The organism is uncultured Eudoraea sp. (genome assembly GCF_947260015.1).
Taxonomy (GTDB): Bacteria; Bacteroidota; Bacteroidia; order Flavobacteriales; family Flavobacteriaceae; genus Eudoraea.
Map to the genome: position 1 here is coordinate 1 of NZ_CAMYOM010000008.1, position 57671 is coordinate 57671.

The 57671-nt window shown below is 36.8% G+C and carries 56 protein-coding genes and 1 pseudogene; 4 read left to right on the forward strand and 53 right to left on the reverse strand.

The features are described from left to right. Positions 1 to 157: 157 nt before the first annotated feature. Positions 158 to 1522, forward strand: a complete 1365-nt coding sequence (locus Q0X66_RS05715; RefSeq protein WP_297704162.1) for a cyclic 2,3-diphosphoglycerate synthase — start codon at positions 158 to 160, stop codon at positions 1520 to 1522. Between the two features lie 55 nt (positions 1523 to 1577). Here the strand turns inward: Q0X66_RS05715 and Q0X66_RS05720 are convergent, their stop codons facing one another. The 19 genes from Q0X66_RS05720 to Q0X66_RS05810 form a co-directional block, all read right to left on the reverse strand. Then, the gene (locus Q0X66_RS05720) at positions 1578 to 3173 is read right to left on the reverse strand and encodes a serine hydrolase (RefSeq protein ID WP_297704163.1); all 1596 of its coding nucleotides are present in this window, start codon (positions 3171 to 3173) and stop codon (positions 1578 to 1580) included. Between the two features lie 7 nt (positions 3174 to 3180). After that, on the reverse strand, positions 3181 to 4095 hold the full coding sequence (locus Q0X66_RS05725) for a mechanosensitive ion channel domain-containing protein (protein WP_297704166.1): 915 nt from the start codon (positions 4093 to 4095) through the stop codon (positions 3181 to 3183). Positions 4096 to 4157: 62 nt separating this feature from the next. Further along, positions 4158 to 4457 (reverse strand): chaperone modulator CbpM, encoded by a 300-nt coding sequence (locus Q0X66_RS05730; protein WP_297704168.1) that lies wholly within the window; start codon positions 4455 to 4457, stop codon positions 4158 to 4160. Between the two features lie 2 nt (positions 4458 to 4459). Further along, complete coding sequence (locus Q0X66_RS05735; RefSeq protein ID WP_297704170.1) at positions 4460 to 5347, reverse strand: J domain-containing protein; 888 nt, start codon at positions 5345 to 5347, stop codon at positions 4460 to 4462. A gap of 68 nt (positions 5348 to 5415) precedes the next feature. Further along, positions 5416 to 5973, reverse strand: a complete 558-nt coding sequence (locus Q0X66_RS05740; protein ID WP_297704172.1) for a hypothetical protein — start codon at positions 5971 to 5973, stop codon at positions 5416 to 5418. 174 nt (positions 5974 to 6147) lie between these two features. After that, positions 6148 to 6531 carry a nuclear transport factor 2 family protein gene (locus Q0X66_RS05745; RefSeq protein ID WP_297704174.1) on the reverse strand — a complete coding sequence of 128 codons (384 nt, stop codon included), beginning with the start codon at positions 6529 to 6531 and terminating at the stop codon, positions 6148 to 6150. Between the two features lie 36 nt (positions 6532 to 6567). Then, positions 6568 to 8139: a M81 family metallopeptidase gene (locus tag Q0X66_RS05750; protein WP_297704176.1), complete on the reverse strand. Its 1572-nt coding sequence runs from the start codon at positions 8137 to 8139 to the stop codon at positions 6568 to 6570. 151 nt (positions 8140 to 8290) lie between these two features. Next, positions 8291 to 9007 (reverse strand): DUF6090 family protein, encoded by a 717-nt coding sequence (locus Q0X66_RS05755; protein ID WP_297704178.1) that lies wholly within the window; start codon positions 9005 to 9007, stop codon positions 8291 to 8293. Between the two features lie 75 nt (positions 9008 to 9082). Continuing rightward, complete coding sequence (locus tag Q0X66_RS05760; RefSeq protein ID WP_297704180.1) at positions 9083 to 9259, reverse strand: hypothetical protein; 177 nt, start codon at positions 9257 to 9259, stop codon at positions 9083 to 9085. Between the two features lie 160 nt (positions 9260 to 9419). Then, complete coding sequence (locus tag Q0X66_RS05765) at positions 9420 to 10202, reverse strand: DUF4239 domain-containing protein (RefSeq protein WP_297704182.1); 783 nt, start codon at positions 10200 to 10202, stop codon at positions 9420 to 9422. Positions 10203 to 10407: 205 nt separating this feature from the next. Further along, positions 10408 to 11013, reverse strand: a complete 606-nt coding sequence (locus Q0X66_RS05770) for a DUF502 domain-containing protein (RefSeq protein WP_297704184.1) — start codon at positions 11011 to 11013, stop codon at positions 10408 to 10410. A 64-nt stretch (positions 11014 to 11077) separates the two neighbouring features. Next, the gene (locus Q0X66_RS05775; RefSeq protein WP_297704186.1) at positions 11078 to 12256 is read right to left on the reverse strand and encodes a heparan-alpha-glucosaminide N-acetyltransferase domain-containing protein; all 1179 of its coding nucleotides are present in this window, start codon (positions 12254 to 12256) and stop codon (positions 11078 to 11080) included. A 71-nt stretch (positions 12257 to 12327) separates the two neighbouring features. Beyond that, positions 12328 to 13311: an NAD(P)-dependent alcohol dehydrogenase gene (locus Q0X66_RS05780; RefSeq protein WP_297704188.1), complete on the reverse strand. Its 984-nt coding sequence runs from the start codon at positions 13309 to 13311 to the stop codon at positions 12328 to 12330. 14 nt (positions 13312 to 13325) lie between these two features. Continuing rightward, complete coding sequence (locus tag Q0X66_RS05785) at positions 13326 to 13775, reverse strand: nuclear transport factor 2 family protein (RefSeq protein WP_297704190.1); 450 nt, start codon at positions 13773 to 13775, stop codon at positions 13326 to 13328. A 20-nt stretch (positions 13776 to 13795) separates the two neighbouring features. After that, positions 13796 to 14545 (reverse strand): class I SAM-dependent methyltransferase, encoded by a 750-nt coding sequence (locus Q0X66_RS05790; RefSeq protein WP_297704193.1) that lies wholly within the window; start codon positions 14543 to 14545, stop codon positions 13796 to 13798. Between the two features lie 41 nt (positions 14546 to 14586). After that, positions 14587 to 17622, reverse strand: coding sequence for a hypothetical protein (locus Q0X66_RS05795; RefSeq protein WP_297704195.1), 3036 nt, complete (start codon positions 17620 to 17622; stop codon positions 14587 to 14589). 194 nt (positions 17623 to 17816) lie between these two features. Beyond that, positions 17817 to 18464: a DinB family protein gene (locus Q0X66_RS05800; protein WP_297704197.1), complete on the reverse strand. Its 648-nt coding sequence runs from the start codon at positions 18462 to 18464 to the stop codon at positions 17817 to 17819. Positions 18465 to 18473: 9 nt separating this feature from the next. Next, entirely contained in the window at positions 18474 to 18647 is a 174-nt protein-coding gene (locus Q0X66_RS05805; RefSeq protein ID WP_297704199.1) for a hypothetical protein, read from the reverse strand. A gap of 73 nt (positions 18648 to 18720) precedes the next feature. Next, a complete protein-coding gene (locus Q0X66_RS05810; RefSeq protein ID WP_297704201.1) occupies positions 18721 to 20682 on the reverse strand; it encodes a prenyltransferase/squalene oxidase repeat-containing protein in 1962 nt (653 codons plus the stop codon). A gap of 306 nt (positions 20683 to 20988) precedes the next feature. Here Q0X66_RS05810 and Q0X66_RS05815 point away from each other — a divergent pair, with 306 nt between their 5' ends. Both Q0X66_RS05815 and Q0X66_RS05820 read left to right on the forward strand, forming a co-directional pair. Then, a complete protein-coding gene (locus tag Q0X66_RS05815; RefSeq protein ID WP_297704203.1) occupies positions 20989 to 22380 on the forward strand; it encodes an FAD-dependent oxidoreductase in 1392 nt (463 codons plus the stop codon). Between the two features lie 131 nt (positions 22381 to 22511). Next, positions 22512 to 23405: a class I SAM-dependent methyltransferase gene (locus Q0X66_RS05820; RefSeq protein ID WP_297704205.1), complete on the forward strand. Its 894-nt coding sequence runs from the start codon at positions 22512 to 22514 to the stop codon at positions 23403 to 23405. A 76-nt stretch (positions 23406 to 23481) separates the two neighbouring features. On the opposite strand, the gene Q0X66_RS05825 is transcribed toward Q0X66_RS05820, so the two are convergent. From Q0X66_RS05825 to Q0X66_RS05895, 15 genes are all read right to left on the reverse strand, one after another. After that, positions 23482 to 24162 carry a hypothetical protein gene (locus Q0X66_RS05825; protein WP_297704207.1) on the reverse strand — a complete coding sequence of 227 codons (681 nt, stop codon included), beginning with the start codon at positions 24160 to 24162 and terminating at the stop codon, positions 23482 to 23484. Between the two features lie 191 nt (positions 24163 to 24353). Continuing rightward, positions 24354 to 25244: a class II glutamine amidotransferase gene (locus Q0X66_RS05830; RefSeq protein ID WP_297704209.1), complete on the reverse strand. Its 891-nt coding sequence runs from the start codon at positions 25242 to 25244 to the stop codon at positions 24354 to 24356. A gap of 317 nt (positions 25245 to 25561) precedes the next feature. Next, positions 25562 to 26527, reverse strand: coding sequence for an MBL fold metallo-hydrolase (locus tag Q0X66_RS05835; RefSeq protein ID WP_297704211.1), 966 nt, complete (start codon positions 26525 to 26527; stop codon positions 25562 to 25564). Next, complete coding sequence (locus Q0X66_RS05840; RefSeq protein ID WP_297704213.1) at positions 26528 to 27331, reverse strand: sulfurtransferase; 804 nt, start codon at positions 27329 to 27331, stop codon at positions 26528 to 26530. A 68-nt stretch (positions 27332 to 27399) separates the two neighbouring features. Then, positions 27400 to 29184: a DUF885 domain-containing protein gene (locus tag Q0X66_RS05845; RefSeq protein ID WP_297704215.1), complete on the reverse strand. Its 1785-nt coding sequence runs from the start codon at positions 29182 to 29184 to the stop codon at positions 27400 to 27402. A gap of 24 nt (positions 29185 to 29208) precedes the next feature. Then, positions 29209 to 29604, reverse strand: coding sequence for a DUF302 domain-containing protein (locus Q0X66_RS05850; RefSeq protein WP_297704217.1), 396 nt, complete (start codon positions 29602 to 29604; stop codon positions 29209 to 29211). A gap of 148 nt (positions 29605 to 29752) precedes the next feature. Continuing rightward, positions 29753 to 30763 (reverse strand): NAD(P)-dependent alcohol dehydrogenase, encoded by a 1011-nt coding sequence (locus Q0X66_RS05855; RefSeq protein WP_297704219.1) that lies wholly within the window; start codon positions 30761 to 30763, stop codon positions 29753 to 29755. Between the two features lie 280 nt (positions 30764 to 31043). Then, a complete protein-coding gene (locus Q0X66_RS05860; RefSeq protein ID WP_297704221.1) occupies positions 31044 to 31616 on the reverse strand; it encodes a nuclear transport factor 2 family protein in 573 nt (190 codons plus the stop codon). Positions 31617 to 31796: 180 nt separating this feature from the next. After that, positions 31797 to 32582 (reverse strand): DUF2490 domain-containing protein, encoded by a 786-nt coding sequence (locus tag Q0X66_RS05865; RefSeq protein WP_297704223.1) that lies wholly within the window; start codon positions 32580 to 32582, stop codon positions 31797 to 31799. Between the two features lie 198 nt (positions 32583 to 32780). Beyond that, positions 32781 to 33239 carry an SRPBCC domain-containing protein gene (locus Q0X66_RS05870; protein WP_297704225.1) on the reverse strand — a complete coding sequence of 153 codons (459 nt, stop codon included), beginning with the start codon at positions 33237 to 33239 and terminating at the stop codon, positions 32781 to 32783. A 4-nt stretch (positions 33240 to 33243) separates the two neighbouring features. Beyond that, entirely contained in the window at positions 33244 to 34212 is a 969-nt protein-coding gene (locus tag Q0X66_RS05875) for an NAD(P)-dependent alcohol dehydrogenase (RefSeq protein WP_297704228.1), read from the reverse strand. A 21-nt stretch (positions 34213 to 34233) separates the two neighbouring features. After that, entirely contained in the window at positions 34234 to 34896 is a 663-nt protein-coding gene (locus tag Q0X66_RS05880; protein ID WP_297704230.1) for a lysoplasmalogenase, read from the reverse strand. A gap of 206 nt (positions 34897 to 35102) precedes the next feature. Beyond that, positions 35103 to 35456: a hypothetical protein gene (locus Q0X66_RS05885; RefSeq protein WP_297704232.1), complete on the reverse strand. Its 354-nt coding sequence runs from the start codon at positions 35454 to 35456 to the stop codon at positions 35103 to 35105. Continuing rightward, a complete protein-coding gene (locus Q0X66_RS05890) occupies positions 35457 to 37868 on the reverse strand; it encodes a penicillin acylase family protein (protein WP_297704234.1) in 2412 nt (803 codons plus the stop codon). A gap of 209 nt (positions 37869 to 38077) precedes the next feature. After that, positions 38078 to 38620 (reverse strand): DUF4287 domain-containing protein, encoded by a 543-nt coding sequence (locus Q0X66_RS05895; RefSeq protein WP_297704236.1) that lies wholly within the window; start codon positions 38618 to 38620, stop codon positions 38078 to 38080. Positions 38621 to 38944: 324 nt separating this feature from the next. Here Q0X66_RS05895 and katG point away from each other — a divergent pair, with 324 nt between their 5' ends. Further along, a complete protein-coding gene (katG, locus tag Q0X66_RS05900) occupies positions 38945 to 41197 on the forward strand; it encodes a catalase/peroxidase HPI (protein ID WP_297704238.1) in 2253 nt (750 codons plus the stop codon). Positions 41198 to 41281: 84 nt separating this feature from the next. Here katG and Q0X66_RS05905 read toward each other — a convergent pair whose 3' ends face one another. From Q0X66_RS05905 to Q0X66_RS05995, 19 genes and pseudogenes are all read right to left on the reverse strand, one after another. After that, positions 41282 to 42337, reverse strand: coding sequence for a bestrophin family protein (locus tag Q0X66_RS05905; protein WP_297704240.1), 1056 nt, complete (start codon positions 42335 to 42337; stop codon positions 41282 to 41284). A gap of 164 nt (positions 42338 to 42501) precedes the next feature. Further along, the gene (locus tag Q0X66_RS05910; RefSeq protein WP_297704242.1) at positions 42502 to 43059 is read right to left on the reverse strand and encodes a DUF1697 domain-containing protein; all 558 of its coding nucleotides are present in this window, start codon (positions 43057 to 43059) and stop codon (positions 42502 to 42504) included. A gap of 226 nt (positions 43060 to 43285) precedes the next feature. Then, complete coding sequence (locus Q0X66_RS05915) at positions 43286 to 44836, reverse strand: glycosyltransferase family 39 protein (RefSeq protein ID WP_297704244.1); 1551 nt, start codon at positions 44834 to 44836, stop codon at positions 43286 to 43288. Positions 44837 to 44875: 39 nt separating this feature from the next. Further along, the gene (locus Q0X66_RS05920) at positions 44876 to 45295 is read right to left on the reverse strand and encodes a hypothetical protein (RefSeq protein ID WP_297704246.1); all 420 of its coding nucleotides are present in this window, start codon (positions 45293 to 45295) and stop codon (positions 44876 to 44878) included. A 185-nt stretch (positions 45296 to 45480) separates the two neighbouring features. Continuing rightward, entirely contained in the window at positions 45481 to 47625 is a 2145-nt protein-coding gene (locus Q0X66_RS05925) for a M1 family metallopeptidase (protein WP_297704248.1), read from the reverse strand. Positions 47626 to 47792: 167 nt separating this feature from the next. Beyond that, a complete protein-coding gene (locus Q0X66_RS05930; protein WP_297704250.1) occupies positions 47793 to 48269 on the reverse strand; it encodes a hypothetical protein in 477 nt (158 codons plus the stop codon). Positions 48270 to 48278: 9 nt separating this feature from the next. Beyond that, the gene (locus Q0X66_RS05935; protein WP_297704251.1) at positions 48279 to 48671 is read right to left on the reverse strand and encodes a hypothetical protein; all 393 of its coding nucleotides are present in this window, start codon (positions 48669 to 48671) and stop codon (positions 48279 to 48281) included. 10 nt (positions 48672 to 48681) lie between these two features. After that, positions 48682 to 49473: a methyltransferase domain-containing protein gene (locus tag Q0X66_RS05940; RefSeq protein ID WP_297704253.1), complete on the reverse strand. Its 792-nt coding sequence runs from the start codon at positions 49471 to 49473 to the stop codon at positions 48682 to 48684. A 45-nt stretch (positions 49474 to 49518) separates the two neighbouring features. Further along, positions 49519 to 49839: a hypothetical protein gene (locus Q0X66_RS05945; protein ID WP_297704255.1), complete on the reverse strand. Its 321-nt coding sequence runs from the start codon at positions 49837 to 49839 to the stop codon at positions 49519 to 49521. Between the two features lies 1 nt (position 49840). Further along, positions 49841 to 50164 (reverse strand): hypothetical protein, encoded by a 324-nt coding sequence (locus Q0X66_RS05950; protein ID WP_297704257.1) that lies wholly within the window; start codon positions 50162 to 50164, stop codon positions 49841 to 49843. A 191-nt stretch (positions 50165 to 50355) separates the two neighbouring features. After that, positions 50356 to 51888: a GMC family oxidoreductase gene (locus tag Q0X66_RS05955; protein WP_297704259.1), complete on the reverse strand. Its 1533-nt coding sequence runs from the start codon at positions 51886 to 51888 to the stop codon at positions 50356 to 50358. Positions 51889 to 51890: 2 nt separating this feature from the next. Continuing rightward, positions 51891 to 52274, reverse strand: a complete 384-nt coding sequence (locus Q0X66_RS05960) for a hypothetical protein (protein ID WP_297704261.1) — start codon at positions 52272 to 52274, stop codon at positions 51891 to 51893. A 193-nt stretch (positions 52275 to 52467) separates the two neighbouring features. Further along, a pseudogene (locus Q0X66_RS05965) lies at positions 52468 to 52689 on the reverse strand (AraC family transcriptional regulator); the annotation flags it as partial. Between the two features lie 367 nt (positions 52690 to 53056). Further along, positions 53057 to 53629: a sugar O-acetyltransferase gene (locus Q0X66_RS05970; RefSeq protein WP_297704263.1), complete on the reverse strand. Its 573-nt coding sequence runs from the start codon at positions 53627 to 53629 to the stop codon at positions 53057 to 53059. Positions 53630 to 53827: 198 nt separating this feature from the next. Continuing rightward, entirely contained in the window at positions 53828 to 54208 is a 381-nt protein-coding gene (locus tag Q0X66_RS05975; protein ID WP_297704266.1) for a nuclear transport factor 2 family protein, read from the reverse strand. A gap of 139 nt (positions 54209 to 54347) precedes the next feature. Continuing rightward, positions 54348 to 55232 carry a hypothetical protein gene (locus Q0X66_RS05980; protein WP_297704268.1) on the reverse strand — a complete coding sequence of 295 codons (885 nt, stop codon included), beginning with the start codon at positions 55230 to 55232 and terminating at the stop codon, positions 54348 to 54350. A gap of 207 nt (positions 55233 to 55439) precedes the next feature. Then, positions 55440 to 56507: an ACR3 family arsenite efflux transporter gene (gene arsB, locus Q0X66_RS05985; RefSeq protein WP_297704270.1), complete on the reverse strand. Its 1068-nt coding sequence runs from the start codon at positions 56505 to 56507 to the stop codon at positions 55440 to 55442. Positions 56508 to 56509: 2 nt separating this feature from the next. Beyond that, positions 56510 to 57124: a protein-tyrosine-phosphatase gene (locus Q0X66_RS05990; RefSeq protein WP_297704272.1), complete on the reverse strand. Its 615-nt coding sequence runs from the start codon at positions 57122 to 57124 to the stop codon at positions 56510 to 56512. A 51-nt stretch (positions 57125 to 57175) separates the two neighbouring features. Then, entirely contained in the window at positions 57176 to 57505 is a 330-nt protein-coding gene (locus tag Q0X66_RS05995) for a metalloregulator ArsR/SmtB family transcription factor (RefSeq protein ID WP_297704274.1), read from the reverse strand. Positions 57506 to 57671: the final 166 nt, after the last annotated feature.

Here is a 57671-nt window from a genome sequence, read left to right on the forward strand (position 1 = left end):
ATTAAATGGCATCTGTCAAATCTATTGGGCAATTACTTGAGATAAACTGTGTTTATAAAGGTTTTATAAAAGGGAATTGAATATGACTTTTATCATTTGCTAAACATAATTCTTACCATACTTTAGAAAGATTAATAGAACATAAAAATAGAGCAACATGATAAAAAAAAGAATTTTGATCATGGGCGCTGCCGGCCGTGATTTCCACAACTTTAATACTGTTTACAGGAACAATGAGAATTTTGAAGTGGTAGCTTTTACCGCCGCTCAGATTCCGAATATTTTAAACCGTAAATATCCAGCCTCACTGGCAGGGAAATTATATCCCGATGGCATTCCAATTTATGATGAAAAAGACCTTGTAAACTTAATTGTTGAACTTAAAGTTGATGATGTTATTTTTTCATACTCGGATATCTCTTATGAACAGCTAATGCATAAAAGTGCATTGGTAAATACTGCAGGAGCAAATTTTGTCTTGTTAGGTAGAAAAGATACCTCGGTTAAAAGCACTAAACCAATTATAAGTATTGGAGCTACCAGGACTGGTTGTGGTAAGAGTCAGACTGCCAGGCGCATAATTGAGATCCTTATTGACAATGGACTTAAGGTTGTGGCCATAAGACACCCAATGCCCTATGGAGATCTTGAGGCTCAGCGGGTACAGCGTTATGCCAATTTGAAGGACCTAGAGAAATACGACTGTACTATTGAAGAAATGGAAGAATACGAGCCGCACATTGTTAGAGGAAATGTCATTTATGCGGGGGTGGATTATGAAGATATTTTAAGGGCAGCTGAGAATGATCCGGATGGTTGTGATATAATTGTATGGGATGGTGGTAACAATGATTTTCCATTCTATGAATCTGATTTGCATATTACCGTTACAGATCCTCATAGAGCAGGACATGGAATGAAATATTATCCCGGAGAAGTTACTTTAAAGATGTCTGATGTTGTTATCATAAATAAGATAGACAGCGCACACCCGAAAGATATCGATAAACTTCGAAGATTAATTACTCAAGTTGTTCCAAACGCAATTGTAATTGATGCTGCCTCACCAATAAGTGTTGCCGATCCTTCCGTAATACGAAATAAAAGGGTGTTAGTGGTAGAGGATGGGCCAACATTGACTCATGGAGGTATGAAACTTGGAGCAGGTACTTTGGCTGCGGAAAAATTTGGAGCTTCTGAGATCGTAGACCCCAGACCATACCTTGTAGGACAATTGAAGGATACCTTTGAGACCTATCCGAAAATCGGAAAATTATTACCGGCTATGGGATATGGTGATGACCAGCTCAGGGATTTGGAAGTGACAATAAATAGCTGTGATTGCGATGCAGTAGTTATTGGTACGCCCATAGATTTAAGCAGGATTATAAATATTAGAAAACCGAGCACGAGAGTTTTTTATGACCTGCAATCTATTGGGAAACCAAGCCTGGAAGAAGTGGTTGAGGAGTTTTTAATAAAGCACAATATAGAAACCGGGATAGAAGAAATGGTTGAATAGGTTTTAAAGATTTGTTATTTCTCTCAAAGAGTAGTAAAGAGTGCGAATGCACTCTTTACTTTTTTTGGGATTTGTCTGGTTGGAATGATAGATAAAGTTGTTGCAATTTTGCTGTTTTTTCCGGGGTTAAAGTAAAAAAGACATCAATAACTCCTTTCTCGGTATTTATTTTAAAACCACCCCGTAGCTGATTATATGGCTCAATTTCTTCTGTGCTGAGAACAGCGCCCCCTTTGTCAAAAAATTCTTTTGCCTCTGCCATCCTGTGTTTACGCGATTTGTCCATAAAAAAATTTTCGGCCAGCAGCTCCTTTTCCAATTCAGGACTCCAGGTTTGAATTAATTGTTCAACTTGCTGCTGTCGCTCTCTTAAAATATCTGAAATGGGAAGTTTACGTGGCTGTAATTCCAAGGTTTCGAATAGTAATTTCTCTATCTTCCTCAGTGGCCATGGAGCAGTATAGGTAAGATTGCCAAAGGCCATTATCCCAATGCCGTAAACAGGATAAAATACATAATTACTCCCAAAACCGGGTAAAGCTCCGCCATGTCTTACTAGAGTTAGACCTTCGCAATTAGTGTGAATCCCCAATCCATATCCATATCCGGATACTGTTGCACATGGAGTATTGTTGAAGTCTGTGGCTTCTGTATTTAAATTTGGGAACCGAGGCGTATGCATTTCTCTTAGTGTACTTCGTTTAACAGGTCCTTTATCTGTATCGCTTCTGGGCGGCCACGCAGAAAGGTGAAAGCTAACATATTTGCTAAAGTCTTCTATAGAAGTTATTAATCCTCCCATTGCACCGTAAGATCCATCATGAAGCATGGGTTCCAGTTTCCATTGATCATCTTCCCATCTATATCCAATAGCTAATTGTTCCTTTGGAATTTTATCATATTCCCAGTAGGTATGCTTCATTTCAAGGGGTAGTAAAATATTCTCTGTGATATATTGCTGATAGGACATTCCGGAAACACGGCTAATAATATTGCCCAACAAAGCATATCCTGTATTACTGTACTCAAATGTATAGGAGGGAGGGTTAGAAAATGCAATGCCTTCTTCAACAAGATTCAGGAGCATTTGATCAGACTCATCTAATTGACGGTCCCCCCAGGGATTATCTTCCGGGAAGCCAGCGGTCATTGTCATGAGGTTTTCAATATCAATGACAGGAGAATCAGATGTAAGGTATTCCAAACCTGACATTTCCGGAATATAATTAGCGACCGGATCACTAAGGGATAATTTCCCTTCATCCCTCAGGTTTAGTATGGCCATAGCCGTAAAGCTTTTGCTCATAGATGCAATGCGGAATTGAGATTTGATGGTAGCGGGCAGTTCCTTGGAAATATCAAGCAGTCCGGTAGCCCCTGCAACAATAAGTTCATTATCTACTACTATGCCGTATGCAACCCCTGGTATATTGCGTTCTAAGGTATGTGCTTCAATTAGTTCCTGCATTTGCGTAGCAATGCTCTTTATCTTTTCCACACGATTGTCATTGGAGAAAACAGGAGGGCTATAGGATGTGGAGACGGATTTGGAAGCTGAATCAATTTTTTGATCTGTTGTTTGAGGTGAGTTACATGAAATTAGCAGTGAAAGTAAAAAGAAGGGGATGAAATGCTGTTTAGAAATTGTCATTGTCTGTTTAATTTTTACCTTTTTCGTCAATATTTACCATCGGAATTCTCACTATTTCGACGGTTGCGGAAGCCAACATAACTTTACCATTGGTTTTTTCAAACTCTTTACCAATCAAATCATTTAAAATATGTTTTGTAACCCTCCTTTTTTTATAATCTACAATGTACCTCAGATTAAACTCGATCCAATTATCGGTCATGGTTATGGCCAGAGTAGGTTCTACCTTAGCATCTTCGATATAATATCGCTCAACAACATCTTTCCATTTGGCTATAGATTTCGCTACATATTCAGACAAATTTTCAGTTGCTACTTTGATAACAATATCTTTTGCCAAATCAATATCTGATCCATACCTAATAGGTAGATTAAATTCGTCCCAAATAAAAGGGAAATCCATAGAATAATTATAGATGGGGCCTTTAAAAACAAATGCATTGCTCAATTTAATTATTCTTCCGCTGTAATTGTCACTACTAACCCATTCCCCAATTTCCATCATTGTAGTATAAATACTGTCTATATCAATAACATCACCTTTAATTCCATTTATCTCTATTCTATCACCAGGTTTGTAAACTTTTACAAAAAAAATGTACAAAGACCCCGCAATACTTAAGATTAGCTCCTGTAGGGTAATTGCAATCCCTGCCGATAAAAGTCCGATAGCTAAGGTAAAGTCCTTAATATTCCCTGTAAAATAGGAGAGCGTTAAAATAATCAGGATCAAATAACCAATCACTTCTATTCCTTTTTGAGACTTATATTTAACCTTAGTGTTTGGTAAATTCTTACGAATGAATCTTCTCAGGAATTGAATGAACCCAATTACCAATAGTACCAGGACAATATATTTTAAAAATATTGCTGTAGAAGGATGAGCTTCCAACCATTGTTTAATGAGCTCCAAATATTTCATAGTTTTAAAATTATTTCATTATAGCCATCATGATCTTGATAATTGGTAGCATTATTATATTCTTAAAAGTCATTCTCATAAAGGCGTAACCTATTATGTAGTGTGTTCAATTCATTTTGTAAACTATCTATTTTATTTAGCAAATTGAAAACCGCATCTATTCCTTCAGTATTTATATTTAATTCCTGGTGGATTCTAATCATTTTTTCCACATCACTAATTTTATCCTGATGAAGATAGGAAGTTTGTTCAAGAGTTGTGATGCTAATTAAGCCCTCTTCATGGAGTTCATCAAAAAATGAAATTTCCACACTGTAATGTTCACATAACTGGACAATTGGTATAAAATCTTTTCGCTTCATATCTATCTTAGTTTTGCCAATTCCTTAATTAATTCCTTTTCCTTATCTGAAAGATTTGTTGGTATTTTTATCTGATAAGTAATGTACAGATCACCAAAATGACCTTCTTTTTTATATACCGGAAAGCCTTTACCTTTTAATTTTACCTTAGTCAGGTTCTTTGTTTCCGGCTTCACATTTAGCTTTACTTTTCCATCAAAGGTGTCAATAACTACCTCCCCTCCCAATAAGGCTTTATACAAGTCCAGATCTATGGTAGCGTAGAGGTTGTCTTTATCACGTTTAAATTTCGAGTGATTTGAGATGGAGAATTTAATATGTAAATCTCCCCTTGGTCCGCCATTAATCCCTTCGCCACCATGCCCCTTAATTTTGATTACCTGCCCGTTCTTAACCCCTGCCGGAATAGTTAACCTGATATTCTTACCATTTACTGTAAGTGTACGTTTGTGGGTGCGATAGACATCTTTCAATTCAAGCTGTAGTTCCGCATTATAGTCCTGTCCTCTAAATTGTACATTTCTGCCTCGACTTTCTGCAGATCTCCCTCCAAACATGGAACTAAAGAAATCTGAAAAGTCTTGCTCCGAATATTGGGCAGAGCCTCCTCGACGGCTGCTACTTTGATATTGCTGCTGCTGCTGTGCTTTTTCAAATTCTTCTGCATGTTTCCAATCCTTGCCGTATTTATCATATTTTTTTCGATTTTCCGGGTTACTTAGGACTTCGTTGGCTTCATTTATTTCCTTGAATTTCTTTTCTGCTTCTTTATCGTCCGGATTTAGATCAGGATGGTATTTTCGGGCCATTTTCCGATAGGCTTTTTTAATATCCTTATCATTGGCCTTCTTATCAATTCCCAATACTTTATAATAATCTATATAGGTCATATTTTTTTCCGAAATTAAATTTTGTCAACGGGTTCGAAATTATTTAGCATTAATAGCTTTTAACTGATTTACTTCCATTTTAAGCGCCTAACTCCAACTATAATAATAATTACAATCAATATCAAGAAGAATAGCGTTGTCGACAGGCTCTTTATAAGAGTAAAAATGTTTGTAACGTTTACCTGAGTCATTGATAAATCTGGAAAATCATTTAGCATGGTGATTATTCCAAAATTCTCCAGATAGTCCGCTATTCCGGCAATAATGGGAACCAGGCATAAATAGAAAAAGGGTGTATTTAATTTATCCAATTTTTTCAGGAAATAGGCAATTAACAGGGAGTAGGTCATTCCAAAAAGGAAAGGATATATCATATCAACAGGGATCTGATTAAATAAATAAACTTCTCGGCCTTCTTCTCCTAGTTTGTTAAAAAGCTCACTTACATATTCAAAATCATATCCTTGTGGCATCATATCCAATAATTTCATACCACCAGCAAAGGCAACAGTTTTTGGAATGGTCACAAAAAGCATAAATGCATATACAAGATTGGTAAGAAAGAACAGAAAGGCGACTTTTTTCCCTGTTATATTTTCTGATATGATTTTTCTTAGCTTATTCACCGGACATTGAATTTGAACCTTCTATGCTTCTATAAATTGGTCTTTTTTTTGGTTTTTATATACTTAAAATATCCAGAAAACTCTAAGTATAGCAATAATAAATCCCTTGGTCATTTGGTTGGTTAATGGCACTATTAAAGGTAGAAAAATAGTTTGGTTTATTCGTTCTAATTATCAATACATAGTATTGTTATTTGCCGAAGTCTTGGGTATCTGTTGCATGGAATCCCAATGTTCCACAATTTTACCATTTGCATCAAATCTAAAGAAGTCCATGGTAACATATTCCTCCTCATCAGGCCACATCTGATGTGTATGAAGGGCAATCAAATCTCCTTCAGCTACAGATCTGACAAACTCAATTGATTTATCGGGGTATTCACCGGCCATGCGATTGAAATACTCAATAAAGGGTTGGGGCCCATCTCCAACCAAGGGGTTATGCTGTATGTATTCTGCGCCTACGTATAACTCTACAGCTTTTTTTGGATTGCCGTTATAGGCCATTTCGTAAAATGCGATGGCATTTTTTCTATTTTGATTTAATTTTTCACTCATCTTAGTTTGTTTTTTAAATTCCTTAAGAGCGATAATTTATTTTGTTTCTTGAGATAGGGGAACAAATCTTGCCTTTAAATCAGGATCTTTCATATCCTTGTCTAAAGGGTACATAGGCCTAATAATGTGCTTATAGCCAAGTCGTTCTAAATCCTGGTCAACACCTCCGGGGGTAAGCGCCATGATCCAGCCGCCCCTCATATTATATAACTCCGGCACCAGATAGCCTATTTTAACGACAACAATATCAGATTCCCGTGGATTCAATTCCAATCGGGTAAAATCGGCTTCTTTATGATATGGTTTACGCTTCTTCGTTACAATGACGTCCACACTTCCTACCCTAACTACTACTTCGGTCTCTGCATGTAGGTCACCATGTTCAATGGCCATAATAATTCCCTCAAGCTCAACAGGTCCTGCGTATCTGTCATCTACCATCGCCCCGACAGGGGCTTTGATAGGATCGCCCACTTTTAATTCTCTGGCCTTTTCAATTAGTTCTGGTCCTGGAATTGAGGCATAAATAAGTGAGGGCCCATTATTTGATTTAAATTCTTTACGCGCCAGTATTTCTTTTAATGTCCAGCTAACATCTCCTGCGCCCCCAGCGGTAGGGTTATCTCCCATATCACTAATTATAAAAGGTTTCTTTTTGCTGGCAATGGCCATGTCAAGACTTTCTGATAAAGTGGCGGTAGGGGCCACAAATTCAAATTCTGACCTGACCAGCCAAAAATGCTGTGCTAACTTTTCCGCGGCATCACCCACTTCTTTTTTATTATCTCCTGTAACCATTACCACGGCATGGTTGCGAACTTCGTCTGCCCATGCATATCCGATCCAGATGGCAGCATCAATAACTCCTTCACTTTTGGTAGCATCAGGGAGCATAGCGTACAAGCTTTTTGCCGGTTCTATCCTTGTACTGGTTTTTTCTCCGGGCAACAAGATGGGAACAGGTATCCATGCTTTATATTTTGGTTTCCCTTTCCCTTTTTCTAATCTGTTTAAGAGATTATCAACTGCACGTTTTTTAGATTGAATGGCATCCTCGTGGGGTGCCATACGGTAGCATGTTATAAGGTCGGAGTTTTGAGCCAGACGCCAGGAAACGTTACCATGTAAATCCATGGAGGTAGAAATTAAGGTTTCATATCCTACTACTTCACGAACGCGAAGGATAAAGTCGCCCTCCGGATCTTCTAGTCCTACAACACTCATAGCGCCGTGAATATCAAAAAATAAACCATCATAAGGGCCATTTTCCTTAAGCATGGCAAGAGTTTTTGACACAAGTGATTCATAGGCTTCCCTGGTGACAATCCCGCCCGGAAGGGCATGTGCCCTTAAGGTAGGAATCCATTCGGCCCGCTTTCGGTTAACTGAATCTTCAGAAAGAAACGGATAAAAGGAGAAAACGTCTTCTGCTACCCTGGCATGGAATGCTTCTTCATGGGTTAGAGCAGGAGAAAAGGTGCTTGACTCTATAGCTAATCCTGCAATTGCAATGCGAGGCAACTTTTTATTTACTTCCTCCTTCTCTTTGGTTTGTTTGCATGCAAAAACAAATAATAGAGGTATTATAAAGAGAAAACTGTTTTTCATACAAAGCTATTTTGGTTAATAATCTAAATGTACAACAGGATTTTAAAAAAGAAGAAATTATTAAAAATTCAATTGGATAAAAATTCGAGGAGATATTGGGATAATTCTACGGAATACTATAATCAAGTGATTAAACTACTGACTAATAGTTTTAATCTTTCACGATTCCCAGCTCTGTATCTATTAATTTTATAATTGTATCTATTTCGCGCAAGGCCTTATTATAAACTGAGTCCTTTGCAGAAGTCAGATAAATACTTTCCACAAAAATATTTTGCATTTCCACCTCATAAAGTTTTTCAGGTTTTACGGCTTTAAAAGCATCAAAATTTACTACCCCTCTTAGCGTTGGAGATAATTCATTAATAATAATCTCCCAGTGAATAGTTTCCAGCTTGTTGGCATAGATGTACGTAGTTTCCAATTGTTGAATTAAGCTGGTAATCTCATCGTTCTTAAGAAGCTTTATGTTTCCGCTATTAACCAGGGTCTCATAAATATTACCACTACTATTAAAATCGGAATACTGAGACAATCCCATGGCAATTAGGGCCAGGGAATCTGATTTAGTAAAATCTTGTGCTCTGATTATTTTGTTAGCATGTTTGTAAGTAGCGGAGAAATAGTTATTAAATGCCTTAGCATCGGTAAGCTCCTTTCTGTCATCTTCAATCTGCCGTTTAATATTCCGATAAGACTTTTTTTCCTCTTCCTTTTCTATCCGCCGATTATTCCAATTATTGATTTGCAAAGCTATCAGAATCCCAATGACCACTAGAATAATTTCACCAAAGGCATAGAACAGGTATTTTGTAAACTTGTTTTCTGTTAATAATTGTTTCCTTGTATTTCTGAAAAACTTTATCATCTATTTCATCTTTGACACTTCCCGGGAAAGTTAGTGACCGTATGGAATTTGAAAAAACGGAAAACTAAAATTAACCTAAGCTTTTCTGGAAGACAAAATTGCTGTTAGTACTAATCCAAATCCAATGCCGGCGATCAGGCAAGCCACGAACCAAATAGGAGAGGTTTGTAGAAAGAATAGGCCAACTCCCAAACCAATAAGCGTAGTTCCACCAATAGCCCAAGAACTTTTATCTTTTTTATCGGAAGTCATAATTTATTATTTGGTATTAAGCCTAAAAGGTAAGAGTTTGACAAAGAAGGAAATATGACATTTATCATGCTAAAAAAGCCAGATAGTGTAGTGGAATAAAGTTAGAAAAGATGGGTAGAAAAAGCGATTGATTCTAACAATGGCCTATTGAAAATAAAACTTATTTAACGTCTTTTTGCATACTTTTCTGCACTGAAATCATTGATTGTTGTCCTACTTTAAATAATCCTTTTTGAGGGCGGTTAAGATCAGCAATAAGTGTAGTAAGGGCAGCGAACGCCAATATCATTGGAATTACAGCAATCAAACCCCTTGGTTTGGTAAAACCTGCCTTAATACCAATTGTTGTCATGGTCATGAAGGAGATGGCCAGCAGTGTTATCCAAATGCTAAGGGGAATTCGATTACGCAAACCTGCAGTGACTCGATTTTCATGCAGGTCAATGATTTTATTGATAGATTGAATCATCATTGAGGTATTTGTATTGGGTTTAGCTAAGGCTGCCGCCGATACTTCACTCCATAAAAGATTATGAAGCTCAACCGATTTAAGGAGTTCATTGTTGATATTTGTACTGTTTACTGCCCGGAGACGGGTGTCAACATATTGTCTTAATAATTGCTTAACTTCTGTTTTGTATTTCGAATCAATAAGGTCCGCCCTCAGGTAAGCGGTTCCAATTTCGTTGGCTTCCTCAAGAACGTATTGTTTACGCTGACTAAATTGTTCTGTGGCAATGGAAAATGTAAAAGCCATGAGGAATCCCAATAATCCAATTAATCCGCCAATAACTGGTGCTAGAGTAGCGGGTTCCACCTCTTCTTTAATTCCTTTAGAACGCCTGCTAATTTGATAACCAATCTCAAAAGCGATTAGCATCAAAATACAAATACCAAAGTAAATATAATAGATGGGTATGGAATCAAAAATTGAAGTAGTCATATTTTCTATTATTGGTAATACTCCGTTTGTGTTTAACTATTATTCTATTAAGTTTTAAATTCTCTTGAATTTTCTTATAAAAATGCAAGTAAACCTAATTGTAAAAGTACATGTACAAAGGATAAGGGCAAAATAATAGTATTGGTAACATTTAAACTAAATAATTGTATATATAAAGCATATGATTTTTCATTCCAAATTTTACTCAAAAAGATGATTGGTTAACTTGCCCATTCAGAATCTTCTTCGCGTCTAATCCCAATTTTTTATAGATTTTCATTGCGCTTAACTCTGGTAAATCCAGTATTTTAAGACGCTCATTTTTGACAAAAAAGACATCCCCGGACATTGGGTTTGGAGCACCCGGAATATACACAGAACACAATTCGTCATCAATCTTATCCATTAAAAAACCAATCTGCCAGACTTCTTCTATATTTACCAGTACGACATCTTTTAAATCATCAGATTCAATTCCTGCAGCAGATTCGGTCATACCTTTTAACAAAGTATAACCAGGTATATGCGAAAGAATATTAGTTTCAATCCATTTCCTCAACTCTTTTATTTTTTTTGTATTGGCAAATAAACCAGCTATAAAGCAGACCAATAAAAGTATAAGTAACGCGATTATTCTGGATATGGTAATTCCGCCGATTGCTTCAATGGGAATTTTATCCGCGATAGGTGCAACTAATTTTCGAAAAACATCCAGAACCTTAACTATAATTAAAGCAAGCAATACCAAGGGGATTACAAAAAACAATCCTCCAATCAGAGTTGTTTTAATAAAAGACGTAATATTTTTCATAAGAGCTATTTTTGTGGTAGTACGAAATATAAAAATAATAAGTTCAATTTTGTAAATTTTTTATCTAAAGATAACTAAGCCACCACTTATCTCTATTATTACTCTTGTATGTATTGAACCAGTTGCATATAGGGTATAATCCTATAATAAGCAATACCCATACAAGATAAACCACCCAAAGGCTGAAGCCATATCCCTTTAATTCGGGTTGCATGTTTACCCATACATCAATAACCATATCGGAAGCTTTGAAGCCGGTTAGTACTGCAGCGATTAAAGCCAGCAGATGTATTATATAAATATGGATTATGTAAAAGAACATAGGGACCCTACCAATGGTGATTAATTTATCAAAAAATGAGCCTCTCCATTTCTCCGCTAGTGCAAGGAAAATTATTGAAGGCCCTAAGGTGATTAACAAATACAAAAGAGAAGGGGGGTACTTGGTCACGTTTAAGAATGACATGACCGTAAAAACAAAAGATTTTTGAGTAGACCATGCATAGGGATCTCCGTAAATATTTATAAAGCGTAATACAAAAAATGCTAAGGTGATACCAATTCCCAATTGCCATAATCTTTTAACTCTAAAAGAGGAATTGACTGTTGGCTTATAAAGTTCCCCAAAGTAATAACCCAGAGGCATTACAAACACCCAGGGAATTATAGGATATACCACAAAAAGCTCCATAATTCCCATATCTACAATATTAAATGCGTGTAAAAAAGTCCATAGTCCGGATGCAAAAATACCAGTAGGAACAAAAGAGTCAAATGCATTGTGCCCTACGATAACTATTATTGACAGGAAAATAGTAAGTTTTTTAGGTAAGTGAATAAATGCTGCAAGCAGGATCATGCTCAACCCAAGAATCCAGATTACCTGAAGTACAACACTAGAATAATCCAGTTTGAAAAGCCATGCCAATTTTATAATGGTAAATTCTACTAAAACCAGCCATAGGCCTCTTTTTAAAAGCCATACAGAGAGCGATTTCTTGTCCCGTCGCTGACTAACAAAAAAAGCTGAAGTACCTGCGAGAAAAACAAATACCGTGGCACAAAAATGTGTAACAAAGCGAGTCCAGAAAATGGCTGCATTGGTCTGGTTTAAGTCTGTAGGATTATAGAAAAATGCATCATAATTGAAATAATCTCGAACATGATCCAGGGCCATGATGACCATAACTAACCCTCTGAGCATATCAATGGAAGTTATTCTTTTTCTGGTTGTGGCTTTCATATTTTTATGTGTGCTATGGTTGTTTGGTTTAGGTATTTGAAATATTTAGAAACAAAAGTGTATAAATTACGCTAATCTCCTATGGTGATTGCAACATTTCCGGTTTTTTGTCCTTTTTCGACATACCTGAATGCATCAGCAACATTTTCAAGCGGATAAGATCTATCAATTACAGACTTAAATTTACCCTCCTCTATCAGCTTTTTAACCAAAAGCACACTTCGCTTTATATTTGGTGGATAAGGAAATTTCACTTTTTTTCCTGTATGACCCGGAAGGCTGCCAAAAATGGCAGAAATAAGGGAGTAGAATAGATTTTGAGACCAGGGCCCCAACTCAGATGAGATATAAACGCCACCTGGTTTTAATAATGACTTGCACTTGCCAAAAGTACTTTTACCTACGCTGTCAAAAACATATTCGTATTTCTCCGGGTCTTTTGTGAAATCTTCTTTTGTATAATCGATGACTTTGACCGCTCCCAGTGATTTCACTAACTCCATATTTTTCGTATTACAAACAGCAGTGATATCAGCACCATGGTATTTAAGTAATTGTACGGTAGCAGAACCAATACCTCCGGAGGCTCCATTTACCATTACTTTATCACCTTCTTTTAAATTTACTTTGTTTATAATATTATAAGCATAATGGGCACCTTCAATACAAGCTCCTGCCTGTTGGTATGTAAAATTTTCTGGCATTGTGGAAATTCCTTTTTCATGAGAGAATACGAGATATTCTGCATAAGAGCTTAAAACGGTGTCGTCAAATCCGAAAACTTTATCTCCGACAACAAATGAAGTTACGCCTTCGCCAGTTTTCACAACATCACCGGCAAATTCAGTACCCAGAATTCTTTTATTTGGTTTAAACAGGCCGAGCATAAACCGCATAATAAATGGCTTTGCCCTCAGGTTGGCACAGTCAGTTCTGTTTACAGAGGCTGCCCTGACCCTTACAAGGACTTCATTCTCCTTAGGTTCAGGTTTTTGGACCTCTTGAACTTGTAAAACATCCGGGGATCCGTATTGAGCGTAAACAATTGCCTTCATTTATTTAAACTATTTTAACCTGCCGGCAGCATATTCCGGATAGCACTAATTTTCCATTCGTCTTCACTGAAGACTACTATAAAACTACTCCACATCTTTCTTGTAGTTCCGTTGGTATTTTTAATTTCATATCGGGCATCCACTATTGCGCACTGTGGATTTAAAAGCCGTATATTTTCAATTTTCAGGGTTCTTGTGCCAGGATTGTTTTTTGAGCTTTGCAGCATGCCTTTCATGGACTCTTCTTTACCTTTTCTCCATTTACCAGAAGATACTAATTGATCTATATCTTCTGTCAAAATATGACTTAGTAGAACCGTGTCTTTATTTTCTCTGGCTTTGGAGTAGTCCTCAATTAAGGAGTGAATGTCTTTTGTTTGTTTTTTGCCGGGTGTAATTTCCTGTGCACTAAGATTCGTGACTATAAAATTTGACAGAAGGAGGAGGATTAATGAATTTTTCATGAAGTGATTTTATTTATGGATCAAGCCAATATTTTTTTCAACTCACTAAAGCTTATCAGATTAAGACTTTCTTTTCTGTTTTCATCCAAAACCTTGTATTCATAAAATGGATTGGTATTCTTTATACTGTTGCCAATAGGATGTTTTTTAGATAAAATGCCAACACCCCAATCTGTATCAATACAACAGGAATACAAACCGGAATCGGAACGTGATTTTAAAAAGGCTTTCCAGGTAGTTCCGTTCCAATACCCGCTTGCAGGAGAATTCGTATACTGATATTCCTCCCTTGCGTGCCATTCCGTTGGGGGGTTGCAGTCATGTAACACTATAAACCCATCATCTTTTATGTGGTCCAATGAATTTTTAATGTCCAAATCTACTTGAGCTGCAAGATGCAGACCATCAATAAAAATAACATCAAACTTAATGTCCTTTGCTAAAATTTCATTTTTATTTAATTTATCAAAGAAACTATCACTGGTCATTTTAAAATCTATTGATTTCTCCTTGTATTCCACACCAGGGTCCACACTGTACTTTGTGTCAGCATTTATGTGGTTATAGTTGTGCTCCGGATTTCGGACGCCAATTTCTAAATAACAGGTTTCACGTTGAAAGAGTGATAATAAAAAATTTATCACCTCAGTTCTTTTGGGCGTTTTTTTGAGTTCTAACTTAGTTTTTTCAATGGTGTTCTTATGAAATGGATCATTTACCACTCGTCGCCCGTGTTTATTGTAGGTTTTGATTTTTTTAAAAATGTTCATATATAAGATGATTTTATGATAGAGTTCAAATTAAAAATTAACTAATTCAGCCTTTTTTGAATGGTCTTGTACTTATTTTCCAATTCAATAAACCTGTCTAATGCGTCCTGCCCAATCTCCTGATCAGCCTTGTTCATCATATTGTATAAATATTTGATTTGGCTCGTTAGCATAGGTTGCTCATAAATTCCTTCTCTGGTTCTTAGTTCATCAAGGACTATTTTTATTTTCGATAATATAGTTTTATCTGCTTCGGTTACTTTCCCTTTAGTCTCCAAAGTTTCCTGTTCTCTTTCCAAATTGTTTACCAATAATAAAGCCTTATTTAATAAGTCGCGTACCTTTATTTGAAAATCTACCTGCTCATTAATGATTTTTTCCGAGATTCCTGTAGCATTTACCCTGGGATCTATAACTATTTCAAAGGATTTCGATAATATTATCTCATCAATTGTGAGCTTTGCGATATATAATCCGGGTTTTACAAGTGGACCATTTTTATAACGGTCTTCGACTTTCTTATTCCATGGCCCGGTTGCGGTCATATCCCATTTAAAACGATTAAATCCTTTCTTTGCATTTAATTTATCAGATACCTGATAATTAAGGAATTCGGTACTCATATCACGTTTTACACTATCTTTAGAAATCCCTGTTGTATCGCTAATGTAAGTATTTACAACTTCCAATCTTTCGTCTAAAATTTCCAATTTTAATAGAGAACTCATTTCTTCTTGTAAGAAGTAATCCAGGGTCACCCCAGGTTTTGGATATTTTGGGGACTCACTTTTTCGGGTCCCGGAAGGGGCTCTATATCGAATTGCGAAATTAGGTTTGAACAATATATGATTTTTATTATTCACTAAATTCTTTTGTCTCAGAAGGTTTATATCATCTAAAATCCAGAATCCACGGCCCATGGTAGCCAAAACCAGATCTCCTCTATGAATTCTCAGATCGGTAATTGGCGTAATGGGTAGATTTTGTTGGAACGCATTCCATGTTGCTCCGTCATTAAATGAAACAAAAAGCCCATATTCTGTACCTGCAAATAAAAGACCTTCCTTTGCAGGGTCTTCGCGAACTACTCTTACCGCATATTCCTTTGGTATGCCGTTATTACCTGGTGTAATTAACTGCCAGGATTCACCATAATTATCGGTTTTATAGATATAAGGCCTCCGATCGCCTAACTGATATCGAAGAACGCAAACATAGGCCTTGGCCGGATTATGCGACGAGGGCTCAATGGCATCTACCCTGCCACCCGGGGGGAGGTTTTTTGGAGTTACGTTTTTCCAGGTTTTACCACCATTCCGGGTTACATGAACAGGTCCGTCATTGGCACCAACCCAAATTAGTCCTTCCTCTACAGACGATTCCTGAATGGCATAAATACTACTATAGAATTCTTCACCTGTGATGTCTCGGGTAATCGGACTTCCAGAAACCACTTGTTTATCTGCTTCAAAAGCTGTGAGGTCAGGGGAAATGATTTTCCAGGTTTTACCTTCATCAGTAGTTTTATGTACATATTGCGATGTGTGATAAATAACTTTTGGATTATGAGGAGAAACCAGAATTGGGGATACCCGCTGAAATCTGAATTGCAGGTCTTTTGGATTATGCCCGTACATATTTGAAGCTCCAACGTAAAATGATTTTTCGGTTCCGGTTTTTTTATTAAAAACCGTAAATCGGCCTTTACAATTGGAATAAACAATATCTGGATTAGCTGGATGAGGTACTGCCGGTCCGGTTTCACAACCACCTGTATTTATGATATAACCAATTCCGGGTACCTGAATTCCATAAGGAGCCATACTGGGCACTGCCACTGTGGAATAGTTATCCTGTTGCCCTCCATAGAGCCAGTAAGGGTATTGGTTGTCAACTTCTACCTGGTAAATTTCTGCTGTTGGTTGGTTGTATTGAGTAGACCAGCTTTTACCTCCATTATGAGTAACGTTTGCTCCACCATCATTGCTTTGAATAAAAAGATCTGAATTTGAAGGATTGATCCACATATCGTGATTATCGCTATGTGGCGAGTCGAGTAATGTCCAGGTTTTTCCCCTGTCTATCGATTTCATATAGTCTGTGGCCAGACTATATATTATGTCTGGGTTTTGTGGGTCTACTTTTACGTTTGTGTAATAAAAAGGTCTGGTACGTATTTTTTTATCGTCAGATACTTGTTCAAAAGTGTCACCATGATCATCTGAAATATACAAGCCGCCTTCTTCTTTAGGGGCTTCAACTAATGCATAGAGTAACTTGGAATCTGCCGGACATACTTCCAGGTCAATTTTGCCAATCAGTTTTGCCGGAAGCCCACTCTCAATTTTGTTCCAGTTTTTCCCGGCGTCAAAAGATTTGTAGATTCCTCCTTCTTTGGGTGTGCCTCCGCTAATTATGGTCCATGGCTTACGTTCCGCTTTCCATGCGGCTGCATAAAGGATATTCGGGTTGCCAGGCATCATTTCTAAATCGGAAATTCCGGTTTTATTAGAAATGAATAAAATGTTTTTCCAGGTCTTGCCTCCATCTGTGGTTTTGTAAAGGCCCCTTTCAGGATTTGAATTAAAAGCGTGTCCTATAGCGCCAACGTAAACCGTATTATGGTCATTGGGATGAATTCGTACCGCTCCGATCTGCCCAACCTTTGCAAGACCGGTTTCTACCCAGGTTTTACCGCCATCAATAGATTTATACATGCCTTTACCCTCAATCAGGTTGCTTCGTAAACCGTCTGACCCTGTTCCAACATAGATGATATTTGGATCATTTTGGGCAACTGCAATTGCGCCAATGGAAGGGGTCTTAAAAAAACCATCGGAAACATTAAGCCAGGAAGTGCCATAATCTTCCGTTTTCCAGACACCACCTCCGGTAGCACCTAAAAAAAAGGTGGAAGGTTTAGATGGAACACCTGCTACAGCCGTAACTCGCCCTCCTCTGTATGGTCCTACATTTCGGTATTCCAACGAAGAATAGTCCTGGGAATAAATTATGGAGAAATTGGCAGTCAAGAGAGAAAATACAACGGCTACAAATGCAGTTCTGATAATAATCATTTATGATAATTTGAATTTTAAAGAAGAACAGGATTAATTATTACGGGTGTGAAAGATAAATTCCTTTGATCATTTTTCCTATTAGTTAAAATGATCATGCCCTGATGAATTTTTCGACATCTTCTTTTCTTATCATTTTTTTAAGGTATTTTCTGTATAATGTTTCAAATACTACTTTCCTGGCTACTTATTTTTTAAACGGGTAATCTTTTTTTAACGAATTTTATTTGACCGTTATGATTTGATTCATGTTCGCATACATGAAACCACTTACAATAATTATTAGTAGGTTGGTCCTGGAAAAATGGTTCAGTCTTATTAAGCCAATCATCGTCTCTCTTGGCAAATTCTTTTTTAGTGTTTTCTCTTACTTCCTCCAATTTGGAAAGATAGTATTCTACTTTATTACCCTTAATCTGCTCTCGCCCTTTTTCCCCCAGACCCATAGGTACATCCCACTCTTTTTTTATTTCCTCATTCCAGGTACCCCATTCCAACTCTTCAAAGGTGTTTAATTGATAATACCTTTCGGTAGCCGCCAGGTGAAGCAGCATGGCACCAATAGAATTTGACTGTTCATCAATTTGGAAATCCAATTGTTCCACCGTCAAATCTTTAACACTATGTATCAGCCATGCCCGCATCATGGTCATGGTAGATAAAAGAGTGCCGATTTGCGGTGCATATCCTTCTTTTGGCCCAATTATATAGAGACCATCTGAATTAGGAACAAATTTTTTATTTGCAAGGCTTATTAGCGGGGTTGAGAAAAATCCTGCGGTTAGAATAGTGGATCCTTTAATAAATTTTCTTCTGTTGGTTTTGTTAGTGTTACTTTTCATATATATTGATTATTGATTTGTATTCTCCTTACTTCTTTTCTTATTCAATCCAGCTCCAATTGCAACCCCAATAGCTACTCCAATTCCGACACCAACAGCTATTTCGTTTATGACTACTCCGATTGCTCCTCCAACTCCGGCGCCAAGGGCAATACCAACTCCTGCATAATTTTTCTGTTTCATATTTAATATATGACCCAAAAGATAGTAATTTCTTTATGATCAAAGCTTAATCAGGCAACCAAAAATCCAGGATTTACCCCACTTTAGAATTCAGTTCTTGTCTATACTTCTTTAATGCCAATAGTGAGAAATAGCGCTTGTAGTTTCTGTAAGAAACCATAGTTGTTTTATAAAATAATCCGCTCATTGGCTGCACCGGCCAGTCACCATCTTCAAGCTGTTGGTCAATAAGCCAGTCTATAGCTTTAATTAAGCGGGGATCTTCAGCATAACCTCCGTTTAATAATGCGAGTATGCACCAAGCTGTTTGATCAACTACACTGGCATCTGCCTGAATATATTCCCTCGCAAGGGCAGATTCCTGCGCTTCTCCCCAACCGCCATCTTCTTTTTGTTTGGACCATAGGTAGGTACATGCACTTTGTATTGCCTTATGGTCCTTACTCATTCCATACATGGTCAGTCCTTCTACAACAAAACAAATTCCATAGGTGAAACACAGGCCCCATAAGGCTTCCCAGCTTCCATCTTTATATTGGGAATTCAAAAGGTATTTAACGGCACGTTCCATCGCTTTTTCCATTTCATTAGTAAACAAATGGGGTCTGCTTTGTTTTATTTGTACAAAACACTGAATAATACTACCCGTGCATTCTACATAAGAATGATCAACCATAATATCAACAAATACATTTGCCGCATTAAACCACTCCAGCTTGGGGTTGCCAATGGCTTTGTCCACACTGGTCCATCCTCCGTCATCGCCTTGTAGTAGCATTATAAAACCTATGGCTTTTTTTATTCTTGCATCAGATAATAATTCGTCGCCTAAGCCTTCGGTTTCCAAAAGTGCTTTAATTGCTTCTGCAGTACAATCAGATACCACCCAGCCATTGTCCAGATAGCTAAAAGTCCAGCCACCTGCCCTGGGAAGACGGTGGTATTTAAAAGGGTTTTCCAGTTCCTTCATTACCTGGTTATCCAACAAGAATTTACGGGTCTTAAGGGCCAAAGGTTTTAACAATGGATCAGTACATTCTTTACCCATAGCCTGTAAATAGAATCCATTGTCCCAGGTATAAGTGTTAGTAAAGCCCTGCATCAATATTTCATCATCATTTTCCCATAAATATAGGGGTAGTTTTTCCCAGGATTTTTTCAGTTTCTCCTGTTCCCCTCTAAAATGGTATATCAGGGTATTATAAACCGCATTTACGGGCGCTTGCCTTATAAAACTTGAATTTTCATCTTCATATTCTATGTGTTCATATACTAGTGCCAGTGCTTTCTTTTTGATAAACTTGGGGATAATGGGATCAATTCTCTTGATCCACCACATAGAGATTTTAAATATTCTGGTTTCAGGAAATATATTATCTGTGTCTGCAAAGGTCCCTCTATGTTTGGCAAAATTAATTTGCTCATAGGGTTGGAGGTATAATTCCTTCCTTAATTGGAGTATTAGTTCATCTGGTTCTATGGATAGACGTTCACGATAGAAGTAACACATCGGTAAATAAATAATCCTTACATAACCTGAAATTTTACGGGGATGAAACGGAAACCAGCTGGGTAACATATACAACTCAGGGGGCACAGGAGCAACCCCTTTATAAGAATACAAATTGAGAAATGACAGTATAAATTTGCACCAACTTGTAGAGTACAAGGGTCCTCCTTTCTCATGTATCCAATTTAATGCTTTTTTTAATTCGGATTCTGAGGCAGAATGACCCAAAAAGCGCAAAGCCACATAATTAATTACACTGGTAAAAATCGTACCCACTTTTGATTCCTGATGAATACCAAAACTGCCATCTGCCAATTGATGTCTTAGTATATACCTACTCATCTTGGTTTTTGTTACCATAGTCATAGGCTGCCCGCATATTCTCATGGCAAAAATGTATAATGGTAAAAGAAAAAAAGGACCGTCATACGGCACAGGCCAGGTTCCTTCTTCGGTTTGATTTGCAGCCATCCAACCGTAAACTTTTTGGATAGCCTGCTCAACTTTTTGCTTGGGATTGACCATTATCGGATAACAAATTTCAATTTATGTCATTTAAATCTTAGGCCTCTGTACAAGGATAATTAATTGTAAGTCGAAGGTTTCAAATTACCATGTAAATATAATTCAATTTAGTTTTGAATAATTGCTTTTATGTATACTTATCCTACTTTGCAGAGAACAAAAACAAATGAAATTTTTAGGTTTTGCCCCAAAAGCGATATCTTTGTATGGTTTAATATCAATGATTCTATCTTTTTTCCTTTACTCAAGTTATTTGAAAGGAAAACAAAAAGGGAAACTGAAGTTTAGGATATTTATAAAAGACAAATGTCAAACACCGGAGTAAATAAAGAAGTTGATGTCCTAATTGTTGGTGCTGGTATTGCCGGTGCAACTTTGGCTGCCAATTTGGCCAAAACGGGAAAAAACATTGTGGTTGTTGAAAGAGACTTAAGTGAAAGAGATGTCATCATAGGTGAATTGTTACAACCTGGAGGAGTTCAGAAGCTTGGTGAGATGGGCTTTACTTCTTTTATAGACCAGATTGATGCCCAGCCTGTTTATGGTTATGACATTATTTTTGAAGGGCAGGATTATGTTATTCCTTATCCAAATAAAAACGGGGAACCTTCTGGATATGGTTTTAGGAATGGGGCGTTTTTACAGAATATACGAAAACATGTATTGGCCCTTGATAATGTCCGGGTCATAGAAGGCGCAGTAACGGATTTAATTGATGAAAAGGACACAATAGTCGGAGCAAGTTTCAAACGTAAGGATGCCATTGAAGAAGAGCAGGTTTATGCAAAACTTACTGTTCTTACAGATGGACCTTTATCAACTTTTCGGGAAAAATTATCTAAGCCTGTTAATAAATTGAATGGCTATTTCTTAGGGTTACTTTTAAAAAATTGCGAATTACCCTATGCAAATCATGGGCATCTTGTTATGGGTGATCACCCCCCAATGGTTATATATCCTGTGACTTCTACATCATGGAGGGTATTAATAGATTTTAAAGGAGAAAAACCTCCGAGGATGGGCAGGGATTTTAAGAAATTCCTTTTGGAAGAGTTTGAAAACGCAATACCCCAATCTGCTCGTAAAGCCTTTAAAGCAACGGTAGAAGAGGGTAAGTTCAAGACTTTTCCTAACCACAGACTTCCGGCTAACCCCATCAAAAAAGAGGGCGCTGTTATTTTAGGTGATGCATTAAATATGAGGCATCCTTTAACAGGCGGGGGAATGACAGCTGCTTTTAATGATGTACTAAGGTTGAGTAATAATCTTGCAAGTATTACGGATTTTAGTAACAAGAAACAAATAGGTAAAGCCATCCAAAAGTTCTATGAAACACGGCACTTAGGAACACAGACTACAAATATATTGGCAGACGGCCTTTATGGGGTTGTTTATAATCCAGATTTAAGAAAAGCATTTTTCGAATACGTTAGCAGGGGGGATAAATATGCTGAAGAAACCTGTTCCATCCTTGCCGGACTTAACAAGGATAAAAAACTGTTACTGAATCATTTTATTGGAATGGCGCGTTATGGTACACAAATGCGAATAACGAATTCTGAAAAATCAAAGGAAACAGTAACCCAATCTCTTACTATGGTAAAGGATGCTGTAGGTATTATAACCCCATTACTTCTTTCAGAAAAACCGGATACCGGAAATAAATTGATGCTGGAAGCCTTAAATCGAATCATATAAAGGACCAGATTAAACATTTATCTCAGTTATCAACTTATTTATTCGCTCTTATAAATTTTATTGTTTACTAGCTGAAGTTTATGACAAATTTATTGTAGCAATATTGCGTGAAACTTAGTTTAAGATTTAAAATGAGTAGAGTATTTAACTTTATAATCATTGTAATTAGAACCTTTGTTAAATGGGGAAAATACGAGCCACTTAGTAAATACCCGTTTGGACATTTTTACTCCCCTATTGTATCCGGAGGTGAACTTATTGAACTTGAGGACCAGATATGGGAAGATGTAGCACAAGATTCTATTTTAGGAATAAATTTGAACCTTGAGAATCAATTTTTATTGCTAAAAGAATTTTCTAAATATTATCCTGAAATGCCTTTTAAGGATGAAAAATCGGATAAACATAGATATTGTTTTAACAACGGAGCCTATGCATATACAGATGCAATAGTCCTTTATTCTTTTATCAGACATTTTAAACCTAAAAAAATTATAGAGATTGGATCCGGACATTCTTCAGCAGTAATGCTGGATACAAGAGAGACTTTCGTAAATGACATAAACCTTACATTTATTGAGCCCTACCCACAAAGGCTTTATCGTCTAATTAAAGATACTGACAGGGATAATTGTACAGTTTTGGATACAAAAGTTCAAAAGGTTGAATTAGAAAAATTTCGTGATTTAAAAAGTAATGACATTCTTTTTATTGATAGCAGCCATGTCTCAAAAACGGGAAGCGATGTTAATTATGAGATTTTTAAAATTTTACCCAGTCTAAACCCAGGTGTTATTATTCACTTTCACGATGTATTCTATCCTTTTGAATATCCTAAAAGCTGGGTTTCTGAAGGACGCAATTGGAACGAAGACTATTTATTACGGGCCTTTTTAAGTTATAATAATAACTTTGAAATATTACTCTTTTCAGATTACATTCATCAACATCATAAGACAGCTTTTAAGGAAATGCCGCTTGCCTATAAGAATACCGGAGGTAATCTTTGGATTAGAAAGATGTAACCTTTACTCCATAAAACCATAGGCCTCACTTATATCATTGTGAAGACCTATCACAAAAATAGTCTGAAGCTAAATATCAGGATTCTTGTTCAGGAAGATTAACCCCTTTCAATAAAATTGCAATCCCCATCATTGCAAGCCATAAAACTTTCACATGAAAAACGGGTTTGTAGATTTCAAAATTATCAGGAATACCCATAATGATAGCCATTGCCGCGAGACCCAATAGTGCGGTAAACCATCCCAACAATGGGTGGACAATTTTCCATTTTACAAATCCGAAACCTAATAATACCAGGCCAACTCCGGAAAAGATACGCCCAAATCGTACAAAACAAGTAACATATTGGTTTGTGTAAAGGATATTATCCATGAACTCCTGAATTTCAACCGCTGATAAGCCCATAGTCTTGCCAACTCCCCAGGCCCCGAAATTGTAATAAAATGCAGACGCAATAGCCAGGGTCATCGTTCCAATCACTACCATTCCAGCACCAGGTACCAGAACAACCCTGTAGGGTTTTTTAGCTGTAATTGAGGCAAGAGCAAAAATAGCTATTGCCATGGTAACCCAGCCAAAAATATGAAACCGAAACATCCATATCCAATACCACAAATCTTCATTAATAGCAGTAAAGTCTGATGCAACGATATACTCACCTATATGATGTGGTGAAAGTGCCCAACCACCCCATAATAAAATGGCCGCAAAAATAAATGCCCAAGCTGTAAATTTAGTTTCAAAATCTTTTTTCATGGTATAAAAATTTAAAATTTAATTCGCTACTATATAGAATTATAAAGTAGCTATGTTTTTGTTTTGGTATTTATCAAATTTCTTATTGCGAACAGGAGTTTAATTTCACAAAAATAAATACCCCCATATTTTACTATAAAGCGTATATTATTGCTTAAAATGAAATTAAAATACCCTTGCAAATAATGTACCTATGTCATTGCATAGTCTTTAACTTCCGTTAATTTATGTAGGGATACTTGCATATCACTATCTATAAATACGGCATGGTTGGTAGGGATCTCTTTCCATAAATTCCTGTCATCTGTCAAAATTTCTGACGAAATTAAAGCGGCACTTCTTTTAACGATACCTTCTTCTATTTCAAGATCTCCAGTTTCATTATTAAAACTGCAAGCGATCTTTTCTGCAAAATGAAGGGAACGATTGTCCGAAGCGGCATCAGTGCTATAGCGTGTAGCAATCATACGATGACCGTTTGACAGCACAATATTATAATTGGATGTGCTATTTATTCCCTTGCTTTGTTTTAAATTTTCTATATCGCTAAAGGTCATGTTGAAGCAGGCAACTAATTCTTCTGGAGTTGCGGGTTTTTCAATACCCATTTTCCTGAAATTCGTCATGAATAAAGCCAAAATATATTGGGTATCGCTCTGTCCTTGAATCCATAAAAACGCTTCTTCATCTAAAAGAGATACTAAGTCAAGTTTTATTTTCTCAAAATCTTGTATACCCCCATTGTGCATCATTAAATGTTCGTTGTATTTAAAAGGATGACAATTTTCCTGGGAAACACCACCAGACGTGGCCGCTCTAATATGCGCCAAAAAACAAGTAGTTTTCATGATGGAGGCATTGTTCAATAAATTTTGATCATTCCACGCTGGTAACACCGATTTATATAATCCAGGTTCTTCCTGAATATCTTTATAATACCAACCTAAGCCAAAACCATCTCCATTTACTGTCATAATAGATTCTTCAGCGTCATAACTTTGATGAACCAATGAATTTTCCGGCTTAACTAGTATATCTTCAACGATTATTGGACTCCCTAAATACGCTACAAATCTGCACATAATAATTAGGTTTTAAAAGTGCAATAAAGTTACGAAATTTGCAGTATATTTTTGACCTTTTCCGCCCTAAAGTTTAAATAGAAAAAGGACTTTTTAGGTCTTTCAATTTTTGGACTAAAGACTTTAAATATTTGCAATTCAGCCACCTTAATCTGAATTCTATTCCAATAGGAAAATCACCTATGTAGGTTGATTAAGAAGTAAGTTTTCGCAGCTGGGATAGCAATAGTTTAGAGCCCCGGTGCTCCCAAAAATTGCCCCTCAAATTATTAGATACAATTTATGTGATTTCCAAAACTCAGGAGGACTGAACCTTTCTATAGTGTAAATATATCTTTAAATCTGGCAATATGATAACCTTTGGATATCACCAATTTGGATTGCTCACTCTCTGGATTTAGCATTGGATTGGTGTGATTCATATGAATAAACCAAACCTTATTTTTTTCCTGAGTAGGCAATTTGTCAAAAAGTGCCATACTCTCCAATACCGTTGGGTGTGGAATCTCTGAAATATCCCTATTGTCTATTTCAGTTTCACTAAAAAACCCCGCATCAAGAAAAGCATAGTCAACCTGTTTTATCTCATCAACAATATTGGTGTCCCACTTATGCCATTTATCAATATCCGGGATAAAAAGTACCGTTTTATTGGGACCTATTATCTTGAATCCGACAGTTTCTGAATATTCATCACGATGGGGCACAAGAAATGGGATTACACTTAGATTTGAAGTAAGTGAAATTACTAGCTTATTATTCAAAGTTTGTAGTGAAATATTCTGATTCCCAACAAGCTGACTCCAGGGACCGTTATTCCTTAAATAGGAATCCATTACAGGCATTGCAAACACATTAACATTAGAAGCACCCAATGCTTCTGTTCCAAGATACATCAGGCCTGTATAATGACCAATATGAGCATGTGTCAGAAAAATACCATCAACTATCTCGTTTGTATTTTTTGGGAGGTAATTCTTTAATGTTTTAAGCTGTTCCGTCATATCGGGAGTGGCGTCAAACAGATATTTCCGGTTATTTTCAGGATCAACAATGCCTAAAGAGACCACTTTTCTGCTCTCATCGGGGTTTTGGAAGAGTACCCGGCAACATTCCTTTTTACAGGCAATATGTGGCGAACCGGCGTCTTGCACATTGCCAAGAACTATCAATGAAGTTTGAGTAGTACTAACCTGCTCAGATACCGCCGCTGTTGCTTTTTTATCCGGGGCAAGATTGCAAGAGTAAACACAAACCAGTAAAAGGTAAATCAGATTTTTCATTTATTTTTTAATTTGGGCCCATTCTGTCCATGAACCATCATATACAGATTTGTCATTCTCCAATACCAACGCACTAGCCATTAGAATAATACAAGCCGTAACTCCTGAACCGCAACTAAAAACCAGGGGTTTTTCATTGATCATCAATTTATTGAATATCTCCGAAAGATCTTCCCTGGATTTGAATTTTCCATTCTCAAGGACTTCGGTATAGGGTAAATTAATGGAACCTGGGATATGTCCGCTTGGTAATCCTTCTCTTGGTTCAGGAGCAATTCCCATAAATCTCCCTGCCGAGCGGGCATCAATTAAAACAGACTCTTTTAAGGACACATTGGATGACACAAAATCATAATCCTTAACCATTTCAGACTGAAATTTTGCTTCAAAATTTCCCGGGATAATATTATTTTCTTTGCGCTGTACGGTCTCATAGCCCTGACTTATCCAGTCCGGAAGGCCACCATTGAGTAAGGCAATATTTTGGTGCCCCATTGCTTTAAACATCCACCAGACCCTGGGACTTAAGTAAATCCCAAGATTGTCATATACCACAATTTTACTGGAATTGTTAATCCCCAGCTTTCTACAACTATTTTCAAACTGCTCAGGACTTGGGAGTGTATTGGGAAGTTCACTGGAGGTATCACTAAACTCATTTTGCAGATCAAATTTTCTGGCCCCCTTGATACCGAAGCTTTCATAATCGGCTTTATCCGTTTTTGGGCTGACATCTAAAACTATCAAATCAGGATCTTCCAAATTATTATATAGCCAAAAAGAAGATAAAATGGGTTCTGTCATGAATAAAAGCTTCTATTTAACATTATTTTGAGCCCTAATTAATGTTTGTTTTTTTAGCACAATCAGGCCTATTTGTAGGCTGGAATAAACTCTTCTAAAACCGCTTTTTTAATTAACTTGGGAGGAAGTAGTCCCTGCCCTAAAACAAAATCGTGAAAAGCCAGCTGATCGAACTTATCTCCCAAAATTAGTTCGGTTTCGGCTCTTAATTCCATCAGTCTTAAATAACCATTAAAATATGAGGTGGCTTGTCCGGGTGCTCTAAACTGGTACCGTTCTAATTCTGACCGGACCAATGCCTCAGAGAGTACAATCTCGTGACTTAATATATATCTGGCATCCTCTGGTGTAATTGTTCCCAAATTTAATCCCGGGTCGAGGAAAGCGCGACCAGAGCGAACCAATCTGCTCCACAGTGTCATAAACTGCCCTTCAACGGGTAAAAAAGGTTGTATAATCTCTTCTGAGTACAGGGCCCAACCTTCTATATTTACACTATTTGCAGCAAAAATGACCCGCGCCTGAGACACACCTCTTTCTACCATTGCCGTAAATTGTAACTCATGACCGGGACGACCTTCATGTGCGGTCAAAGGCCATGAAGCGGCCAAATGAGTAAAATCATCAATTTGAAGGGAAGTCCCATCAGAACCTCCTGTTGCTTTTAAGGGCAATACAAATTCGCCATATTCACCAGTATTCCCAATAAGACGCGGCGGACTCATAAAGGGGGCAGGAGCTGCAGCACTTTCCGCAGGAGAAGCCAGACGAATTACCATTTCCCGATCTGGTAAAGTCAATATTTGTTCGTCTTTTATAATTGCCTCAATCTCTTTGATCTGTTGTCTGTATACGGTTAAAATGTTTGCACTATCCAGTTGTTCTTTTTTCATAGCACGAAGAACATCCCTGTAATCATTAGACGGATAGTTATGTTTTTCTGCGATAATTTTCCCCAACACCTGCAATTGCGTCTGTAATTCTTTAAAGGCAACCATTGCTCTCCGCTGCAATTCTTCTATGGGCATATCCACCCCATATTCCCTTAAGTTGAAAGAATAGATGGCCAAAGGAAGTTTAAAGTCTGTTCGTGTTTTTGGTAAAACCTCCTCCCGAATATAAGTATGATAACTTTCTAATTGAGAAACCAACTTTTTATAATCCTTTTCAAACCCTTTGATCTTGTATTTTTTAAAAAGGTCTTCAATTTCTTTAATGTATTCACCACTTGTTTTCAAGTCGCGTTCAACCTCTTCTTTATAGGGTGGAATTCTATCTTTATTTTTATTCCATTCCCTTTCCATTTCTTCGCGAGCCAGGTTTGTTAAGGGCACATAGCCTTTTTCACTACCCACATATTTTTTTAAACGTACCAGGGCCGCCTGTCTGCGCTCCGCAGGAATGCGCTCTTCCAATAAACCACGGATTCCGCTATAAATCCTACTTGTAGCATTGTAATAGGGTAGTAAATTGGTTTCAGTTAATTGAATTTCTTCAATCTCGTTTTCTGTACTTTCTATTAAGATGAGAAGATCTTGCTTAACGAGTTCATCACTGGTAAGCGGTAGTTGGGCTTTAAAATATTCCGCAACCATATTTAGGTCCAAAAGAGCCCGTTTATTAAACCCTTCTGAGAGATCAGAAATTTGGTCATCTAATCCATCTATTCCAAGTCTTGCGGCAGATTCCGGGTTATTCTTTGCAATAACATCAAGAATTCTTTCGGTATAACTATTACTTTTTGCTATCCAATCAGGTGTGTCCTGAGAAAAAGTGGTTTGAAAACTTATACTACAAAACAGGAAGACCAAGCTAGCTACTTTGTTCCATTGGTCTTTAGTGAAATTAATCATATGTATTATGCTTAAATTTTATCTTTAATTGTTGAGGTTTTCAATCACCTTTATAAGTTTTTCCTGAACTTCCGACGCAAGACTGCCTAAAGCTTCATTTTCAACTGTACTCATGGATGCAATTGGATCTACAGCCGAAACTTCAATTTCTCCGTTTTCATGCTCTTCAACAATTACGTTACAAGGAAGGAAAACACCAATTTTATCTTCACTTTGTAAGGCCTTATGGGCAAAATGAGGATTACAGGCCCCCAAAATCTTGTATTTTTTGAAATCAACGTCAATTTTGTTTTTTAATGTTTCTTTCACATCGATTTCAGTAAGTACTCCAAAACCTTCTTTTTTAAGTTCCGTCGTAACCAGTTCGATGGCTTCTTCAAAGCTTTTTCCTTTTAAAAGGGTATTAAAATAATAGCTCATAGTTTATTTTTTTAAGTGTTGGATAATTTAGATAATTATGATGGAATTATGGCAGAAAATAATCATGTAAATGAAAATAAATAAAAACGGCATCAATTGTTTATAATTGATGCCGAAGCAGTAAAGGTTTTACATGGTTTCTTGATTTTTAGGATACTTTCAAAACTATCCGATATCTGGCTTTACCCTGCTCCAAATGATCCATCGCTTCATTAACCTCTGACAACGGAAATTCTTCAACCTTTGGATAAATATCATGTCGTACACAGAATTCAAGCATTTTTAGAGTTAATGCCGGACTTCCCAAAGGGCTTCCAGCAACAGACTTTTCACCCATAATGAGAGAAAAAGCCGGAATAGCTAAGGGTTCCAAAACGGCCCCAACATTGTGAAACCTACCTTTTGGAGCAAGTGCGGTTAGATAGGAATTCCAATCCAGAGTAACGTTAGTAGTGTTGAGAATAAAATCGAGACTGCCTGCAATAGACTCCAATTCTTCCGGATCTCTTGAATTAACTATTTTAGTTGCCCCCATGGCCATTATTTGGTCTTTTTTATCAGGGTTAGAGCTAAAAGCCACCACTTCGCACCCCCATTTATTTAAAAATTTCAGGGCCATATGCCCTAATCCACCAATGCCAATAACTCCTACACGATCTGTAGCTTTAACGTCTGCCAGCAGTATAGGATTAAATACTGTAATTCCGCCACAGAGCAGGGGACCGGCCTTTTTTAAATCTATGCCTTGCGGTAGTGGTATTGCCCAGGACCAATGACTTCGTACAGTATCAGCAAATCCACCATGCCTCCCTATTATAGTTCCTTCCACGGTATCACAAAGATGATGACTCCCATCCATACATTGTTTGCAATGCATACAGGAGGCTGAATTCCAACCCAGACCTACCAAATTTCCGGGTTCAAGGTTATTTACATTGCTACCTACAGCAATCACCTCACCTACAATTTCATGTCCCGGAACAAATGGGTATTGCGTCATTCCCCATTCGTTATTGAGCATACTCAAATCTGAATGACAAATTCCGCAATAGTGTACCTTAATATCAACCTGGTCCGTTCCTAATTCAGGTAATTCATATTGGAAAGGAATTAATTTACCGCCCACATCATTTGTGGCATATGCATTTACTGTTTTCATACTAATTTTTTTGTGTAACAATTTGTTTTGACTAATATTCCCTATGTTCGAGTATACTAAAATAAGGTTTAATAATAGTTCATTAATGATAATGAAGTTAAGTTTTTGTAAATCTTTAAAATAGAAACTCTCAAAAATTTTTACATTCAATCAGCATAACCTTATCGCCTTTACGTTAGTCTTAAGTAGGAGACTTTATTTATTACAAAAAGTAACCATTAAGCTAATGAAAAAAGGTGGCCCAAAGAATTGACCACCTTAGATTTTAAATCGTAATTGGCTATTCTTGGGCTGCAATCTGTGCAGCAAGACCATGTACGTCAAAATAATCTGATGACTGTACAATCTTCCCATCTTCGTTGACCGAAGAAAGGTTAAAATATTTAACGCCAATTTCTTTTCCGCTTTCAGTATGAGTAGCGGACCAGGTGCCGTATACCCGGATAATACCTGCACTGGCGTTTGCATTTTTCACCGGGAAAACAGAGCCGGACCAGAAGCCATTGGCTGTAGAATCGGGCATTACGATTCCTTCTGCATATTTAATATTGTCAAAGCCATCATGATAGCCTTTTAAGGCAGCAAGAAGATCTTCTTTGCCTAACCATTCGTTACCATTATAACCTGGAGGGCTCCATTTCATGTCATCAGAAAGCATTGAGCTTAGTGCGTCAATATCCTCGTCGCAGTGAGCCTGGTAAAATGCGCTTACAACAGCCACTTTTTTATCAAAGTCCGCAGAATCCGGAGCCTCAGCTTCCTCCATTGCCATATCGGCCTCTTTTTCTATTTCTTTACAGCTGAAAAAGGTCAATACAGCTAGCATTAACAGTCCAAACAATTTTGTTTTCATTATTGTTGTATTTAAAGGTTAGTATTGCCGGGGGAGTGATTAACAAGATACGAATTTTTCAGGGATACTTCTATTTCCTGACGTATAAGAATTCTCAGAGTCCGGGACAATTGGGATCAAATTATAGACAAAATAAATAAATGAATATCCGTATTGCTATTACCAATTAGAAAATAAGCTTTAGTCTATGGTTTGACCGTGTCTGATCTGTTCTTCTTTATTTTTACGCAAATCGAAATTACTATAAAAAAACAGGCGGATTGTGTGGTTTAGGTTATAATCTATCCCACTGGGTAGCTGCTGGTAAACCATCATATAGCCAAAGTCAAAACTCCAGGTCTTGCTAAGTTTTTGTTTGATCCCCACGGTAAACCGATTTTGATCAAAAGTATTGAAGACCACTTCTTTTCCAAAATTAAGGTGAACCTCATTCGCAACTAAGAAAGAAGTTTTCCCATCCTTTTTAAATGGGATAGTAATGCTGAGAAGAAAACGGATGCGATTAATAAAAAAATCGTCCTGCAATGATTGCCCCTCCTCCACATTGTTAAAAAAGCGCTGCTCAGTACGTATTCTGAACAAGCCGCTAAAAGTTGACCAGGTGTCGGCCAGGATAAACTCCTGGTAGATCCTGTTTTCGTTCAGATAAAGAGTCCAGTTTTCGTCTTTAGCCAGCCAAAGGTGTGCATAGCCGGCAGAGAGTTTTAGGTTGTTGTTAAAGCCATATCGAGCCCCGAAACGGATAAAATTAAAACTCGGATTTTTTACAAAATTGCTGCGCCGCATATGAAAGTCGGCCAGACCTGACCAATGCTTGGTAAGTTGGAAAACACTGTTAAGCGAAATCCAGGTTTGCGACTGCTGGTTTACATTTTTGGTCGGTGGTTCTTCTGTAGTTTGTGCATATATCCAAACAGGCAGGAAGAAAAGAATTAAGAAAAGGTTTTTTAGCCTGTTGCGGATCACTAATCCAATTTTGCACAAAGATATCTGTTCCTATCACTACAAAAAGAGAAAAAGATTATTTTTTTCGACTGATTACCGAGTGTCTTTTTACTATCTCATGGTTCAGGAGATAAACAGTAAAATGAACAATCCAAGTTTAGAACTAATTGGATTATTTTTACCAATGATAATAGGGTATTCAGCTGATCTGCTCCAGGGCTATTGTGTCTTCAGATACTCGTTTAACCTGTCGAAAGTAGAATTCCAACCCTTGTAAAAGCCCATTTTCTCTTGTTGCCTGCAGTATTCCGCTGTTGGATGTACAACTTTAAAAGTAAAATTGGTTTTGTCTTCTTTTGCTTCAAACAAGGCTTGTATTTCCACGCCTTCTGTCATTGGTTTGAAATCTGCGGATGAAACTATTTTTTCCTGCTTAGCTATTTCTGAATACACACCTTCAGTAATAAATTCATTACCGTCTGGCATTATCATAACATACTTCCAAATTCCACCCACTTTAAAATCATGTTGAATTACTTTGGTCTGCATTCCTTTTGGACCCCACCAAAGAGCAATTTGTTCGGCCTGAGTCCAGGCATCCCAAACTAATTGGATTGGTGCGTTATATGTCCTTTCTATTGTTAATGTGCGATTGTTAAATTCGTTTGTATTACTCATCTTTTTAAAACACTTTAATTATTATTTTGCCTATATGTTTCCCTTCACCAAAATACTGAATTAACCCAGGTATTTCATTTAGTTCGTAAGGTCCATCTATTACCGGTTTAATTTTGCCAGCATCGAAAATTTCGTTTATATATTCCAAATCTTTATTTGGTTTTAAGGCAACCATATGGACACGCTTTTTACTAAAAACGGAAATCCAGGGTTTTAGGATTAATACCTGTATTAGCCGGATTAGATATCCGCCAACGGTTACGTACTTGCCATCTGGGTTTAATGCCTTCAAATACCGGAAAGTTGAGCGGGTGGTCTTCGCATCCAGGATCAGGTCATAACGCTGTTTGTTGTTAGTGAAGTCCTCTTTTTTATAATCTATGATATGATCAAAACCAAGCTCCTTCATCATCTTTAATTTATCCCCTGTATCAACTCCGGTTACTTCGGCATCATATAGCTTTGCTATTTGTAAGCCTAATGTTCCCACACCACCACCTGCACCGTTAATCAGAATCTTCTGCCTTTTTTGAAGCTGGCCAATATCCAGCAGACCCTGTACCGCCAACATGGCTGCATGCGGGATGGCCGCGGCTTCCTCAAAACTCATTTTAGCTGGCTTTAGGGTCAAGGCCTTTTCATTAATGCAGGTATATTCTGCAAAACTGCCAAAACCATATTGCGAGATATCTCCATATACGGCATCGCCAATTTTAAACAAATTTACATTTGCACCAAGCTCTTCTATAGTTCCGGCCAGTTCCATACCGGGTATTTGGTGTTTTGGCTTTAGAATACCAAATAGTAATCGATAGAGATATGGCTTCCCTCTTATCAAACTCCAGTCGTAATCATTCACTGCCGTAGCGTGAATTTTAACCAAAACTTCATTCTCTCTAGGTGTTGGTTTTGCGATCTCCTTGAGCTGAAGGACCTCCGGGGAACCGTATTTTTTAAATATTAATGCTCTCATAAGATTTCCATATTGTTTCCCCTATAAATTCTCTCTACGAATTAATGAGTAAGTGATACTAATATGTGCAAGATAGTAAGTAGGTAAAATTATAAAATCAAGCTCAGTATATCCTAAAAATTCAGTAAGAGCAATAATTGTATCCGAAAATACAATTAGAAAAATCCCAAAAATATAAGCCCATTTAAATACCGTATCCCCCTTAATTCCCATAGATGAGCCAAAGGTGAGACAGGAAATTAGCAAATAAATAAGTCCAGCATACCGCAGTATCTTATCGTCAATGGAAGGAGACAATAAAAGGAAGAAAAACAATAAATAAGCTATCAGAATAATGAGTGTAAATCTCCATTTTATTTTTCCGTTTACTAAAGCAAAACCTAAATATCCCAGATGGGCAATAAAAAATAATGCAATGCCCTTACTAAACATCATAGTATCCCCAAGCTTATTGGACATGAACCAGTCCCCGACAATAGAAAATATAAATGCCCCAATAATCATCCAGGTATCATTGGGTTGTTTTGTCTTTCTGAAATTGATAATTAATATAATAAGAATACCCACCCCCGCTGATCCGGACTTATAAAAAAAGTCGGAGGTGTTCAATGCCATAATTGCCGATATAACCGCAAAGAGTAAAAGCAAGTACAACCAGTTATTTTTAAACCAATTATCTTTCATTTTTTAGTTTCATACTATGTCCGTTGTTCGTTATTGTTTAAGTTCAGATTTAATTAATTGAAGAATTTTATCATTTTTAAGTTCTTAGTAGTTCAGAAGACCGAAATTTATTCCCAATTTGCTCATTTATCAGAATTTGTATTTGAACGAAATAATTATTCAATTTAGGGAAGGATTTGTAATTAGTTACAGCTATTTTTAGAGCATTACTTTTTTACTAACATCAGGCATTGTTTTCCAAAAATACCGGCGACACCAGCAGCCAAACCTCCAACAATACCTGTAACTAATATTAGAAGGAAAGGACTACCACCCAAAGGTAATAATACTGCTATTTTTTTGGCCAGTATAAAGTCGTTGCCGTTGGCAAGTAAAAATGAATACCCTGCCCAAAATACAAAGACAGCCAAAAATGGCGTAAAGAATACAGCTGCACGTTTTAAGGAAAACACTACTGCAGTTATAAATGCAGCTAACATAGCGGACCACCAAGGCAGAAAAAACGAAAAGACTACAGCTAAAACAAGTGTGACTATAAAATTGAGGATTTTGATTTTCATTTAATTTGAAATTAAAGTTTGGGTGTCGATTACAGCGTCGGTTTTAATGTCTGATTGCAAATAGTTTAAACTGTGGTAGTTGCCTGCTGCCCAATCGTCTATAAAATTATCGTAATATTTACTGCCCGGATTACCAGATTGACCTCCGGGATAAATTCCCAGAGCAGTTGGTGGTGAGCTCATCTCCACAATCATTCGCCATGAAGGACCATGATTTTTTTTGGCTGCGTTCACAATGTTTCCACCACCCCCAATTGGCAGGTTAAACCTTGAAAATGCAGGTAAGGCCTGTAATAAATGACCAACATAGGTGCTCTTATAGGCATTCCAGTTATAATCTCCATTTTCAGCTTTCCAATCCATTAAGGATTTCGCTGCTTTTTTGAAACTGATTAGGAATAGATCTTTAGCGGTTTCGGTTTCAGGTGTTTCTACAATATCCATAAATTCATCCTTGCCTTTGGTTTTTAGTAAGTGAATGGTTTGGTAGGTGAATGGTTTATCCAATGCAACATTATCAACATCGTATTCATCCCAAACCAGATCATAGAGTTTGTTCCACCAATTACTCCAAATACTTGGTCCCAGTTCCTCTATATTATTGTTAAAGTCCCATGATTTTACTTCGTTGAATATGTTTAACTCCTCTGCGGTGAGCGTAGATGAGTCCATATTTTTAAAAATATAGGGTAGGAGTTCCGCTGCCTTAAGGTTATAATTATTATTGTGTAAATCCTTGAAATCCTGAATATTGAAAGTGTCCTTAGAATTAAAAAAGTTATTGATTACACGGTTTCTGTAGGTTTCGTAGCCATCGTTATATACATAGAACGGATAGGATTCATCTACAGGATGCTGATTTGCGGAACTCACAAAGCCACGCTCCGGATTTTTGGTATGGGCATTAAAAGGTTGTGGGATAAAACTTTGCCAGTCGTGCTTTGGATTGCTGCCATCCATTAAAAATTTGCCTTGTCCTTTCCATTTATTGGGCAGTTTTCCCTGAACCCAAATAGCGATATCACCTTCTGTAGAAGCAAAGACAAAGTTTTGTGCCGGGGCTGTATAATGTTTGAGGGCATTAACATAATCATCATAATTTCTTCCTTTGTTGAGCTCTAAAAATGTCCTTTGATTGTTGCCCCCCATATGGCCCGACCATTTCATGGCATAGCCGGCAAGTTTATTGTCACCCATAAAGTTTTTATCATAAGCCACAGGGCCATGATGGGTATAACATACAGAGTCAATATAAGCGGCTTTACCCTTTATTTTAATTTCTTCAACTCTAAAACTCACAGCTTTCCAATCATCACCATATTTGTATTGTTTACAGCTTTCGTCTTTAAATTGAATCTTGTACCAATCCAATACATCTCTGGTAGCGTTGGTTTCTCCCCATGAAATATGATTGTTAAATCCTGAAATTATACCCAGAGCTCCGGGCAATGTGGCGCCAAAAGCATTATGGGTTGGGGTACTTAATTGCATCACAAACCAAATAGAAGGGAGGTTTAGTCCCAAATGCGGGTCGTTTGCCAAAATAGGATTTCCAGAATAGGATTTTTGACCAGAAATGGCCCAGTTATTACTGCCATTAGCAGGATTTGGCTTGTCTAAGGTTTTTGAAATAGAGTCGAGTGGTAATTCACTTTCTGGTGTTTCAGTTATAGGCACATCAATAAAACTCCAATCAGTTCCTTTAGGAATAATAGGATCTATGACATCAAAAAAATCGGGATATAATAAATCAAAGCGTTCTTTCCCAAACATCCGCAATGCATTGGTGTATTCTAAATCAGAATCTCCTCCGGCCAAATCCTTGGTCATATACATCAATAACAAAGCTGTTTTTTTTATCGTCCAGGGTTCTGGTTGATAATCGAGTAGTTTATACTCAATAGGAAAGTCTTTCGGCTGTAGTTGGTTTATGTAACTATTTACACCTTCTGCATAAGCCTCTAAAAAAGCCGTAGTTTCAGGGTCTTCTTTGATCTTTTCAATGGCCCGGTCGGCGCCAAATCCCATTCCGCGTCTACGCTGCTGACGGTCGTAATTTAAAGCAGCTTCGCCAATAATTTCAGATAACCGACCTGCGGAGGCATACGTCTGGAATTCCATTTGCCAGAGTCGGTGCTTAGCCGTAATATAACCCTGGGCCCTGTATAAATCATTTTCATTCTGAGCAAAGACGTGTGGAATTAGCTGTGCATCGTAATGCACGGTAACCTTGTCCTTGAGTCCATCAATGGAAACAGTTCCCGTAATGGTTTCATCAGTTTCATTTTGCCAAACACCGGTTGAGGGATTTAAAAATTTTCCGATGGGTGGAATAGAACCAAACTTATTGTTCAGGCCATAAAAAATAGATGCTGTAAGAAGAAGAGAAAGTGTAAACTTCAGGTATTTCATAAGCGGAATTAATTAGGGTTATTACAATACTAAATAAATGCAAATGCCAGCTGTAAATATTGTTTGAGATCAATTTCAAAAAGAAAAGTTTACCAATTGTACGAAAGTAAGAAACCTATCTCTTATCATTACTAAAAGACCTGAATTCTCCGTTTTAGGTTTTAGCTTAAAAATTGTATACCTAACATGTCGAAACTTAGCTACAGTTTTTATTCCGCTTTCAGATAAGCCTCTTTCAACCAATCTCTTAGTTCACCATCAATTTGAGACACTTCCGATAATTTCACGCGATGTGTGCACATAGATCCAAATGGACCGGAATTTTCAAGACGGTCTGTTGTTGGTTTGTCTTTTATTTTTAATCCCAAATCAATTCTCGTTTTGGTAGAAGGCTGTATTAGGGCGAACTGTTTTTTTCTAATAACGCTAACGCTTGCTTTTTTCGGGCTTATTGTAACATCCTCTCCAAAGCTTTCAACAATGGATAAGAGTTTTTTGTAAATGGGCATTAAATCTTCTTTCCCTTTATATTGATTCTTTACCAGATCGGCCGGCGGAGTGTTTTCTTCTTTTGACAGTGTAACAATAGTGTTGGCAAAACCATGTGTTACTTGGTGTTCTTTCTTTAGGAAGTTAACAGCCTCAGAATGTTTAGTGAACGACTTTTGTTTAAGTAGCGATTTCCAATCATCTAATGATTTCCCGGTTTTATCGGGCATATTGTCAATCATTGTTTGCAGTGCTTTGTCCATAGTTGGTGTTTTTTTCTTTGTTAATGGTCTTCCGGGCATGGTCTGCTCTACACATTTTACATATTCAGAAGTATCATTATCAATAGTCTTCTAAAGTAGTGAATTTGCACCTTAGTTTCAAATCATCTGAAGCCGTATGGAATAAACGGTTTGATAGTTTGAATTTCCTTTGATATGCTTTTTAAGTTAATCAATTTTAAGACATTTTTGACCTATAAGGGTTATGCATTGGTCATAGTTATTTTCTATTAGAATCCAACTTATATGAGCAAACAAATGAGTATTTTTACTATTCTATAAAAGGAATCAAAAATCAATCGCATTATGGATAATAACAAAAGTCAAACAACATCGTCTAATGCTACCTACCAGGGCAATAACGAGGCAGGCAAATGCCCGTTTTTAAATGGTGAATTGCACCAAACTGCAGGTGGTGGAACTACAAACCGTGACTGGTGGCCCAATCAGTTGAATCTGAACATCCTCCGTCAGCATTCATCCTTAGCTAACCCTATGGGTGATGATTTTAATTATGCAGAAGAATTCAAATCGCTTGATTTGGAAGCGGTTAAAAAAGACCTCTATGATTTAATGACAGATAGCCAGGAGTGGTGGCCTGCAGACTATGGGCACTACGGTCCATTCTTCATACGAATGACATGGCATGCCGCAGGTACTTATCGCATCGCTGATGGCCGTGGAGGTGGTGGCACGGGAGCCCAGCGTTTTGCTCCCCTGAACAGTTGGCCAGACAATGCCAATCTGGATAAGGCGCGACGACTTCTTTGGCCCATTAAACAAAAATATGGGAAAAAGCTTTCCTGGGCAGATTTATTAATCCTGGCAGGTAATTGTGCCCATGAATCTATGGGATTAAAAATGTATGGTTTTGCCGGGGGTCGTGAAGACATATGGCAGCCCGAAGAAGATATTTACTGGGGTTCCGAAGCGGAATGGTTAGGAAATAAAAAAAGATACAATGAGGACGGAGAATTGGAAAACCAACTAGGAGCTGCTCATATGGGATTGATCTATGTTAACCCGGAAGGGCCAAATGCAAACCCGGATCCTGTGGCCGCAGCCCATGATATCCGTGAAACCTTTGGTCGTATGGCTATGAACGATTATGAAACCGTAGCCCTAATTGCAGGTGGCCATACCTTTGGTAAAACACATGGTGCAGCCAGTGATGCGGAATATCTTGAAGCAGAACCGGCCGCCGCGGGCATTGAAATGCAAGGTTTAGGATGGAAGAACGATTTTGGTACCGGAAAAGGAACTGATACTATAACCAGTGGTTTAGAAGGTGCCTGGACAGATACCCCCACAAAATGGAGTAACAAATATTTTGAAAACTTGTTTGGTTACGAGTGGGAGCTAACAAAAAGCCCGGCAGGAGCTCATCAATGGCAACCTAAAGATAATGCTGGGGCAAATACAATACCCGACGCTCAAAATCCGGAAAAGAAGCATGCTCCGTTTATGCTAACAACGGACCTAACATTGCGCATGGATCCGGCTTATGAGAAAATTTCCAGACATTTTTATGAAAATCCAGATGAATTTGCTGATGCATATGCGCGTGCCTGGTTTAAGCTAACGCACCGCGATATGGGACCAATACAACGTTATTTGGGGCCGGAAGTACCTAAGGAAGAATTAATTTGGCAAGATCCGATTCCTTCAATAGACTTTGAACTAATCAATGCTGGGGATATTGTTAACTTAAAGGCAAATATTATGGCCTCAGGGTTATCCATTTCTGAATTGATATCTACAGCCTGGGCGTCTGCTTCTACTTTCAGGGGATCAGATTTTCGGGGTGGTGCCAATGGTGGACGTATTAGGTTGGCGCCTCAGAAAGATTGGAAAGTGAATAATCCCAAGCAATTGGAGAAAGTTTTGGATACCCTTGGACGTATTCAAAAAGAGTTTAACGATGCCCAATCCGGAACTAAAAAAGTATCTCTTGCCGACTTAATTGTTTTAGGTGGATGTGCCGCAGTTGAACAGGCCGCCAAAAATGCTGGTCATGATATTACAGTACCTTTTTCACCTGGCAGGAATGATGCCACCGATGAACAAACTGAAACAGAATCTTTTGAAGCACTTGAACCGATTGCGGATGGTTTCCGTAATTATGTAAAGGATAAATTCTCTGTAAGTGCTGAAGAGCTTTTAGTAGATAAGGCGCAATTGATGACCTTGACTGCCCCGGAGATGACAGTGCTCATCGGAGGATTACGGGTGTTGGACGTTAATTTTGATCATTCAAAAAATGGTGTCTTCACTGATACTCCGGGATCACTTACAAATGATTTCTTTGTAAATCTCCTAGATATGGGTACAACCTGGAAGGCGACTTCGGAATCCGATGATATTTTTGAAGGTCGTGATCGTGGAACAGGAGAAGTGAAGTGGTCTGGAACTCGTGTAGATCTCATCTTTGGATCAAACTCAGAACTGCGTGCGCTTGCTGAAGTATATGGATGTGCAGACTCACAACAGAAGTTCATAAGAGATTTTGTAGCAGCGTGGGACAAAGTAATGAACCTTGATCGTTTCGATTTGACGTAGTCTTGGTTTAAACTACCAGAATACCTATAGAAGTTAAAGGTGGTCCTGTATTGGACCACCTTTTTTGCTATAAGGAAAAAGCTATTAGAATTGAGTGTGATGTTTTATGGCGAATTGCTCTGGAATTTCTTTTTCAGATTCTCCCAAATTTTCTCTGAGGTCAATTTCAATTCCTCTTGCAATTGTTGAAATTGGAACATCATTGGCGGTGCCTTCAAAAGGATTTTCTCCGGTTCTGCCTATTCTTTCCATAGTATGGAAAATCCAGGCTACAATGACATAAAAAGGAATTGAAAACCAAACAAACAGTTTTCCGATAAGAGGACTTTTAGTTATAAGTTCATTGCCAATTTCGGCAAATTGTGGCACCAGGGCCAGAGGAAGTAACAAGACAAAAAGCCACATAAAAAAATGATTGAGTGTTGCAAAATGTCTAGGATAAGGAAAGTTTTTAATTCGTTCACTCTTGCCTTGCAGCGTAAAAAATTCCTGAATAACCCCTTCCAGTTCTAAAAAGGAAAATTCCCAAATTACCCCTTTTTCTTTGAGCTGCCTTAGATGATGGGATTGCAGGTACAATAATGCCGTTTGCTTATTACTCTTGCCCATAATATATTCATAATCACTTTCAGATATATACGGTTTTAGGTCCTCATCTAAAGTAGAATCATGTTCGGGTGGACGAGTATCCCATTCTTTGTTTGTCCTATGGTGCACAGACGTTTCCCAGGGTTTAGATGCGCGCATGGCATATCGCAAAGCCGTCATCCAGGCTATATGCCTATAGGTCAATGTTTTAATTTCTTTTTGGAGTTCTGAATTTTCTATTGGTGTTTTAGCGTATTCATTGTTAACCATGTCCTGAACAAACACCCCAAATGTTCTCGAAGTATTTACGATTCCTCCCCAAATTTTTCTGGCTTCCCAGATTCTGCCATAGGCTGCATTATTTTGAAAACCAATAACAAACGCCACTGCTGTCCCAATTAAAGCTAAAGGTGTCCATGGAATTTTTAACCACTCCAAATCCAAAAAATAATAAACGGCTACCCAGGAAATTATAATAGCAAAAAATAATAATGTTTCGAAGCGGGTCCACCAGGCCATTTCAAAGGCAGTGTAGTTTTTTTTAGTGTGCATAATTCAAATTTCTAAATAATTGTTTCAATAAGCTACAAGATTAATCATTTCTATATTACTTCGGGGTAAAGCCCGTTTAATGAGGATTATGTTTTTTTAAATAGTAAGAATTGCTCATTTTATAAAGCGCTGCATACAATCAGATTCTATGAGATTCTATAATTTTAGCTGTTGGCCTCAAGTTTTTTCCCTATTCGTTCAATAGTTTTCCAATTTCGGGTGGTAATATCCTTTCCGAAATATTTCTCCATAACTTCCATTGCTTTTGGTGTTCTTGATACCGAAAGGTCCAGAACACTAAAGATGGTTTTGTCGCTTTTTCCGATTATTATGTATGCGTTATCAGAACTTTTCCAGGGCAGTTCCAATTTAGTGCCATCATTCATTCGCAAAAATGATACATATAATCTAATATCTTTGGTAAGTTTTACATCTTTGAACGGATTATTACTCAATAATTTATAAATCATGTCAGATTTTCTAATTATAGTTGGAATGGAGAATCCAAACGTTTTTTCCAAATGCTCTGAAACCTTCTTTTCAAGGCTGGAGATACTTTCACAGGTTGAATCAAAGATTATGTTGCCCGAATTTAATAGAGTCACTATGTTTTCAAGTTCCAATTTTTGTAACTCCTTTTTCAGCTCAGCCATTGGAACTTTATGGTGACCACCAACATTAATTCCACGTAGAAACGCAACATATTTTACTGAATTTTTCATTCAATGTAGTTTTTACTTAAATCTCAGGATGTACCTCCTAGGAGGTCACTTGTACAATTTAGTAAGTTTTGAGCAATTTTGAATTTTTCTGAACATTCTCCGTTGCTATTATAGGTTTTGTTATCAAATGTTCTTATTGTTTTTTACCATGTCCCTTTTTCCCACAAATCCAAGAAGGCAGCTGCGGATAAACCTAAAAAATCTACCAAAAAGTGAGCAAATATTGTTAGCGGTAGTTATCCTTTAATTCTTTCATCATATTCTTATAGAATATTTTAGCTTTATCATTCGGTGATTTGCATAAGTATATCTTAGTTCCATTTTCTCTGAAATACTTATTATCAATTGTTTTAATAAGTGTAACTTTTTCAAATAATTGCGGCAGGCGAGTGTCGGGATTTATATCATTTCCTAAATCTGAATGAATATAAATGACATAATCTTTTGAGATGCTGTCGGGAGCCCAAAACACAAAGCTTCCATTGGGTGAAATGGGTTGTGGAATTCCAATTTCTTTACCATAGAACATCACGGCACCGGCTTGTCCGTAGTGATAACAATAAATATCACAATTGTCTTCATTCTCTTCACCCAGGCTTATATATATCTCCTTAACCACTTCACCAATCTCTTTCCAACCTGTCATATCCGCCATATCCTGGGGAATATCGTGATCAACACCATCCTCCCATCTAAAAGCTCCCTTATTGTTAACCTTATCTGGCGTTATAAAAGGAATCCCATCAACTGAGAGCGAAACATATAATGAAAAAAACATTGATATCACCAGGAAGCTGTAAACGTAGCTCGTGTATTTCTTAACGTACTTCTCTATAAAATATGACCCGAACACAAACAGAATGGGATAAATACCTAATGTATAATAGGGTTTACCACTTCCTGCCAATAGTAAAAGAATAAGAAATATATAGATATAGCCAAACAACCTATACTGCTTTTCTTTTCTATAAAATAACAAAATGATCAAGGCAAGAATCCAAATTAAAAGAGCTTGAATATTCATTAAAAATTGCGCTATAATAAAATCTGAAGTTCGAACATGAATAAGTTGGGTTTCCCGAAGTTCTGTCATGTGCTGTAAAACGGGCCAGCTATTTTCATATTGCCAAAATAAGTTTGGAGAAATTATGGTTAGTCCTATGACTAAAGCCATTATGAAATACCTGGATTTATACAAATACCTGTATTTCGATAGTATTAACGAAAATGCAAAGGCCGCATAAAAGAACACAATCGAGTATTTATTCAGAAAAGCAAAACCGAAGACTACAGCGATCCACAGCCAGATTTTAGGATTGTTGCGTGAGATCATCCTAAGGATCAAATATCCGGATAATAACCAGTAAAAATGATTAAAGGCAACTGGTTGAAAAAGAGCATTGGTGTGCAGGAATGAGGGAGAAAGTATGTAGGCAAGACTGGCAAGTACGATTGCCTTTTTTTTACCACCCAATTCTTTAATAAACAAGCCAATTATAATGAGATTTAATGCGCCAATAAGTGCAGGAAAAAACCTTAGGCCAAATACTGTATTACCGAAAATTGATGTAGCCAGTTTCCCGATGACAGCAATTGATGGAGGTACCGAAACATAACCCCAGGCAAGATGTTCACTCTGTGCATAATAGAGATAGGCATCCCTGTGTAATTCAAAGTTAGAGACAGTAAAAAAGTGAATAAGAAGCTTTGCTAAGGCAAAAATTAATATCAATTGCCATTCAGCAGAAATATTGAGTCTTAATCTGGCTGGTTTCAATTTATTATTCTTCCCCTTTTTGAATTTCTTAAATCGATTTTAATTCTTAGACTTCTTAATTATTGCAAGTTTTCCGCCTATCCAAGCCATTGGAATATAAGCAAATGCAAGGTCTGTAACCACAAACCAAGTTGGTGCAGGGAGCATTAAGCTGGCAAGAACTCCACCAATCAGGAATAATACTCCAATACCAAGAGCAAATTTCATCTTGTGGTTTGTTGCAATCAACCCGGCAATAACAGCTCCAATCAAGGTGCCTAATGCGTGTGCTAAAAATGGGAATATAAAATATTTAAAGTCTAATGTAGGCATTACGTTCGCTAAAGCCTCCATATCATTTGGGTCAATACCTTCAATCGGAAATGCACCATGACCAATTTTGATCAGACTTAAATTAATAACACTTCCAATTAACCATCCTGCTATTACAGCTAAAATATTTCTAATTATTGGGTTCATAGTTACTGTTCTTGTAGTTTAATTATACCAAACGCCTTTGTATATGAAAGGTAGCGGGTTTCTACTTACAAATTTTCAGTTTAAAACTGACCTATACTTTATTCATTTTATTTCGTTTAAGCACCAAAATCTCAATTTTTATATACGTTGTCAGCTACTTTTGTTCAATTAATTATTTAATAAAACTATTTTTTCTGCCCAGTGACTGTAATTCCAAAGGCCTCTATTTTGATCTCAATCCCTACTACTTTTCCTGCTTCCTCTTTAAAATTTATTTCCATTGCACCGTCTGTTGTTGTAAAATTATTTTTATCTATCGGCAATAAGTATCCAGAAAATCCGGAACGTGTTATTTTAAAAAAGAAAATCCCTTCTTTTTCAGTAATGATCGCTTCAACAGGAAATTCATTTACCTTATACACACCTAAAACTCCTTTATTTAAATCAAGTTTTTTATAGCGCTCGGCCAGAGGAGGAAAATAATTGTCCAGCTCATTAAAATCCGGAAAGTCAGAATTTAGCACAAAGGACTCTACTTGTTTTTCATTCGGGATTCTTATAGACAACCTCTTGTTGTCATCTTGCCATGTAGATGAACCAATAATAGTAGAATACGTTTTAGGTTTACCATTTATTTTAGTTTGGTATTCAACATTCACACTAACAGGTACAGGTCTTTCTCCGAGCCTCTTCACTACAAGTTTACCATTCTTATAGGACTCGATAGCCACATCGGGATAACCCATTTTAAAATACCAAGACTCCCAAAGCCAGCTAAGATCTTCCCCGCTTACATCTTCAAAAGTGTAGAAAAAATCATAGGGCGTGGGTGATTTCTTAGCCCATCGGCGAATATATTCTCTAAATACTTCCAGAAACTTTTCTTCACCAAGATGCTGATAAAGAAGCGCATAGGTAAATCCCGGCAGGGCGTAAGAGTGATATCCATAATTGTTACCCATATACTGCGAAGAGGTTACAGTTGGCAAATCGCCAATAGTCCCAATGGTACTTTGCATGCCAAACTTAAAACTGGAGTAAAATGAAGCAGTATTATCCTCATCTGAAAAATATTTGTGTGTAACCAGGGCGGTAATAAAGTCGGCCCAGCCTTCGTCCATCCAGGCAAATCGTCTTTCATTAATTCTCACATACATTGGGAAATAAGTATGAAACATCTCATGGATAGTTACTCCTTTGCCCGGGCCATCATTATTGGCCATCATCGGAAATTCCATACCTCCACCTCTAAGACCAATAAATGTAGTGAATGACGGATATGGATAGGGGATGCCGGGAATATCTTCTGAGAAGTGTTTCATTGTCTTTTGCTGAACAAGAGTCACTTCCTTGTAGTCTTCCTCTTTTGCCATAGGATAGGCTGTACTGATTAGCACATCATTGCCCGATACCTTCTGAGATAGAGCATCCCATAGAAAATGGTCACTCATAGCAAATGCAAAATCCGAAACTTCGGTAGCCTTATAATTCCAGGTGTTACTTTTTAACTCTAAATTGGTTAAGTCCTCTTTTGTTACCACCTTAACAAGCTCGGTTGAAGTCTTTGCTCTTATGTATCGCTCGTGGATTTTTGAAGGGAGTACCGCTGAGCTATTTTCCAGGGTCCCTGTTGCCCAAACCAGAAAATTATCTGGTGCGGTAATGTTTACATCAAAATTCGCCAGGTTATTATAAAACTCTGTGTCGAAGGTGTAGTTGATTCTATCCCATCCAAAAATGTCATCATATACTGCTATTTGCGGATACCAATAGGCAACAAAGAAAGAGGTACTATCTATGGCTCCTGTTCTTCTTACTGTAAGCGGCACCTTTTGTTCCCATTGAAAACCTAAAGTCACCTCACCTCCGGATTTTAGAGGTTCCGTTAAAGTTATGATTAGATTCGTGCCTGATCTTTGAACCATACCTCTGTTGGTCATATCATATTTCTGGCCATTGACGGTAAGTTCTTTTATGTTGACTCCTTCCCCAATATCCTTTTCATTTACTGACATTCCCCTTGCATTTCCCTTTTTGAAAACATCATAATAGAGACGGACAACTATTGTGGGTAATTCGTCTGGGCTATTGTTTTTAAAAACGACTGTTTCTTTTCCATCGATTGCTCTTGTTTCGGGTGTAACAACAACATCTATTTCATATGTTACTCTATTTTGCCAATATTTAATTCCGGGTTTACCATCTTTTGATCTCGTATCATTCTTATAGGCCTCCTGAATTTCTTTTGGAATGTGAAGCTCACTTTGAGCATTAATAAGATACGTGGTCAACAAAAAACTCAATCCGATAAGTATTGTTTTTATTTTCATAATTATTTATTTATTCTCCAATTGTTGTTAATGTTCCTATATGTGAAAAGTATCATTTTTTTATTCGCTCTTCTTTCGGTTAAGCCTGTGCTTTGAATTTATATATTTTTTCATTTAAGTATAGATTCTGACCTTATTAATACGCGGCGTTGGAATTTCATCATTTTTCAAATTTCAATTTCTAAAACGATTATTAGAATCAATATTCCTAAGCAAGCAAGTCCACTTATCACCGCTTTTACAATATCCGAATTTTTAGTCGTTTTTTTCAGTTGTGAAATCCGATTATTAAAAATAAGAACTAAAATAAAAGGTAAACTTATTAAAAATCCGTATCCGTAAAACGTGGTCGGATGATATAATTGTTCCATTGCATTTCTAATAAGTCCAAAGAAGATATAGTCCATTATTAAAGCCAATAGAAGGAAAATTAACGAAATTATTAAGGCGCCTTTGATCAAATTTGATTTTGGAAAGGTTTTCAATGCCAGGAAAGTCGCATAAGCCCATAAAAAGGGATTAATAGTTAACATCAATGTTATTCCTAAGGTTGTGTTATAGCTCCAGGGAAACCATAAAATAAGATTGGAAGCCCAATAAACTGCAAATCCAATTGTAAAAACATATAGCAGCCATTTATTCATATCATTCGGTTAAATTCTCCAAAAAGGCATGTATTCAGTCCAGCCAAAACAAATTGAGAAAAATGCATGAATTAATGGTGCAGATAAGAAGCTCAGTACTAAATACAGTAAAGTCCTTTTAAAATTCATTTTTAAGACCAGTGGTGGTAACAAAACATTCATTAATACCGGGATTGTATAATAAATCCACCATTTCAGTCCCCAATTTGCACCATATTTTCCAAATAACATTCCAATAATTACAACAATTACAGAAAGTAAAAAAATCAGTTTTTTCTTTTCTATAAATTCTTGTTTTCCAATGACTATCCTGATTACAACAAAGAAAATTATAAATGAAGCAAGAATCATTATTGGAAAATGCCAATTTGTTGAAATGCCTGGTAGCATTAATTTTTGCATTGGTCTTGTTTTAATTTTTGCCTCTCACTTCATTCAACTTCATTGTCATTGAAATTGCATCATTTTCTACCCAATTATCATATTCCGAAATAGCTCTAAGTCTCAAGGCGTTATCCAAATATCCTTCTTCAACCATTTGCATTGAACCTGCTACTTTCGACCAAATCCCCACTTTTGAACTGAAATCTTCTCTTATTCGCTCGTAAACCTCATTTGAATTTATGATCTCAATTGAATGAAATCCGACTTCTTGCATCATATCTGATAAATCATCAGCAATTTTATTATTCATTCCTTCGTCTTTCCGCCACTTTAAAAAAGTTTTGTAAAATGATTTCATAGATTGTGGAGGTTTTGGATCCCATTCTAATTTTTCATGGTTATAGTCAAGTATAGATATTTGCCCATTCGGTTTAAGTAAGCTTTTCATTCTTTTTAGAGCATCTTTTGGATTACTAAGCCATTGTAAAACACGGGCAGATACTATTAAATCAAATTTTTCTCCCGTCTCAAATTCAAATAAATCAACATGGATTAACTCTAAATTTTCGACATACTTATAAGTTTGTTTTCCACTTTCTATAAATTTTTCGGTATTATCAATTCCTATTACTCTTCCTCTATTTCCAATAATATTCGCTATATCCTTTGAAATAGCTCCTGTGCCACATCCAACATCCAAAACAATCATTCCTGTTTTTAATATTGGGATTAAAGTTCTATAATCAATTTCTAAACTTCTGTTGTCAAAAATTTTTGTTGCACTATGGCCATCTCTTTCAATATGCTTATTTCCTTCCATATTTTCTTGTAAATTTCAAAGAGGTATATTCTAACTATTAGGAAATTAATCTTTATAATCAAAGTCTATTTTAAGTCCACCAAACCACCTTGCAAATATATTATACAGAACAGCCTCAACAATTCCTGCTAAAAATCCAAAGACTGCAAATATAATGGGCATACCAATTATTGCTCCAAAGGCCAGAACTGTGCCATAACTTAATCCCGGCGTTTCCTCCGAAGTAATCAATCCAAAACTTACAAGTGCGTCAATAATCAGTCCTCCAAATGAATACAGTGTGCCGGCAAGCAAACCAGCAAGTGCCATAAGAACAGCCTGGAATTTTGCGAAAGAGAATACTCTAATTCTACTTAATGTTTTCACTCTATTTTGGTTCCAGCGTCATTACATAATCAAAACTCTCATTTAAGTAGTTGGCCAAATTGTCTAAATCTTTTAGCATTTCATCCGGAATTAAAATGTACCCCCTCATTGTAGCTCCATATGATTTATAAATCGTAGTATCAAGTTCTTTCATGTATTTCTCCTGTACTTCCTTAGAAAACCTGATTCCTATTTCACCAGCTTTATTGAATAGTGAGAACATATATCCATTTGCGGATGTGTAAGGCATTGTTTTTCCTTTTCGCTCAAATCTTGGGCATTTTGCTACAAGTTCATCATATATTTTTAATCTTTTATCCCACATAATTTTAGATTTAAAAATGTATTTCTAATTACCCCTAGCTTTTGGAACTTATTTAGTGTTTGATTAATGTATACTTGGATTATATAGTTTAATTTTTATTATCTGAATTGTTCTAATTACAGCCAACGTTTATTTTTTGTTTTAGCCCGTTTAAATCAATTGCAAAAGACAGTTTCTGTTTGAATATGTTATTACATTTTGTTTTTTAAATAATTTGATAGTCTTAGTGATAATGCTGTCAAAGTAAGTGTAGGATTAGGTGCCCCGGAAGTTGGGTAGCATGCTGCCCCGGCAATGAACAAATTAGAAATACCATGAACCTGGCAATTGGAATCTACGACTCCTTTCTTTGGGTCATCAGCCATTCTTGTTGTGCCCATATGATGCCACCCCCCATTAGTACTATCTGGGAAAGTATCGTCATTTTCATCCCTCAAAAATTCTTTAAGTTTAATTCTACCAATTCCTGCAACACCTACCTGCTCCCCAAGAATTTGATAAATTTTTCGAACACTGTATTTGTCAAGAGCAGTCAATTGCCAATGAAGATTGGCTCTTGGTACGCCAAGTTCATCCTTTTCTTCTCCAAGTGTAATTCTGGAATTTGGATTGGGAGCTTGTTCTATTCTGGTATTGAGCTGATAAGCACGTTCAATGTTTCCTTTTTCTCCTTTGCTTTTTTTTGCTGCCTCACCCCAGTTGGCAAACATGTTATCAGCACTTTTTCTGGGGTCACCCTCTTGCCAGGTTTCCATTCTAGGTTTTTGATGTTTGCCAACACTAAGGGGCAAAAGCGACGCAGTCCCGTTCAACATTTTTTCTTTCGACTGTACCTCTTCTGTAATGGCCAACTCTGCACTTGCCTTTGTCTCTCCGTAATCCCAGGAATACAAATCTGTAGGAAATGGTTTAGCCAACCACAATTCAGCAGAAGCTACTTCTAAATGTTCCTGAAAATATCTACCAACCAAATCATTCTCATTACCTAAGCCTTGTGGTGCTTGAGAGTTTGCAGCCAGCAACATACGCGCATTCTGAATTGTTCCGCAAGCCATGACAAAGTGCCTGGCACGGACCTTATGTGTTTTCCCTGCATAGTTCTTGACAACTACCTCCTTAACTTTGGAGATATTATCTTCAGTTTTGATATCAACCGCATTCGCATAAGTATAGAGATGAATATTTTTAGCCTCAATAACAGTTTTCTTATATAAATCACCATAGTGGGCTTGGCTATACTGCCACATCTTGTTCCAAACTACTTTTTTGTCAAGCGGAAATGGGGTTAAATTTGGCAGTTGCTCATTCCAGTAGTCGTACTCATAATTATATGGACCTAGTTTCAGAACTTTATTCGCTTTTTCATAAAAGGGATCAAGGTCTTTTTTGGTGATTGGCCATCCGCTGTTTGGCACCCAGGCTCGTTCTTTAAAATCAACTGGATCTAATGGTGAACACATGCCAGCCCAGTGGCCTGTTGTTCCTCCAAAATAATGAAGACGAACAGATTTTAGTGGAAAGTACCTTTGGCCAGTTGTCTTCCCTGCATAAAGTTCTTGAACTTTATCGTCATATTCAAACCCGCCCCCTTCAAGTAAGATTATTTTGTAAGGAGAATCTATCCAATCCAAAGCTATACTGATTCCTGCAGCTCCTGCTCCCACAATGCATATATCCCCTTCTATAATCGAGTTATTTTCTAATTCTCTAGCGTCAATATGCATGATTAGTTGTTTTGGGTTAAAGAAAAAAGTGCACATTGGCGGGCTTCTGTCCTGGATAAGATCCAGCCAGCTATCATTATCGTATTACCTGTTTTGTAATCATTGGTTATTTGCTGATTTAACATTTCGGTGTTTTCAATAATGTCGGTCGAAACATTATTAGATAAAAGTTCAATAAGCTTAGGCTCACTGTTTTCATCTGAAAATTTCTCAAGATATAACATCCCAATTTCACTGATTGTGTTATCATCCCATATGTATGATAACAATTCAGGCTCAGATAATAATTGATCGTTTTCCGGATCACGATATTTATAATACCAGGTTGAAATTGCAATAGCTGAAATCCCAATTCCCGTCAATAAGACAAAATTTCGTCTTTTCATTTATCAGTGTTTTTAGGTAGTTAGTTTTCTTTTTATTTATTTTCAAAGAGGTACAACGGTATGGTATAAGCTTTCGTTTTCCTGCCCGTCCGGTCTCCGTCGGACACAACCTTTGCCGACGGCTCACATGGAGGAAAGCCACAAATAATGTTGTATTTCGTTTACAATGTATTTAATTATGCGCCCATTAAATTTATGAAAAAGCCATTTCACGTTTAGACTTTCTGTGGTATTCTTTAGGCGATAATCCAGTATATATTCTAAAAGTTATTCTAAAATCCTTTTCATCATTGTAACCCAAGCCATACATTACTTCCAGAATGGTTATTGTAGTGGCTTCCAATTTCTTTTTAGCAACTACAATTTTAACTCGTTGAACATATTCTAAGGGGGTATTGGTAATAACCCTTTTAAATCTACGTAAAAAATTTCAGCCGTTCAAATTTACTATTCCGGCTTTAATTTAGTAGGCATTGTTCTGAGCTATTGCCGAATTTATGGCAAACGATAAGTAACAAAGTATCATTACACATTTTAGTAATCTATTCATATTGGTGGTTTTTTAATAGTTGCCGGCTGGCAATGAATTTAGTTGGCTAGAGTTAGGTATTAAAAACAGCTAATTTTGAATTGTATGAAAAGGAGTCCTGAATTATAGACGTTTTTATGTGCTTTGTTGTTCGTGCTTGAAGATTTTTCATATTGCACATAACGGTTTGTGCATGAAACCTAGGGCATAAAACAGCTATTTTTAATAAACATTGTTGCCACGAGTTTTTACTTCAGAGGTCTTTTTTAATTTCGCAAGGATTTCCAAAAGCTAAAACATTATCAGGAATATTCTTCGTTACAACACTTCCTGCTCCTATTGTTACATTATTTCCAATCGTTACACCTGGAAAAATTACAGAATTGCCTCCAATCCAAACATTATCGCCTATGGCTACTGGTTTTGCGTAAGTCAAATAACGAGATTCAATTCCTTTTCCAATTATTCTTTCTGATGCTTTCAAAGGATGACTAGCGGTGTATATTTGTACATAAGGTGCAACCAATCCATTTTTCCCAATGGTAATTTTATTGTTGTCCAAGAACATACAGTTCGCATTAACGAATGTATTTTCTCCAATGGAAATATTCGCTCCATAATCGCAATAAAAGGGTGTCTCAATCCAAACACCTGAACCTTTAAATTCAAAGAGTTCAGTTAAAATATTTTCACGTTCCTGGGTTAGTTCCGAATCGAGATTATTGTAAGCTTTTAGTAATATTTTTGCTTTGTGGTACATTTTTATCAATTCCGAATCTCTGGAATTATAAAAATCTCCATTAAGCATTTTCTCTTTTTCAGTCACAAGTATTTTTTTAAATGTGTGGCAACGGTCCTGGCGATGATTTAGGCACGGGTTAAGTGCGCGTGCTGCGTCGGGCAAGCTGGCAAAACGAACGCATCCTATCTACCTTGAAGCCAAGATCTAATTTTTTTAAAAATAGCAATTTTTGAATTGAGTTCTAAGGAAGCACTGAATTAGAGCCATTGTTGTACGAGGCTATTATTTTCTTAATTCATCTACCATTTCTCGACTTTTTACAGTGTCGTAAATAATTTTGAGCCTATTGATGGAATTGTAGTCGTCGAATTCCAAAATATCCACTACATCAAATTCTACCAGTTTGTTATTTTTCATTGTCCATTTATATTCAAAATACAGGGCTAATTTATTTGAATCATTTTCTTCAAATATTCCCTTTAACCTTAATTTGGAATTAATGGTATCATTACTTAGTTCCACATAAAATTTATTGGCATTTAATACTCCATAAACAGGAGAATCCACAAGCCCATTTTTCGTGAATAATTTCAGCAACTCTTTTGTATTTCCTTTTTCAAGTAAGTCCAAGTACTTTAATGCAACTTCTTTTTTGCTCATCATATGTTATAGGGATTAGGTTATTTTTTTGACTTGCTTACAACGCTTTGTGTATGCGAAGTATTAGATTTCAATTCACTTAATTTTCGGCTTATCACTGACGCAGCCATTACTGATACGCAATGTTACCAGACGTTTAAATCTACTTTACTTTATACACGCTATAATTCCTGGACCATTCAGTTGACTTGCCAGGTTTAATAAATATACTAAAGAATAATTCCGGGCTTATTACATGCTTCAATCCCCAAAGATTCACCTTATTTGTTTTAAAACTTCCGGTTTCTCTAATTCCAATTTTACTTTTGAGGTTTATTAATTCCCATGCTGCATCAACATTTTCACCACCTGTGAGGTTACTAAAAAAGAATGGCTCTTTTGGCGTACTATTAAATTTAATTTCATTTTGCCCGATGTCAACTTTTTGTTCAGGATTAACCGTTTCCTCAAATAATTCAGGTTTTAATTGAAATGGAAATTTTAATATATAATTGTCTCCTATTGCATCATTATTTATTGCCGTAAAGTTGTGGACGTATTCATTTGTAATAATATCTTTTATACCGGTATTTTGTAAATTATATTTAATTGTAAAACTATTTTCACGTAATTCAATTTCTTTTCTCAAGAAATACGAATAGCCATTTACAACTTTTGATTTGCAGCTAATTAAAATTCTATTCGCTTCATAAATAATTTTAAATTCGGCTGGTTTAATCTCGTAAGTTTTACTAAACAGGTATTGAGTATCATCTTTTTTTAATAAACCAATACCTATTTTATGAAACCAACCACCTATGTCGGTCTCATCAAAACCTAATGCGGTATCAATTCCGAATTCATTATAAAATCCTTTTCCAAAATAATTCTCATTTTGGCAATCAGTTCTTTCAATACCTGACAATTGAATGTTTTGAAATTTTACCTCCACAATTTTACCGGTCCAATCAAATCGTGAGAAATTATAATTTTCAAATGGAATATCAATTTGAATTTCCAGGTTTTTGTTTTTAAGTATATGTGTCATCGCAGGAAAAGAGGAATAGATTAAACCTAAAAGAACAGTTTATAATATTTACTCGTACAATCAATGTCTGGTTACGTTTCTGTGTATGATTTGTATGGCAAAGGATCCGACGGATTTTCAACCGTAGCAAATCGGTTAATTAAATATAGGATTTTTATTTAAAGTTCACGCGAGGGCATGGCTTATATACATTTTTACCCACTGGCTTTATCCGTTCTGCCTGGTTTTAAGCGTAGGCTTTTCGTAGTACTTTTTCCGCAACCAAAATGAAACCCGAACCAATAAAATCAGAGCGGGAACTTCTACTAAAGGACCAATAACTCCTGCAAATGCTTGTCCAGAATTCAGTCCGAAGACTGCTATGGCAACTGCAATAGCCAATTCAAAGTTATTTCCTGCTGCTGTAAAAGCTACCGAAGCGGTTTTATCATATTCCGCACCCGTTGCTTTTGTAAAGAAAAAACCAATAATAAACATTAAACTAAAATATATAAGAAGTGGAACAGCTATGATTAATACGTCCATGGGAATTTCAACAATCAACTCTCCTTTTAACGAGAACATTACAACTATAGTAAATAAAAGTGCAATCAAAGTGATTGGCGAAATAGTTGGAATAAATTTTTTCGTGTACCATTCTTCGCTTTTGAGTTTAACCAAAATCAATCGGCTCAAAATTCCCAGCACAAACGGAATACCTAAATAGATAGCTACACTTTCGGCAATAGTTCCAATTGAAATATCCACAATTGCACCTTCAAATCCGAAATAAGGCGGAAGAATAGTTATGAAAATATAAGCGTAAAAACTGTATGCAAAAACTTGAAAAATACTGTTCAGCGCTACCAACCCTGCACCATATTCGCTACTACCTTCGGCAAGGTCGTTCCAAACGAGTACCATTGCAATGCAACGAGCCAAACCAATCAGAATCAATCCAACCATATATTCAGGATAATCCCGTAAAAATGTGATGGCCAAAACGAACATTAAAACAGGACCAATAATCCAATTGAGGATTAGTGAAATAGAAAGGATTTTTGTGTTTCGAAAAACTTTTGGCAAAAGTGAATAATTGACCTTTGCCAATGGCGGATACATCATTAAAATTAATCCGATGGCAATGGGGATATTTGTTGTTCCGCTACTGAAAGAATTTATGATGTCTGGAAATGAAGGAACAAAATAACCAATTCCAACACCCAAAGCCATTGCAATGAAAATCCAAAGTGTCAGATAACTGTCGAGAAAACTTAATTTTTTATTGGACGCCATATTTATGAGTTGATTTGAGCGAAAACGTAAAATAGTTCGGTTGCAATTTGAAGACTTCTTTCGTTGTATTTTTCTGCCTGTTGCGGAGTATTGTCAAATACTTTTGGGTCTTCAAAAGTTATTGGAATTCGTTTTTCTGCACCTGCAATAAAAGGACAACTACCATCTGCTTGCGAACAAGTCATTATAGCTGCAAACTCCGATTTTGGGTTAAAATCGTCATCCAGTTTTTTAGAAAATCCGATTATAGGATGCTCGTTTTCTGCATATTTAATGCTGTAAATTGGGTTTATGTTTTCTGAAATCGTTTTTACTTCAAAACCAGAATTCTCCAAAGTTTCGGCAACCATTGGAAAAAGAGCTGTAGATTCCGTTCCGCCCGAATAGCAAAACACATTTTTTATATTAAAATAAAATGCTATTGTTTGTGCCCAAACTTGTGATAAATGACTTCTGCGAGAATTATGTGTACAAATAAAGTTTATGCGGATTTCCTGGTTGTATTTTACTTTTATTTGGATGAAATCTATTAATGCTTGAAGGGTTTCTTTGCGTTCCTCCGATATACTTTCAATATTTAATGAATTGATAGTATTTTCTATTTTGTTGAATAGCATAGTTTTAATCGATATTGGTTATTTGTTTATACGATTAATGAATTGATTTTTTTAACAACAATCTCCTTTTGGAATGTTCTGGTCTAGAAACTGTATCATAACTTTTTTCATTTTAGTCCAATTATCGGCGTTGATACAGTAACAAACACTTGTTCCTTCAACCTTGCCTTTAATTAAACCCAAATGTTTTAATTCCTTAAGGTGTTGAGAAATAGTTGGTTGAGCAAGTCCGATTTCGTTTACCAAATCTCCGCATGCACAAGTGTCAATTTTGAATAAATGCTGTAAAATTGCCACTCTTGCAGGATGCCCAAAAACTTTCGCAAATAAAGCAATTTCGTTTTGCAGGTCGGTAAACATTTCCGTTTTGGCTAATCCCATATCGTTGATTTATTAGTTCATTGCAATATTACGATTAATATTCTAATACACTGTTTTTTGAGGATAAAGGCAGAAACAGGCCTTTTATTTTTTTGAGCTTTGGCTGTGTGGTTGGAAAAAATAAATGGGCTGTATGCGGGTTGGCTTTTCAGTTTGCAGGTAACTT

Excerpts from the sequence above, each read along its gene's own strand:
- Q0X66_RS05880 (WP_297704230.1), bottom strand. The coding sequence starts at position 34,896 with ATGAAAGATAATTGGTTTAAAAATAACTGGTTGTACTTGCTTTTACTC.
- Q0X66_RS05720 (WP_297704163.1), bottom strand. The coding sequence starts at position 3,173 with ATGACAATTTCTAAACAGCATTTCATCCCCTTCTTTTTACTTTCACTG.
- Q0X66_RS05870 (WP_297704225.1), bottom strand. The coding sequence starts at position 33,239 with ATGAGTAATACAAACGAATTTAACAATCGCACATTAACAATAGAAAGG.
- Q0X66_RS05785 (WP_297704190.1), bottom strand. The coding sequence starts at position 13,775 with ATGAAAAATTCATTAATCCTCCTCCTTCTGTCAAATTTTATAGTCACG.
- katG (WP_297704238.1), top strand. The coding sequence starts at position 38,945 with ATGGATAATAACAAAAGTCAAACAACATCGTCTAATGCTACCTACCAG.
- Q0X66_RS05955 (WP_297704259.1), bottom strand. The coding sequence starts at position 51,888 with ATGCATATTGACGCTAGAGAATTAGAAAATAACTCGATTATAGAAGGG.
- Q0X66_RS05715 (WP_297704162.1), top strand. The coding sequence starts at position 158 with ATGATAAAAAAAAGAATTTTGATCATGGGCGCTGCCGGCCGTGATTTC.
- Q0X66_RS05830 (WP_297704209.1), bottom strand. The coding sequence starts at position 25,244 with ATGTGCAGATTTGTAGCGTATTTAGGGAGTCCAATAATCGTTGAAGAT.
- Q0X66_RS05770 (WP_297704184.1), bottom strand. The coding sequence starts at position 11,013 with ATGAAAAATATTACGTCTTTTATTAAAACAACTCTGATTGGAGGATTG.
- Q0X66_RS05975 (WP_297704266.1), bottom strand. The coding sequence starts at position 54,208 with ATGATGAGCAAAAAAGAAGTTGCATTAAAGTACTTGGACTTACTTGAA.
- Q0X66_RS05895 (WP_297704236.1), bottom strand. The coding sequence starts at position 38,620 with ATGGACAAAGCACTGCAAACAATGATTGACAATATGCCCGATAAAACC.
- Q0X66_RS05990 (WP_297704272.1), bottom strand. The coding sequence starts at position 57,124 with ATGCTATTCAACAAAATAGAAAATACTATCAATTCATTAAATATTGAA.
- Q0X66_RS05815 (WP_297704203.1), top strand. The coding sequence starts at position 20,989 with ATGTCAAACACCGGAGTAAATAAAGAAGTTGATGTCCTAATTGTTGGT.
- Q0X66_RS05885 (WP_297704232.1), bottom strand. The coding sequence starts at position 35,456 with ATGAAAATCAAAATCCTCAATTTTATAGTCACACTTGTTTTAGCTGTA.
- Q0X66_RS05850 (WP_297704217.1), bottom strand. The coding sequence starts at position 29,604 with ATGAGCTATTATTTTAATACCCTTTTAAAAGGAAAAAGCTTTGAAGAA.
- Q0X66_RS05735 (WP_297704170.1), bottom strand. The coding sequence starts at position 5,347 with ATGACCTATATAGATTATTATAAAGTATTGGGAATTGATAAGAAGGCC.
- Q0X66_RS05805 (WP_297704199.1), bottom strand. The coding sequence starts at position 18,647 with ATGAAACAGAAAAATTATGCAGGAGTTGGTATTGCCCTTGGCGCCGGA.
- Q0X66_RS05875 (WP_297704228.1), bottom strand. The coding sequence starts at position 34,212 with ATGAGAGCATTAATATTTAAAAAATACGGTTCCCCGGAGGTCCTTCAG.
- Q0X66_RS05960 (WP_297704261.1), bottom strand. The coding sequence starts at position 52,274 with ATGAAAAGACGAAATTTTGTCTTATTGACGGGAATTGGGATTTCAGCT.
- Q0X66_RS05790 (WP_297704193.1), bottom strand. The coding sequence starts at position 14,545 with ATGAACATTTTTAAAAAAATCAAAACCTACAATAAACACGGGCGACGA.
- Q0X66_RS05840 (WP_297704213.1), bottom strand. The coding sequence starts at position 27,331 with ATGACAGAACCCATTTTATCTTCTTTTTGGCTATATAATAATTTGGAA.
- Q0X66_RS05780 (WP_297704188.1), bottom strand. The coding sequence starts at position 13,311 with ATGAAGGCAATTGTTTACGCTCAATACGGATCCCCGGATGTTTTACAA.
- Q0X66_RS05730 (WP_297704168.1), bottom strand. The coding sequence starts at position 4,457 with ATGAAGCGAAAAGATTTTATACCAATTGTCCAGTTATGTGAACATTAC.
- Q0X66_RS05980 (WP_297704268.1), bottom strand. The coding sequence starts at position 55,232 with ATGACACATATACTTAAAAACAAAAACCTGGAAATTCAAATTGATATT.
- Q0X66_RS05905 (WP_297704240.1), bottom strand. The coding sequence starts at position 42,337 with ATGCACACTAAAAAAAACTACACTGCCTTTGAAATGGCCTGGTGGACC.
- Q0X66_RS05820 (WP_297704205.1), top strand. The coding sequence starts at position 22,512 with ATGAGTAGAGTATTTAACTTTATAATCATTGTAATTAGAACCTTTGTT.
- Q0X66_RS05950 (WP_297704257.1), bottom strand. The coding sequence starts at position 50,164 with ATGTGGGATAAAAGATTAAAAATATATGATGAACTTGTAGCAAAATGC.
- Q0X66_RS05890 (WP_297704234.1), bottom strand. The coding sequence starts at position 37,868 with ATGAAATACCTGAAGTTTACACTTTCTCTTCTTCTTACAGCATCTATT.
- Q0X66_RS05795 (WP_297704195.1), bottom strand. The coding sequence starts at position 17,622 with ATGATTATTATCAGAACTGCATTTGTAGCCGTTGTATTTTCTCTCTTG.
- Q0X66_RS05845 (WP_297704215.1), bottom strand. The coding sequence starts at position 29,184 with ATGATTAATTTCACTAAAGACCAATGGAACAAAGTAGCTAGCTTGGTC.
- arsB (WP_297704270.1), bottom strand. The coding sequence starts at position 56,507 with ATGGCGTCCAATAAAAAATTAAGTTTTCTCGACAGTTATCTGACACTT.
- Q0X66_RS05930 (WP_297704250.1), bottom strand. The coding sequence starts at position 48,269 with ATGAATAAATGGCTGCTATATGTTTTTACAATTGGATTTGCAGTTTAT.
- Q0X66_RS05750 (WP_297704176.1), bottom strand. The coding sequence starts at position 8,139 with ATGAAAAACAGTTTTCTCTTTATAATACCTCTATTATTTGTTTTTGCA.
- Q0X66_RS05775 (WP_297704186.1), bottom strand. The coding sequence starts at position 12,256 with ATGAAAGCCACAACCAGAAAAAGAATAACTTCCATTGATATGCTCAGA.
- Q0X66_RS05995 (WP_297704274.1), bottom strand. The coding sequence starts at position 57,505 with ATGGGATTAGCCAAAACGGAAATGTTTACCGACCTGCAAAACGAAATT.
- Q0X66_RS05725 (WP_297704166.1), bottom strand. The coding sequence starts at position 4,095 with ATGAAATATTTGGAGCTCATTAAACAATGGTTGGAAGCTCATCCTTCT.
- Q0X66_RS05765 (WP_297704182.1), bottom strand. The coding sequence starts at position 10,202 with ATGACTACTTCAATTTTTGATTCCATACCCATCTATTATATTTACTTT.
- Q0X66_RS05925 (WP_297704248.1), bottom strand. The coding sequence starts at position 47,625 with ATGAAAATAAAAACAATACTTATCGGATTGAGTTTTTTGTTGACCACG.
- Q0X66_RS05855 (WP_297704219.1), bottom strand. The coding sequence starts at position 30,763 with ATGAAAACAGTAAATGCATATGCCACAAATGATGTGGGCGGTAAATTA.
- Q0X66_RS05835 (WP_297704211.1), bottom strand. The coding sequence starts at position 26,527 with ATGAAAAATCTGATTTACCTTTTACTGGTTTGTGTTTACTCTTGCAAT.
- Q0X66_RS05800 (WP_297704197.1), bottom strand. The coding sequence starts at position 18,464 with ATGAAAAGTAACACTAACAAAACCAACAGAAGAAAATTTATTAAAGGA.
- Q0X66_RS05860 (WP_297704221.1), bottom strand. The coding sequence starts at position 31,616 with ATGAAAACAAAATTGTTTGGACTGTTAATGCTAGCTGTATTGACCTTT.
- Q0X66_RS05940 (WP_297704253.1), bottom strand. The coding sequence starts at position 49,473 with ATGGAAGGAAATAAGCATATTGAAAGAGATGGCCATAGTGCAACAAAA.
- Q0X66_RS05760 (WP_297704180.1), bottom strand. The coding sequence starts at position 9,259 with ATGACTTCCGATAAAAAAGATAAAAGTTCTTGGGCTATTGGTGGAACT.
- Q0X66_RS05755 (WP_297704178.1), bottom strand. The coding sequence starts at position 9,007 with ATGATAAAGTTTTTCAGAAATACAAGGAAACAATTATTAACAGAAAAC.
- Q0X66_RS05810 (WP_297704201.1), bottom strand. The coding sequence starts at position 20,682 with ATGGTCAATCCCAAGCAAAAAGTTGAGCAGGCTATCCAAAAAGTTTAC.
- Q0X66_RS05825 (WP_297704207.1), bottom strand. The coding sequence starts at position 24,162 with ATGAAAAAAGATTTTGAAACTAAATTTACAGCTTGGGCATTTATTTTT.
- Q0X66_RS05745 (WP_297704174.1), bottom strand. The coding sequence starts at position 6,531 with ATGAGTGAAAAATTAAATCAAAATAGAAAAAATGCCATCGCATTTTAC.
- Q0X66_RS05910 (WP_297704242.1), bottom strand. The coding sequence starts at position 43,059 with ATGAAAAATTCAGTAAAATATGTTGCGTTTCTACGTGGAATTAATGTT.
- Q0X66_RS05920 (WP_297704246.1), bottom strand. The coding sequence starts at position 45,295 with ATGAACCCAATAATTAGAAATATTTTAGCTGTAATAGCAGGATGGTTA.
- Q0X66_RS05935 (WP_297704251.1), bottom strand. The coding sequence starts at position 48,671 with ATGCAAAAATTAATGCTACCAGGCATTTCAACAAATTGGCATTTTCCA.